The organism is Eisenbergiella tayi (assembly GCF_001881565.1).
Taxonomy (GTDB): Bacteria; Bacillota; Clostridia; order Lachnospirales; family Lachnospiraceae; genus Eisenbergiella; species Eisenbergiella tayi.
The window spans coordinates 705018-762688 of record NZ_MPDJ01000005.1; the positions used below are offsets into that span (position 1 = coordinate 705018).

The 57671-nt window shown below is 46.1% G+C and carries 51 protein-coding genes and 1 pseudogene (2 of these 52 cut by a window edge); 10 read left to right on the forward strand and 42 right to left on the reverse strand.

Annotated features, from left to right (window positions below; genetic code table 11):
• The 3 genes from BLA28_RS21180 to glmM form a co-directional block, all read right to left on the reverse strand.
• On the reverse strand, window positions 1-1458 hold the 5' portion of the coding sequence (locus BLA28_RS21180; RefSeq protein WP_069158757.1) for a sensor histidine kinase. 276 nt of this gene lie to the left of the window's left edge; the window shows 1458 of its 1734 coding nt (coding positions 1-1458); the start codon lies at window positions 1456-1458; its stop codon lies off the left edge, out of view.
• Window positions 1455-2696, reverse strand: a complete 1242-nt coding sequence (locus BLA28_RS21185) for an ABC transporter substrate-binding protein (RefSeq protein ID WP_069158792.1) — start codon at window positions 2694-2696, stop codon at window positions 1455-1457. Before BLA28_RS21185 ends, BLA28_RS21180 begins: the two co-directional genes overlap by 4 nt.
• 256 nt (window positions 2697-2952) lie before the next feature.
• Window positions 2953-4287 carry a phosphoglucosamine mutase gene (glmM, locus tag BLA28_RS21190; RefSeq protein WP_069158756.1) on the reverse strand — a complete coding sequence of 445 codons (1335 nt, stop codon included), beginning with the start codon at window positions 4285-4287 and terminating at the stop codon, window positions 2953-2955.
• A gap of 381 nt (window positions 4288-4668) precedes the next feature.
• Between glmM and BLA28_RS21195 the strand changes: the two genes are divergently transcribed.
• Entirely contained in the window at window positions 4669-5715 is a 1047-nt protein-coding gene (locus BLA28_RS21195; RefSeq protein WP_081330161.1) for an alpha/beta fold hydrolase, read from the forward strand.
• Between the two features lie 61 nt (window positions 5716-5776).
• On the opposite strand, the gene BLA28_RS21200 is transcribed toward BLA28_RS21195, so the two are convergent.
• On the reverse strand, window positions 5777-6649 hold the full coding sequence (locus BLA28_RS21200) for a helix-turn-helix domain-containing protein (RefSeq protein WP_069158755.1): 873 nt from the start codon (window positions 6647-6649) through the stop codon (window positions 5777-5779).
• Window positions 6650-6929: 280 nt separating this feature from the next.
• Here BLA28_RS21200 and BLA28_RS21205 point away from each other — a divergent pair, with 280 nt between their 5' ends.
• From BLA28_RS21205 to BLA28_RS21225, 5 genes are all read left to right on the forward strand, one after another.
• Entirely contained in the window at window positions 6930-7865 is a 936-nt protein-coding gene (locus tag BLA28_RS21205) for an ABC transporter permease (RefSeq protein ID WP_069158754.1), read from the forward strand.
• A 203-nt stretch (window positions 7866-8068) separates the two neighbouring features.
• Window positions 8069-8758, forward strand: a complete 690-nt coding sequence (locus BLA28_RS21210; protein ID WP_242880642.1) for a carbohydrate ABC transporter permease — start codon at window positions 8069-8071, stop codon at window positions 8756-8758.
• Between the two features lie 26 nt (window positions 8759-8784).
• Window positions 8785-10422 (forward strand): extracellular solute-binding protein, encoded by a 1638-nt coding sequence (locus BLA28_RS21215; RefSeq protein ID WP_069158752.1) that lies wholly within the window; start codon window positions 8785-8787, stop codon window positions 10420-10422.
• A gap of 20 nt (window positions 10423-10442) precedes the next feature.
• Window positions 10443-11399, forward strand: a complete 957-nt coding sequence (locus BLA28_RS21220; protein ID WP_069158751.1) for a dihydrodipicolinate synthase family protein — start codon at window positions 10443-10445, stop codon at window positions 11397-11399.
• A gap of 16 nt (window positions 11400-11415) precedes the next feature.
• Window positions 11416-12750 carry a sialidase family protein gene (locus BLA28_RS21225; RefSeq protein WP_069158750.1) on the forward strand — a complete coding sequence of 445 codons (1335 nt, stop codon included), beginning with the start codon at window positions 11416-11418 and terminating at the stop codon, window positions 12748-12750.
• Between the two features lie 84 nt (window positions 12751-12834).
• On the opposite strand, the gene melA is transcribed toward BLA28_RS21225, so the two are convergent.
• A complete protein-coding gene (melA, locus tag BLA28_RS21230) occupies window positions 12835-14157 on the reverse strand; it encodes an alpha-glucosidase/alpha-galactosidase (protein WP_069158749.1) in 1323 nt (440 codons plus the stop codon).
• A gap of 138 nt (window positions 14158-14295) precedes the next feature.
• Here melA and BLA28_RS21235 point away from each other — a divergent pair, with 138 nt between their 5' ends.
• Window positions 14296-15198 (forward strand): AraC family transcriptional regulator, encoded by a 903-nt coding sequence (locus BLA28_RS21235; protein ID WP_169897283.1) that lies wholly within the window; start codon window positions 14296-14298, stop codon window positions 15196-15198.
• A gap of 22 nt (window positions 15199-15220) precedes the next feature.
• Here BLA28_RS21235 and BLA28_RS21240 read toward each other — a convergent pair whose 3' ends face one another.
• From BLA28_RS21240 to BLA28_RS21305, 14 genes are all read right to left on the reverse strand, one after another.
• Window positions 15221-15682: a low molecular weight protein-tyrosine-phosphatase gene (locus BLA28_RS21240; RefSeq protein ID WP_069158747.1), complete on the reverse strand. Its 462-nt coding sequence runs from the start codon at window positions 15680-15682 to the stop codon at window positions 15221-15223.
• 223 nt (window positions 15683-15905) lie between these two features.
• Window positions 15906-16235 carry a hypothetical protein gene (locus BLA28_RS21245; protein ID WP_069158746.1) on the reverse strand — a complete coding sequence of 110 codons (330 nt, stop codon included), beginning with the start codon at window positions 16233-16235 and terminating at the stop codon, window positions 15906-15908.
• A 21-nt stretch (window positions 16236-16256) separates the two neighbouring features.
• Window positions 16257-16913: a Fic family protein gene (locus tag BLA28_RS21250; protein WP_330393291.1), complete on the reverse strand. Its 657-nt coding sequence runs from the start codon at window positions 16911-16913 to the stop codon at window positions 16257-16259.
• 556 nt (window positions 16914-17469) lie between these two features.
• Window positions 17470-18174 carry a hypothetical protein gene (locus tag BLA28_RS21255; protein ID WP_069154941.1) on the reverse strand — a complete coding sequence of 235 codons (705 nt, stop codon included), beginning with the start codon at window positions 18172-18174 and terminating at the stop codon, window positions 17470-17472.
• Window positions 18164-19570 carry an AAA family ATPase gene (locus BLA28_RS21260; RefSeq protein WP_009254650.1) on the reverse strand — a complete coding sequence of 469 codons (1407 nt, stop codon included), beginning with the start codon at window positions 19568-19570 and terminating at the stop codon, window positions 18164-18166. The genes BLA28_RS21255 and BLA28_RS21260 overlap by 11 nt, the downstream gene beginning before the upstream one ends.
• Before the next feature lie 427 nt (window positions 19571-19997).
• Window positions 19998-20180, reverse strand: coding sequence for a hypothetical protein (locus tag BLA28_RS21270; RefSeq protein WP_069158743.1), 183 nt, complete (start codon window positions 20178-20180; stop codon window positions 19998-20000).
• Window positions 20181-20378: 198 nt separating this feature from the next.
• Window positions 20379-21230: a phosphoribosylaminoimidazolesuccinocarboxamide synthase gene (locus BLA28_RS21275; RefSeq protein ID WP_069158742.1), complete on the reverse strand. Its 852-nt coding sequence runs from the start codon at window positions 21228-21230 to the stop codon at window positions 20379-20381.
• A 25-nt stretch (window positions 21231-21255) separates the two neighbouring features.
• Complete coding sequence (gene purM, locus BLA28_RS21280; protein ID WP_069158741.1) at window positions 21256-22503, reverse strand: phosphoribosylformylglycinamidine cyclo-ligase; 1248 nt, start codon at window positions 22501-22503, stop codon at window positions 21256-21258.
• A 144-nt stretch (window positions 22504-22647) separates the two neighbouring features.
• The gene (locus BLA28_RS21285; RefSeq protein WP_069158740.1) at window positions 22648-23568 is read right to left on the reverse strand and encodes a zf-HC2 domain-containing protein; all 921 of its coding nucleotides are present in this window, start codon (window positions 23566-23568) and stop codon (window positions 22648-22650) included.
• Window positions 23561-24070, reverse strand: coding sequence for an RNA polymerase sigma factor (locus BLA28_RS21290; RefSeq protein ID WP_069154948.1), 510 nt, complete (start codon window positions 24068-24070; stop codon window positions 23561-23563). The genes BLA28_RS21285 and BLA28_RS21290 overlap by 8 nt, the downstream gene beginning before the upstream one ends.
• Window positions 24071-24443: 373 nt before the next feature.
• Window positions 24444-25052 carry a winged helix-turn-helix transcriptional regulator gene (locus BLA28_RS21295; protein WP_330393282.1) on the reverse strand — a complete coding sequence of 203 codons (609 nt, stop codon included), beginning with the start codon at window positions 25050-25052 and terminating at the stop codon, window positions 24444-24446.
• A 10-nt stretch (window positions 25053-25062) separates the two neighbouring features.
• Window positions 25063-25332, reverse strand: coding sequence for an antitoxin VbhA family protein (locus BLA28_RS34810; RefSeq protein ID WP_330393283.1), 270 nt, complete (start codon window positions 25330-25332; stop codon window positions 25063-25065).
• 179 nt (window positions 25333-25511) lie between these two features.
• A complete protein-coding gene (locus tag BLA28_RS21300) occupies window positions 25512-27533 on the reverse strand; it encodes a plasmid pRiA4b ORF-3 family protein (RefSeq protein ID WP_071699392.1) in 2022 nt (673 codons plus the stop codon).
• A 14-nt stretch (window positions 27534-27547) separates the two neighbouring features.
• Window positions 27548-28117 carry a TetR/AcrR family transcriptional regulator gene (locus BLA28_RS21305; RefSeq protein WP_165868713.1) on the reverse strand — a complete coding sequence of 190 codons (570 nt, stop codon included), beginning with the start codon at window positions 28115-28117 and terminating at the stop codon, window positions 27548-27550.
• Between the two features lie 114 nt (window positions 28118-28231).
• Between BLA28_RS21305 and BLA28_RS21310 the strand changes: the two genes are divergently transcribed.
• Window positions 28232-28897, forward strand: a complete 666-nt coding sequence (locus tag BLA28_RS21310) for an HXXEE domain-containing protein (protein ID WP_071699394.1) — start codon at window positions 28232-28234, stop codon at window positions 28895-28897.
• A gap of 51 nt (window positions 28898-28948) precedes the next feature.
• Here BLA28_RS21310 and BLA28_RS21315 read toward each other — a convergent pair whose 3' ends face one another.
• The 12 genes from BLA28_RS21315 to BLA28_RS21370 all read right to left on the reverse strand — a co-directional run bounded on the left by BLA28_RS21315 (window position 28949) and on the right by BLA28_RS21370 (window position 43253).
• Window positions 28949-29389: a VOC family protein gene (locus BLA28_RS21315; protein ID WP_009254661.1), complete on the reverse strand. Its 441-nt coding sequence runs from the start codon at window positions 29387-29389 to the stop codon at window positions 28949-28951.
• A 558-nt stretch (window positions 29390-29947) separates the two neighbouring features.
• Window positions 29948-31915: an alpha-galactosidase gene (locus BLA28_RS21320; protein ID WP_081365647.1), complete on the reverse strand. Its 1968-nt coding sequence runs from the start codon at window positions 31913-31915 to the stop codon at window positions 29948-29950.
• A gap of 38 nt (window positions 31916-31953) precedes the next feature.
• Window positions 31954-33948 (reverse strand): alpha-galactosidase, encoded by a 1995-nt coding sequence (locus tag BLA28_RS21325; RefSeq protein WP_071699396.1) that lies wholly within the window; start codon window positions 33946-33948, stop codon window positions 31954-31956.
• 48 nt (window positions 33949-33996) lie between these two features.
• Entirely contained in the window at window positions 33997-34896 is a 900-nt protein-coding gene (locus BLA28_RS21330) for a carbohydrate ABC transporter permease (protein ID WP_009254664.1), read from the reverse strand.
• A gap of 13 nt (window positions 34897-34909) precedes the next feature.
• Complete coding sequence (locus BLA28_RS21335; protein ID WP_044970787.1) at window positions 34910-35860, reverse strand: ABC transporter permease; 951 nt, start codon at window positions 35858-35860, stop codon at window positions 34910-34912.
• Window positions 35861-35942: 82 nt separating this feature from the next.
• Window positions 35943-37568, reverse strand: a complete 1626-nt coding sequence (locus BLA28_RS21340; RefSeq protein ID WP_071699397.1) for an extracellular solute-binding protein — start codon at window positions 37566-37568, stop codon at window positions 35943-35945.
• A 173-nt stretch (window positions 37569-37741) separates the two neighbouring features.
• A complete protein-coding gene (locus tag BLA28_RS21345) occupies window positions 37742-39628 on the reverse strand; it encodes a sensor histidine kinase (protein WP_071699398.1) in 1887 nt (628 codons plus the stop codon).
• A gap of 17 nt (window positions 39629-39645) precedes the next feature.
• Window positions 39646-40545, reverse strand: a complete 900-nt coding sequence (locus tag BLA28_RS21350; protein ID WP_025492894.1) for a helix-turn-helix transcriptional regulator — start codon at window positions 40543-40545, stop codon at window positions 39646-39648.
• 31 nt (window positions 40546-40576) lie between these two features.
• A complete protein-coding gene (locus BLA28_RS21355; protein WP_169897284.1) occupies window positions 40577-41188 on the reverse strand; it encodes a response regulator in 612 nt (203 codons plus the stop codon).
• Window positions 41189-41255: 67 nt separating this feature from the next.
• Entirely contained in the window at window positions 41256-41834 is a 579-nt protein-coding gene (locus BLA28_RS33855; RefSeq protein ID WP_050018988.1) for a hypothetical protein, read from the reverse strand.
• A gap of 101 nt (window positions 41835-41935) precedes the next feature.
• Window positions 41936-42235 carry a hypothetical protein gene (locus tag BLA28_RS21365; RefSeq protein ID WP_071699400.1) on the reverse strand — a complete coding sequence of 100 codons (300 nt, stop codon included), beginning with the start codon at window positions 42233-42235 and terminating at the stop codon, window positions 41936-41938.
• Between the two features lie 34 nt (window positions 42236-42269).
• Window positions 42270-43253, reverse strand: coding sequence for a reverse transcriptase family protein (locus tag BLA28_RS21370; RefSeq protein WP_071699401.1), 984 nt, complete (start codon window positions 43251-43253; stop codon window positions 42270-42272).
• A 2505-nt stretch (window positions 43254-45758) separates the two neighbouring features.
• On the opposite strand from BLA28_RS21370, the pseudogene BLA28_RS34265 reads away from it, so the two are divergent.
• A pseudogene (locus tag BLA28_RS34265) lies at window positions 45759-46337 on the forward strand (InlB B-repeat-containing protein); the annotation flags it as partial.
• A 235-nt stretch (window positions 46338-46572) separates the two neighbouring features.
• Here the strand turns inward: BLA28_RS34265 and BLA28_RS21385 are convergent.
• Both BLA28_RS21385 and BLA28_RS21390 read right to left on the reverse strand, forming a co-directional pair.
• Window positions 46573-47559 (reverse strand): diaminopimelate dehydrogenase, encoded by a 987-nt coding sequence (locus tag BLA28_RS21385; RefSeq protein WP_044972538.1) that lies wholly within the window; start codon window positions 47557-47559, stop codon window positions 46573-46575.
• Window positions 47560-47664: 105 nt separating this feature from the next.
• Window positions 47665-49056: a family 4 glycosyl hydrolase gene (locus BLA28_RS21390; protein ID WP_069158739.1), complete on the reverse strand. Its 1392-nt coding sequence runs from the start codon at window positions 49054-49056 to the stop codon at window positions 47665-47667.
• Between the two features lie 243 nt (window positions 49057-49299).
• Between BLA28_RS21390 and BLA28_RS21395 the strand changes: the two genes are divergently transcribed.
• Window positions 49300-50142 (forward strand): AraC family transcriptional regulator, encoded by an 843-nt coding sequence (locus BLA28_RS21395; protein WP_044972536.1) that lies wholly within the window; start codon window positions 49300-49302, stop codon window positions 50140-50142.
• Window positions 50143-50151: 9 nt separating this feature from the next.
• Here the strand turns inward: BLA28_RS21395 and BLA28_RS21400 are convergent, their stop codons facing one another.
• The 9 genes in view from BLA28_RS21400 to BLA28_RS21440 are tightly spaced (at most 56 nt apart) and all read right to left on the reverse strand, a layout consistent with a single transcriptional unit that may run on beyond the window.
• Window positions 50152-50586 carry a chemotaxis protein CheW gene (locus tag BLA28_RS21400; protein ID WP_069158738.1) on the reverse strand — a complete coding sequence of 145 codons (435 nt, stop codon included), beginning with the start codon at window positions 50584-50586 and terminating at the stop codon, window positions 50152-50154.
• The gene (locus BLA28_RS21405; protein WP_069158737.1) at window positions 50537-52615 is read right to left on the reverse strand and encodes a chemotaxis protein CheA; all 2079 of its coding nucleotides are present in this window, start codon (window positions 52613-52615) and stop codon (window positions 50537-50539) included. Before BLA28_RS21405 ends, BLA28_RS21400 begins: the two co-directional genes overlap by 50 nt.
• Before the next feature lie 15 nt (window positions 52616-52630).
• Entirely contained in the window at window positions 52631-53569 is a 939-nt protein-coding gene (locus tag BLA28_RS21410) for a GGDEF domain-containing response regulator (protein ID WP_016360158.1), read from the reverse strand.
• An 18-nt stretch (window positions 53570-53587) separates the two neighbouring features.
• Entirely contained in the window at window positions 53588-54064 is a 477-nt protein-coding gene (locus BLA28_RS21415) for a chemotaxis protein CheD (protein ID WP_009254684.1), read from the reverse strand.
• 4 nt (window positions 54065-54068) lie between these two features.
• Window positions 54069-54680, reverse strand: a complete 612-nt coding sequence (locus tag BLA28_RS21420; protein WP_009254685.1) for a chemotaxis protein CheC — start codon at window positions 54678-54680, stop codon at window positions 54069-54071.
• A gap of 24 nt (window positions 54681-54704) precedes the next feature.
• The gene (locus tag BLA28_RS21425) at window positions 54705-56381 is read right to left on the reverse strand and encodes a methyl-accepting chemotaxis protein (RefSeq protein ID WP_009254686.1); all 1677 of its coding nucleotides are present in this window, start codon (window positions 56379-56381) and stop codon (window positions 54705-54707) included.
• A gap of 56 nt (window positions 56382-56437) precedes the next feature.
• Window positions 56438-56803 carry a response regulator gene (locus BLA28_RS21430; RefSeq protein WP_071699403.1) on the reverse strand — a complete coding sequence of 122 codons (366 nt, stop codon included), beginning with the start codon at window positions 56801-56803 and terminating at the stop codon, window positions 56438-56440.
• Between the two features lie 25 nt (window positions 56804-56828).
• A complete protein-coding gene (locus tag BLA28_RS21435) occupies window positions 56829-57644 on the reverse strand; it encodes a CheR family methyltransferase (protein ID WP_071699404.1) in 816 nt (271 codons plus the stop codon).
• Window positions 57637-57671, reverse strand: the final stretch of a protein-coding gene (locus tag BLA28_RS21440; RefSeq protein ID WP_009254689.1) for a hypothetical protein. 280 nt of this gene lie beyond the right edge of the window; only the last 35 of its 315 coding nucleotides appear in the window; its start codon lies beyond the right edge, outside the window; its stop codon occupies window positions 57637-57639. The genes BLA28_RS21435 and BLA28_RS21440 overlap by 8 nt, the downstream gene beginning before the upstream one ends.

The following is a 57671-nucleotide window of genomic DNA, read 5'->3' on the forward strand; positions in this document are numbered from 1 at the left end:
CGGGGCCCTGTCTATTCCATGCAGCCCGTGCTTGATGCTGTTTTCCGCAATGGGCTGGAGAAGCAGCTTATGCATCGGGCTTTTCGCGGCTATGGAATCCAGGCTGCAGAAAATCTGAATCTCCTGACCCAGTTTTTCCTGCTGCAGGCGCACATACTTTTTCAGCCAGGCGATTTCCTCGCCCAGCGTGGTGATTCCTCCTGCATTTTTGATGGCATAACGCAGGATATCACCTAAATCGCCAACCATCTCACTGATTTCATACTCTTCCTTTTCGATGGCCTTCCAGTTAATGGTATCCAAAGTATTATAAAGAAAATGAGGATCTATCTGGGCCTCCAGGGCGGATATTTCCGCATTCTTCTGTTCCAGGGCCGCCTGTCTTACCTGCCCCAGAAGCAAATCCGTCCGATTAACCATTTCATTAAAGCCGTCAGCGATTTCATTCATTTCGGCGGGCATATTTTTCCGCTTCTCCACACGTGTGGAAAAATCCCCTTCTTCCACACGGTTCATGGCCTTCAGCATATCCTCCACCGAAACAATAACAGGCCGTGTGACAATCAGCACCGCCGCTACCAGAACGACTCCCACTCCCAAAACCAGGCCGATTTGAAGGAGGAACTGGTCGAACATGGTTTTCCGGTAATGCTCCATGGAATAAAATTCCACTATGTTCCATCCGCTCACTTCATTTTCGGCGAAGGCCACCACATAATCCTGGTATTTTTTATTTCCGATATACCAAAACTCATCACAGCCTATAGATGCCCCTATCAGCGTATCATCCGGTGCACTGAGAACACGTCCATCCTGTTCCAGATAATAAACCTCCCCGGAAATTCTTTCCATAGCTTTCTGCAGCACCTTCTCATTTACACATATGAGAATGCTTCCTACCTCTTTATGGATATCCCGGTAGTCTATCAGCCTTCTTTGAATGGAAAACACATAGACGGGGGTATCCGGCGCCGCCATGACATATTTCACAGGCTGGTACATTTCCATTTTATCCTGTAGAAGATTCATGCTGCTGTTCAGCCAGAGGCTTTCACTGGAGGAAGAGGACAGCCCGTCATAATAAATGCAGTTTCCGTCCCTGGTAAATATAGCCAGTCCGGTCACCCCTTCATTCCGGTTGCAGATATGCTTCAGCTCCCGGCGGAGATTGATTTTCAGCATCTCCTCATTTTTCCCGCCTGCATTCAGGCTTTCCACCATATCAATGATATCATCGTCCGTACTGAGATCATACAGAAGGGTATCGTACTTTTCCAGGGTCAGCGTAAGGCTCCTGTTCGATTTTTCAAGACCGGTCTGAACACGGCTGTCCAGGCTTTCCCTCATGGCGGAATTCAGCCGAAGCTGGGATACCGCCGCAAAAAGCAGGATAGGAATAAAAAGCAGGAGGATCAACATAAAAATCAGTCTGATTCGGATACCTCTCGGTTTTGTCATCGGCCGCCTCCCCGTTCCAGAATCATGGTTATTTTCCCGTCCGTTTCCTGCAGGACAGGCTCCATCTCTTCTCCCAATATTGCCCACTCCATGGCGGAGGTGATTTCCGCCGATACCTCCGGCCACCAGGGAGTAAAGTCGCGGCACCTCGCAGCGGAGAACAGCCGGACGAATTCCTGCATCTGCGCATCCTCCGGGAACTGCCGTTCCAGCACATCCTCCCTTGGCGCCAGGAAACCGAAATCATCCAGGTAGCTTTGCATCCTTTCCGGTTCCGCCAGAAAATGCAGAAACTCCATGGCCTCATCCGGATGACCATCCGCGGATACCCCTATGATCTCTCCTCCCACGGTAGTCACCGCCTCACCATCAGAAGGAATGGGCGCTATGCCGAAATCAATTTCAGGAGCATTTTTTCTGATATATCCTACCGTCATGCCGGTATTGAACATCATCGCCACTCTTCCCTTGGAAAACTGGTACATCAAATCGGCCAGGGTCATACTGACACTCTGGCTGTTCAGCGCCCCCTGTCCCGCCAGGCTGGAGAGCATACCGAAGGAAGCCCGTCCTGCCGGACTGTTTATATTCTTCACATCCCCTCCCATGGACCACAGGATGGGAAGAAATGCATACAGACTTTCTTCACTCCGGATACCTGCCATGGCAAAGCCGTAATGCGCTTCCCCGGTGGTACGCACCGCCGTATCATAGAACTCCTCCCAGGTTCCCGGGACACCGCAGCCTGCCTCCGCCAGCATCTGTTTGTTATAAATGAGGGCGGGACAGTTCATTCCGAAAGGAAGGCCATAAACTCTGCCGCCGCTTTCACAGGGCGCCAGCGCCTTTGGCATATAGGAAGAAAGCTCCGGAAATTCATCCGTCAAATCCACAAATTTCTTCATATGATGGAAAAACTGGAAATCAGAGGAATCCACAAGAGCGATATCCGGCATGGTTTCCTCCGCCATACTCAGCGCCAGCTGCTTCTTAAAATCCTCATCCGGCACATATTTTATTTCCACAGTGATTCGATCCTGGGAGTTATTGAATTCCAATGCAAGCCTTGACATAGCCTTCTGACAGGCGGGTATATCCCAATAATGCCACAAAGTAACCACTGTCCTGACCGGTTCCTCCGGAATCTTATCCATCTTCTTCCCGCAACCGCCCGCAAAAAGAAGAAGCATTATTAACAGCGCAATCCCAGCCCTTTTCCCATGTTTACTGCCGTTCATTCCCATTCTCCCTTATCCGGCCTGCTTATGGCAGACGATTCCGGTATAAACCGGTATCCCGCCGGTTACAGCCCGGAGCCGGATGGCTCCGGGGATAAAATACATAGGTACAGTATAGCATCAAAAAGTTTGTCTTTCTACATAATCCGGAATAAAACAGAGCGCATCCCGCACTGTACCCGTTTCTCACCCACGGACAGAGAGAAACGGGTACTGCAGAGGATACGCTCTTTTTCTAATTACTTCCTTATATTTTCTAATTTACTTCATCCATTCTTGCTGCGATTTTTTCTGCCAGTTCCCGGCACAGATCTTCGTCCTGCGCCTCCACCAGGATTCGGATCACAGGCTCCGTGCCGCTTTTACGGATCAGCACCCGTCCTGAACCATCCAGCTGTGCGGATGCCTGATCAATGCTTTCTTTGACGGACGGGTTCTCCAGAACCTCCGCCGCATCTTTTACCCTTTTATTGATCTGTACTTTAGGGAACAGGCTGACTCCTGCGGTGAGGAAGGAGGCCATTGTCTTCTTACCCACGATGATTTCCATCACCCGGATCGCAGTGAGGATGCCGTCTCCGGTGGTACTGTATTTATTGAAAATAATATGTCCGGATTCCTCTCCGCCGATGCTGTAGCCATGTTCCTGCATCTCCAGGGAGACATATTTATCGCCCACAGGAGTACGCTTCATGCAGATCCCCTGTCTCTCCAGCGCTTTTTCCACGCCCATGTTGGAGGCGATGGTGGCGACTACGGTGTTATCGATCAGCGCATGCTCTTCCTTCATGTGTACCGCACACAAATACATAATCAAATCGCCGTCAAGCACATTTCCCAATTCATCCACGGCAAAACATCTGTCCGCGTCCCCGTCAAAAGCAAAGCCTACATCCAGGCCTTTTTCCACCACAAATTTCTGCAGGGATTCAATATGGGTGGAACCGCAGTCCACATTGATATTCAGTCCGTCCGGTTCGTCATGAAGCATGTAGGTCTTCGCGCCCAGCATCTCAAATACGGTTTTTGCTATACTGCTTGCCGCTCCGTTTGCACAGTCCAGCCCCACTTTATATCCCCGGAAGGAATGGATCGTGGTGGAGGTCAGATAACTGATATATTGGTTCCTTCCCTGTATATAATCTGTAATCTTGCCGATATTTTCATTTCTGGCACAGGTGATTTCCACCTTTCCGTCCAGGTATTCTTCCACTTTTTCCAGAACGGAATCTTCCATTTTGAAGCCGTCCTTGTCTATGATTTTAATGCCGTTGTCGTAAAAAGGATTATGGCTAGCGGTGATCATGATGCCGAAATCAAAATCCCCGCTTTTTGTTACATAAGATACACTCGGTGTGGTAGTGACATGCAGCAGGTTCACATCCACGCCGCCGGAGCTTAAGCCCGCCGCCAGGGCATATTCAAACATGTAGCTGGAACGCCTTGTGTCCTTGCCTATCACACAGCTGGCTTTCCTTCGGGCTCCGTCCGTAAAGTACCAGCCCAGGAACTTTCCGATATTGAACGCATGATCCGCTGTTAACACCTCATTGGCTTTTCCTCTGAAACCGTCTGTTCCGAAATATTTCATTTTAAACCTCTCTGCGTGCTGCGGCACGCATGCGGCTGACGCCGCCTGCTGTCTTACTTATCCAAAGACCGGATACACATTTTTATCCGTATCAGTTTTATGCCGCTGTATATACGGCATGGGCAGATTTGTTTTCCTGCCGGAATTGGGATGACATTCCTTTTTTTGTTATTCGTTTGCCATTTTACCACAAATCAGGCTGATGTGCACTATTATTTCCTTTTTTTGCACGAAAGTGGCATGTTTATGAAATTTTTTTAATATAGCCTTGTCTGAAAGCCTGTTTTTCTTCAGGATTTTTTTCAATTTATCACCGTGTGAATTTAATATTTTAATCTTATGCTTAAAGAAAGATCAGTATGAACGTGAGAGGAGGAGCTTATGAGGGATAATATGGAAAACACAGACCAGGAAAAGAAACAGGATATGCAGGAAAAACCTGTGCATGGCTTTTTTTATCACTTGTTCGGTATTCTCAAGGCCGCAGCGCTGATTATTATCTTTCTTATCGCCGCTTCCGCCGCACTGCATCAGACTATGACCGTTTGGGAAAAAGGACGGACTCCGCCGGCAGGCGATCTGGTCACGGCAGACGGCCATAAAATGAGTATTTATGTAACTGGACGGGGAGAGAATACAATAGTACTGCTGCCGGGCCTGGGTACCGCCGCACCGATCCTGGATTTCATGCCTCTGGCACAGGCTCTTGCCCGGGAAAACCGGGTTGTGGTTGTGGAGCCTCTGGGTTATGGCTGGAGCGATACAACAAAAGAAGCCCGTACGGTTGAAAATACGGTGGAGGAGCTGCGGAGCGCTTTAAAGGCAGAGGGGCTGGACGGCCCTTATGTGTTGATGCCTCATTCTATTTCCGGTATTGACGCCCTGTATTATGCCAATACCTATCCGGATGAAGTATGTGCGGTTATCGGAATTGACTGCACGCTGCCTGCTATGCCGGATTATTTCGGAGAGGGGGAACCAGCACAGGTTCCGGCCGTATTGGGACTGCTTAATCCCGTGGGGATCATACGATGGTCCTGTATGCTGAATCCGGATGCTTATATTTCCGATAATAGTTCCGGCTTATATACACCGGGCAATCTTGCCATGCAGAAACGAATCGCCGCCCGGATGGGACAGAATGCAACGGTAATCGATCAGATGAACCGGATTGGGGATAATCTGGAGATTACAAAGGATATGAAATTTGACAGTCAGCTGCCGCTGCTGTTTTTTACCCGGGATGGCAGCAGCCAGGAGGCGAGGGAAGATGGGAAAAGCAGTGCTTCCTTTTATCAGACCTATGTGACGAATGAGGGGTGCCAGAGAGTGGTTCCTTTGAACGGGGGACACTACCTGCATTGGACCTGCAGTGAGGAAATGGCGGAGGAGGTTGGGGTGTTTCTGAGGACGGCTTTCGGTAATTAACAGTCAAAGCTTACCGGCTGCCTGTCCGATAAAGCATTTGCGGAAATAATGCATCATACGCTTATTTCCGCAAGGACCTTCTATATTCTCCCGGCGACATACCCTCCTGCTTTTTAAAGGATCGGCTCATATTATAAGCATTTGTAAAACCTGCCAGATCAGCTACCTGATCCAGCGTCATATTAGTAGAGCTTAAAAGCTTTCTGATGCAATTCATTTTTTCTTCCATAATCAAATCACTTACTGATTTCTGCAGTTCCTCCTGCACAAGACGGTTTAAATGTCTGGTGCTTATATTCACATGAGCGGCAACCGCTTCTGTTGTAATCCCCTCAGATATATTTGAAGTAATATAATATTTCACTTCTCCAATCAGCTGGCCGCTGTCTGACAAAAGCTCCTCCGTTTGCGGAGCGATCTGTCTGGCCATCTCTAGAAGAAAAAGGTAGATATTCATAACAACTGCTGAAGAAAAATAAGGCTGTGCGCCAATATATCCAAGGCAGTTTTGTATATAGGATTGCGAATGAATACCGGCAGTAAGAGGCTTTATCACTTCCATTTCTTTTAGTGCACTTTGTATATATTGGCCATCCGGATGGAGGGATGGAAAATCCAGATAAAATCCAACAACAAATTCTCTATAATCATAGGATAAGGACTGAAACTCATGAGGATGCTTCGGCGGTATAAGTAAATAATTTCCCTTATCCAATACAAAGCTCTCATTGTCCACCTGAAAACCCGCATTGCCTTCCAGAACATAGTGCAGTTCAAAAAAAGCGTGATAATGCTCTTTCATATTCCATTTCCTTTTGGAAAAGCTGTTGTCCGCTACCCTTACCCAGATAATACTAAGATTTATCAGGTCTGACAAAATAGAACCTTTATATGTTTTTTCCTGGAATTTTTCTTCCGACTCATTCTTTTTCATTCAGCAAACCCTCCTCTCTTTTCTCAGTTAAAATATCAATTTTGACCTTATATGAGTAATAATAAAGTAATTTTATTTTACTATTAAAGTGCGTAAAACACAAGAAATGCGTTTATTTTTCAAGTTCAAAAAATGATATTTAAAAAGAATAAAATGATATTTTATTGTCCTGTGCAGCTATTTTATTTTGTAATAAATAATATTAATATTTTAGGCATAACGTATATATTTTTTATTTCATTTTAATTTATATTGTCATTTTGCACTATAAGGAGGGCATATGAAGAAAAGTGGTATCCAGATTTGTCCAAATAAGCCGTTAAAAGTGAGATTGATACAACATTGGCAACTGTATCTCTTATTAGCTCCTGCTGTTTTATATCTCATCCTGTTCAATTATGCACCTCTATACGGCTTGATCATTGCATTTAAAGACTACAAACCCTATTTAGGGTATTGGGAAAGTCCCTTTGTTGGGTTTGGAAATTTTATTCGATTTTTTAATTCGAATAAATTCGGACAGGTATTGCCCAATACAATCATTTTATCCTTTTATTCCCTGATAGCCGGGTTTCCATTCCCCATTATACTGGCCTTATGTCTTAATTATCTGCCTTCTGCCAGAATAAAAAAACTTGTTCAGAATATAACCTATGCACCTTATTTTATTTCCACCGTAGTTCTGGTAAGCATGCTGACTATATTCTTCTCTCAGAGCAGTGGTCTGGTTAATAACATCAGAGATTTGTTTGGCCTGGAACGTCTGCTGTTTATGGGAGATCCCAAGGCGTTCCGCCACCTTTATGTATGGAGCGGCGTATGGCAGAGCATTGGTTGGAACAGCATTATTTATTTTGCCAGCTTATCCAACGTGGATGAATCTCTCCATGAAGCAGCCATAGTGGATGGGGCTACCATTTTGCAGAGAATCCGGTATATTGATCTGCCGTCGATACGTCCTGTCATCGTAACGCTATTCATCATGAATACAGGTAAATTAATGAGCATTGGCTTTGAAAAAGCATATCTAATGCAGAATTCTTTAAATATGGATACCAGTGAAATTATTTCGACCTATGTGTATAAAATCGGATTACTCAACCAGCAGTACAGCTATTCCACAGCAATCAATTTATTCAACTCCGTCATAAATTTGATTCTGATGTTTTCCGTAAATACTCTTTCTAAAAAATTGAGTGATACAAGTATCTGGTAATAAAAAGGAGGCTTTTCATGAAAAGGAAATGCAGGCAAGATAAAATTTTTATTATTGTAGATTCCATTTTAGCCCTATTTTTTCTGTTGATCTGTCTATACCCATTATATTTCATATTAATAGCCTCTTTCAGTAATCCAAGCCTGGTAGCAGGCGGAAAGGTATGGATTATCCCCCGCGGCCTAACCCTCGACGGATATAAAATGATGCTGGCAAAATCTGAAATATGGAGAGGATACGGCAATACCATACTATACACTCTTACCGGAACTACTATTAATCTGATATTTACCATATCAGCAGGTTATGCGCTTTCCAGAAAAACACTTCCTTTCAGAAGTGCGATCAATATGTTTTTCCTGCTGACCATGTTTATAAACGGAGGATTAATTCCCACCTACCTGTTAATGAATTCCTTACACCTGGTAAACACCTTTGCCATCATGGTACTCATGGGAGGAGTAAATGTATGGAATTTTATCATCTGCCGCACATTTTTTGAAACCAATATCCCTACAGAGGTTTTGGAAGCAGCCAAAATTGACGGAAGCAATGAACTGGTATTTTTTATGCGTATTGCGCTGCCTCTTTCCAAATCCATTTTAGCTGTTATGACTCTCTTTTTTGCCGTGGAACATTGGAACGGTTATTATAACGCTTTGGTTTATCTTCGAAGTGAAAATAAATATCCCCTTCAGTTAGTGCTGCGCAATCTTCTTCTGACCACGCAGCTTTCGCCTGAAACCAGCGATTCCGGGATGGCTCAGCTTCTCAACCTGCAGAGCATGAAATATGGTGTCATTGTAATTGCGAGTGTACCAGTACTCATTTTGTATCCTTTCATCCAAAAACATTTTGTGAAAGGCGTAATGGTAGGAGCTATAAAAGGTTAACGTTCATAAATAAAGGAGGATGTGCTATGAAAGCAAAAGCAAGAAAAAGTATGACAGGAGCAGCAGCGGTAATAACAGCATTAGCTGTACTCGCCGGCTGCGGCGCTCCAAAAACGGATTCCGGACAGACCAACACCTATGTCGCACCGGAAGAGACCAATGGTGTAGTAAACGGCACCAATCTGGAAGGGCTCCCCATTGCGGCAGAGCCGATTACCTTAACTGTAGGAGTCTCAGCCTCTTCCTCCTCCTTCCAGGGTGCATGGGAGGATTTGGACTGGATAAAACAACTTCAGGAAGTAAGCGGCATCACTTTGGAATTCAGAGTCTATAACAGCGATGAAGATAAAAATCTGATGTTTACAAGTCGTGATTATCCAGATATTTCCTTTAATGTAGGAACAGATAAGCAAATACAGGATGCCGCTTTGGGAGGTGATATTTATCAGCTGGATGAATTAATCCAGACATATGCCCCTAACTGGAGTTCCTTTTTGTCCGAGAATGATTATGCGAGAAAGGTTGTTACCCTGAGTGACGGACATATTTACAGTCTTCCTATCGTCCGGGATGAACCATCCAATGGAGGACTTCGGGATCAATGGCTGATTCAGACAACATGGCTGAATGAACTTAACCTTGATATTCCCCAAACAACTGATGAATTCTATGAGACACTGAAAGCATTTAAGGAACATGCCGGAGAGGGAAGCATACCAAAAGATGTGATTCCCTACTATATCTATGGCATTACAAACAATGTAGGAGGAGCATTGGATGTAATCAATTCCTTTGGTGTGGAGGTTGCCGGTGAAAGATACCTTTCCACGGTAGATAATAATGGTAAGGTAGTATTTAACTTTGCAAATGAGGATATAAAAGAACCGCTCCTTTATTTGCGTAAATTATTTCAGGAAGGCTTAATTCCCGGAGAATGCCTGACTGATGACTGGGATACCTATATCACCAAAACCAGAAGCACCCCTGCTGTAGTCGGCAGTTATCACAGTTACCAGAATCCTGATGTTACCAATGAATCAATTACAGCTATGGGACCGCTAGACAGTGGGAACGGGAAATCCCCTTTGATCAGAAGCCAGACAAATCATGTATTAAGAAATCATTTTACAATATACAAGAATTGCAAGTATCCGGAGGCCGCCATGAGACTGGCTAACCTGATCGCAGATCCTGACTGGTCCATACAAGCTATGTATGGCATGTACGGAGACACTTATCTTCAGAAAAATGAGGATGGAAGCATTGTTATGCTGCCTTATGAGGCGGATGCTCAGGGAGCTGACAGCGCACCAATGAACAGAGTTCCTTTCCTTCTTACCTCAGATATGTTTGAAAAGTTTTCCTATGCGGAAGGATCCGCTCAGAAGCAGCGCGACGATGCCATTAAAAATCAATATGACGGCCATATTATCCCCACATCCAATCTGTACCCTAATGTAATTTTCAGCACGGAACAGACTGACCGGCTTGCCGAACTTTCGACAGATATCAATGATTACATAAATACCACCTTATCTACATGGATGCTGGAAGGCGGAATTGAAGAAGGATGGGATGCCTATATCGAACAGCTTAACAAGCTGGGACTTGAAGAATATATATCCATTCTTCAGGAAGCACTCGACGCATTTAATGCAAATTAATCAGGAGGATCAGACATAAAATGATACCGCAGACAATAAAGAATGGGATTTACCCTACAATGATCACCCCCTATACAAAAGACAACCGGCTGGATGAAGACGCGCTGCGTCAATTAGTCGGCTGGTACAGCCAAAATGGCTGTCATGGCATATTTGCAGCCTGCCAGTCCAGCGAACTCTTCTATCTGACACGTGAGGAAAGAAGAAAAATGGTGGAAATTGTCCGGGAAGAAGTCCTCCGTATTGCAGTTCAGTCTGGAAGTGAACCAATGACAGTGGTCGCTTCCGGCCATGTCTCCTCTTCCATTGAGGAGCAGACAGAAGAGCTGCTGGAGATGCATGAAGCAGGAGCCGATGCCGTAATACTCATCACAAACCGGCTGGATATTGATAATTCCGGCGAAGGCAAATGGCTTAAGGATTTGGAACAGCTTATCCGCAGATTGCCTGAAGATGTAAACCTGGGAATATACGAGTGTCCCACCCCCTATAAAAGACTGCTCAGCAATACCATGCTGAATGAAATAAAAAATACCGGCAGATTTTCTTTCTTTAAAGATACCTGCTGCAGACCTGAATTATTACAGGAGCGGATCTCCCTTCTCAAAGGAAGCGGAATAAAACTATTTAATGCAAATGCGCAGACTTTCCTTTCCTCACTAAAAGACGGCGGCAGCGGATATTGCGGAATCATGGCAAACTTTCATCCGGAACTATATGTCTGGCTGTATGAAAATTACGAGAATTTTCCTGAAAAAGCCGAAGTACTGGAAACTGTTCTTTCCATGTCTGCTTTTTCAGAGGCTCTCGCTTACCCCATAACAGCTAAATATTATCTGCAGGAATTTGAAAACATGAGAATGGAAATATTCAGCCGTTCCTGTCCCATGCAGCATTTCGGGGAATATGATATGCTGGTAATGAAACAGCTGAAAAAACTGAATGTTCTTCTTGATAACAAACTGTCTGTCAAATAATGATAAGGAGTACAAAATGAAAGGTTATGATAACTGGAACCACAGACCCTACTATCCTGCCGATCAGCTTTCAGGAAGCGTAAATCCCTATATCTGCAGGCTGGCGCCCGGAAAAGATCATTGTGAAATAGAATGGCTTGGGGATGGGGAAAGCTTTCAGCTTCAATATTCGGAAAGAGGAAAGAACTCCTGGAATGCCATAGCAGTAGAGGGCCATGAATATTTACTTGAAGGCCTGGAAGAAAATACGGAATATGAACTCTTACTCACGGACTCCAACCACAGAAACAGTAATATACGATTGCTTAGAACAGGAAGCAAAGTAGGTATTATCGTTAATTACCTTCATCCGGAGGATAAACAGTACGGTTTTTCAGGGCAGTATCTATGCAGTCCATCCCTGTTGCTCCTGCCTGACGGAACTCTTCTGGCTTCCATGGATGTATTTGCCTCAAACGCGCCTCAAAATCTTACTCTGCTGTTCCGGTCTGATGACGACGGCCTCCATTGGCACTATGTCACAGATATTTTTCCCTGCTTCTGGGGAAAAATGTTCTGGCATCAGAATAAACTCTTTATGCTGGGTGTTTCACGGGAATACGGAGATTTATTGATTGGCTGTTCCTCTGATTACGGAATCAGCTGGTCGGCCCCCGCCGTTATCCTGCGCGGTTCCTCTTTTTCCCAGGAAAACGGTAACCATCGGGCCCCTACTGTAATATTGAAAAGTCACGGAAGATTATGGACCGGCACAGAATATGGCTCCTGGTCGAAAAAGACCTTTGCGGCATCTTTATTATCCATCGACGAACAGGCCGATCCCATGGTCAGCAGCAACTGGACATTAACTGATTTTGTTAAGCCCTGTCAGGACTGGCCGGATTCTGAAGCAGAGGTTTCCGGCGGTATAGAAGGGAATGCAGTGGAACTGCCCGATGGGACAGTAGTGGATATACTGCGTTACTCCGATAATAAAGCACTTATTTTAAAAGCTGAGCCTAACAGTCCCGAAGAAGCTATGTCCTTCAATAAAATAATACATTTTCCTGTAGGACATACCAAATTCGAAATAGTGAGACATTGCTCAGGGGTCTACTATGCTTTGGGAAACCCCTCTCCCGGAAGAAATATACTTGCACTGTATTCATCGGACGACTGCATAACATGGACAAAGGTAAAACAGCTTATTAATCATTCCGAATGCAGTATTAAGGAGGCAGGTTTCCAATATCCCGTTTTCTGCTTCCGGAAAAATGAGATACTGCTGTTGAGCAGAACTGCATGGAATCATGCACACAATTTCCATGACAGTAATTTTATTACCTTCCACAAAACTGATATTACTCAGTAAAAAAGAGACCATTATAATATCCCTCCATTCTCCGTCAAAGAATGGAGGGACGCTTTTCTGCTCTCTAAACTCGCCTTTTCGCCTTTATTTATACATAGCCATATATTCCCCATGGGCTTCTATCAATTCATCACACATGCTGCGGATATCATCAATATTCAGCTCCGCCGCCGTATGAGGATCCAGCATGGCAGCCTGGTAAATATAATTCTTATCTCTCGTTCTGGCAGCCTCGATGGTAAGCAGCTGCACATTGATATTGGTCTGGTTCATTGCTGCCAGCTGCACGGGCAGGCGGCCTACATGACAGGGATTGACTCCCTTGGCATTGATCATACAGGGAACCTCCACACAGGCATCGGAAGGAAGGTTATCAATCAGCCCGGTGTTCAGGACGTTGCCGCCAATCTGGTAAGGCTTGTTGGTCACCACCGCCTCCATGATGTAAGAAGCATATTCCCTGGAACGTTCATGGGTGATTTTACCATCCTTAAGGATATTGTTTCTCTCCTCTTCCCATTCAGCGATCTGCTTGATACAGCGTCTGGGATATTCATCCAGCGGAATGTTGAATTTATCAATCATTTCCGGATAACGGGATTTGATAAAAAACGGATTGTACTCGGAGTTATGCTCGCTAGATTCGGTGCAGTAGTAGCCTAAAGTCCTTATGTATTCATAACGCACCATATCATTGTGCTTTTCTTTGCTGTTTTTCTCCAGCGCACGCTTTTTGATTTCCGGATACAAATCGTTTCCGTCCTTATCCTTTACTTCAAGGAGCCATGCCATATGGTTGATTCCTGCAATGTAATCCGTTGCGCCTTCCAGCTTGTCTTCCATTCCCAGACCCTTCAAAAGCCCTTCCGTACAAACCTGAACGCTGTGGCAGAGACCAACGGTCCTGATTTTGCTGTATCTCTGCATATAACCGCTGAGGATTGCCATGGGATTGGTATAATTCAAAAACAGGGTATCAGGGCAAACCTCTTCCATATCCCTTGCGAAGCCTTCCATAACAGGGATGGTGCGAAGCCCGCGCATGATTCCGCCGATTCCCAGGGTATCACCGATAGTCTGCTTAAGGCCGTATTTTTTGGGGATTTCAAAATCCGTTACGGTACAGGGCTCATAACCGCCGACCTGGATAGCGTTTACCACGAAATCCGCATCACGCAGCGCTGCCTTCCGGTTCTCCACGCCCAAATACGTTTTGATCACCGCCCTGTCTTCATTTACGTTGTGATTGATGGCTCTGAGGATCGTTTCCGAATCCTCCAGCCTTTTGTCATTGATATCATACAGCGCGATTTCCGCCTCTCTCAAAACTGGTGTGCACATACAGTCACCCAGAACATTTCTGGCAAAAACAGTACTCCCCGCGCCTAAAAATGTGATTTTAACCATAAAGTAACCCTCCTGTAATTGAATTTATGAAATGAATCCTGTAAAATTAAGTATCTGCTTTTATTTTACGTTTTTTAACGATTTATTCTTTATATTTTGTTTCTTATTATTGAATTTTTGTTTCCTATGGAGAGTTTTATGATGAACGAAAACCCAGAAAAAAATAACCCGCGTGAGACTGTCCGCCTGCTTACCGAATCCCAGACACGTATTGCCCTCCGACTCTATTATTCCGGCAGTGAATCATGCGCTCCAGGCCATTTTTTCGGCCCTGCAATCAGGCCCCATTACCTGATTCACTTTATCCGGAGCGGAAGAGGAAAGTATATTTGTCAGGACAATATATTCGAATTAGAGAAGGGAGACGCCTTTTTAATCCTTCCCGGAGAGACTACAAAGTACATCGCGGATGAAAAAGAGCCCTGGGAGTATAGCTGGATCGCATTTGACGGCCCGGATGCCCGCACTTTGCTGAAGCACTGCGGATTTACAGATACTCAGGTGGTTTACCGCTCCCCTGATAAGGAAAGTGCGGAAAAGCTTCTGGCCCAAACCAGCGTATTCGAAAACAGTTTTCATGAGAACAGCCAGAATCTGCTGGAAATCATGGGGAATTTCTATCTTTTGTTTTCCTGCATGTATCAGGAGCAGATGCCTGTCCCCCTTCTGACTCCTTCCCGGCAGTCCTCCCCTGCAGGGACGCTGCAGGAGCTTTATTTCCGCCAGGCTGTGGAATATCTGAAGCATAATTTCAGTTATCCCGTAAAAATAGAACAGCTGGCCCGCCAGGTGGGGGTCAGCCGTACGTATCTGTATAAGATTTTTATTTCCCATTCCGGAAAAAGTGTTCAGCAGTATCTTCAGGATCTGCGGCTTACCGCTGCTATGGACATGCTGAAAAAGTCAGGAAGGGATATCACGGAAATTGCCTATTCCTGTGGTTTTACGGATTCCCCGGCCTTCTGCAGGCAGTTTAAAAAGACTACCGGGCTGACGCCGCTGCAGTACAGGCGGCTCACGGGGAATTATGGGAATTCCTAAGATTTCCGGATGCTGTCGGCACTCAAACGCCGAGGCTTTCCAGGAAGCCTTCGCAGCCTTCACATACATCGCGGTAGGTGGCCTCAAAGTTGCCGGTGTACCAGGGATCGGCGATGGCTCCGGGGCGATCTGTGTAATCCAGGAGAAGATGGACTTTGTTTTCCGGATCGGAACGAAGGATGCGCATGATATTGCGCAGGTTCATTTCGTCCATGCCGATAATATAGTCAAATTTCGCATAGTCTTCTTTTCTCATCTGACGAGCCTGCTTGAAGGAAATTTCCTCTTTGGAAATTCCATGCTCGAGAAGCTTGCGGCGGGTTCCGTGGTGGACCGGGTTGCCGATTTCTTCTGTGCTGGTGGCCGCGGATTCGATGTGGAAATCGTTGGCGATGCCTTTGGCGCGGACCATGTCTCTTAGGATGAATTCTGCCATGGGGGAACGGCAGATGTTGCCGTGGCAGACGAAAAGTATCTTAATCATAAACGAAAATCCTCCTAAATGCTTATATTTTCCCGGTTTTGCCGCAATTTGACGGGTATATAGTTGACCGTGAAATTGTTAAATTAATCACAGAATAAGCAAAAGTTGAAACCGTCAATCGTAGTAAAAACGTAGTTGAAACCGGGGGTTCTTACTAAAAGGCTAACTAATTGAAAAATTTCCGGATACTGAATTCCTTTCTTTACAATATCAAACGCATCACTTATAACTTGTTCTCGTAGCTTTTTTCCAAAGCTGCACCATACTTACTTTTTGAAAAGCCAAGATTTATCCCATTTATTTCTAATGGTTTAAACCGTTTAAAGGCTGTTTTATATAATTTGTCCTCTTTTGAATCAGATGCATTAAGAAGTGTTGCTATTTCACTAAAATAATCTTTTATTCTCTGATATGCCCCCTTAAATTCAGGGACATCAGACACTTTCAAACGCATCAAATTAATAAAAAAACTGCTATCATTATCAAAAACACAGTCAAATACGCCCATTTCTTCCAACTCATCATTTAATCCCAAGTATTCTGAAACAAACATTACCACACCTCCATTGTATTTTTATTCTTCCAACATTACGAGGTAACTATCTAAACGTTCATTCACATATCCTGCAAATAACTTTTCCATTGCTCCTAAATTGTGCTTTACATGGTATTCATCAAAAGCATTGTAATACGCAATCCTATCTGTAAATTTAATATCAATCGGCGGATATCCGGCCTTCATTAATTCCAGATTTACAAGCAACCTTCCCGTGCGGCCATTACCGTCGATAAAAGGATGAATACCTTCAAATTCTATATGAAACCGTGCGAGCCGGGGAATGATATGCTCTTTACTATTGTTATAGGACTCCAACAACTGCTCCATCTTTGGTTGAATAAGATACGGCTGTACAGGCTCATGCTTTGCTCCCATAATTCTTACCGGGACCCTTCTGTAAACACCGCGGTCATCCTTTTTATCAGCCAGCACAAGATAATGAATTTGCTTTATAATACGTTCCGACAAAGGTTCCTGAGCTTTCACTAAATCCCGCACAAAATCAAAAGCTTCCTTATGTCCAACTGCTTCCATGTGATCCTTCAACGGCTTCTGGGCAATAGTCAGACCGCGCAGCACCATATCGGTTTCACGCAGTGTCAACGTATTCCCCTCGATGGCGTTGGAGTTATAGGTATACTCCACCACAAATTCCTCTGTCAACCGTTCCACCTCTCCCTCCGTCAAAGGGCGTTTGGAATCCAATTCCGTTTTCTTCCTGTCAATACTATCAAGCAGATTTTCTGCGGACTTATAACGTCCGTCCTCCGGCTTCCCAGCCCCTGCCGGAATCTTCCAACTGCGCCCCTCACGGATAACGCCTGGAATTCTACCTTCCGAGCATAGGATTCGTACTCGTCTATCTGAAATGCCCCATTTTTCTGAAGCCTGTTTTACGGATATATACATCATTCTGCACCTCATTTCAAATAATAGTATACTCTATTTTCGGAACAATAGCAAGGTCATCGGAATAATAATTTATTCCCATCGGAACAATGCAAAAAATCCGGAGGACATATTTTTCTCCTCCGGACAAGTATTTTACACTTATAATTTAAAGTCTCTCAATCGTAGTAAAACCGTAGTACCCCATCAGTCCTATTGCACCGATTTGCCGCAGTTTATCGCAGTATTGCCCCTCAAGCCATCTGACACTAGTGCCCTGCCGTGGCAGACGAATAGTATACGTTTCATACAAATCCCTCCTCTAACCATTCTTTTTATTTCAGGACATCATTCTGCTTTCCAACTCATTTTCAATACAAATACACAGATTCGTATACCGATTCACCGAATTCAAATCCTTTTCAATATAGTCCCAGGATCCTTTATAGTCTCCAGTAACAGAAAATTGCGATTTGCAAATGAATTCTTTGAATGATTCCACCTTGCCCTTATACTTTTTTGCAAAAACATAAGCATCATTTTCTTTGTCTTTATCCGTACTATTTTGCTTATCGTACAATACGTGATCCAAATTACAGGACATATAATATAGGCTATATGGAATTGTCCAAATTATGCCACAACTTCTCAACCTATATAAATTATCTCTTTTCTGTTGATTTCTTGTCATAACACTTGCTTTATTATTTGTATATATTCCATCATTTTCATACTGGATATCTAAGTAATTTTCTTTTTCCATGATATTATCATCCGGAATATAGGCTCCGTCCGTATCAACAATATGAATGATCTGCTTAAAATCACTTGCTTTATAATGCTGTGATTTTGCGTAAGCAGTTACTTCATTGCCAAGCTTTGCAACTATATTTTTCGAACTTACACCACGTCGTGTAGTAATATCACCATGCATAATATGAACATAAATAAAGTCTTTATCATATACCTGGCTCAATGCCATACCAAGAGCGACTTCATCCGAAGGTCCTTCCACTATTACCAATACAATCTTCTTACGAGCCAATCGCTTCACCCGCCTCCCTGAATGCTAATGCTATCTCAAAGTTGTTTGTGTGATTATATACCTGCTCGCTTTGTTCTCCCAGTACAATATCTCGATAATAGAAATCGCGCAGATTATTTGTACCCTTAACATTTCCCATCCGAATATAACGCATTTCAGGATTTGTTGTCGTAAATGCGACAAATCCCTTATCTATAGTCTCAAGCGGGCGAAGATTATGGGATGTAAATATTAGCTGCCCCTTTCCCTTCTCTGAAATGATTTTAAGGAGTTCACCCAATAAATATTCAAAAATCCCACCATCAAGTTCATCAACCGCCACAGTAACAGATGCATTGTTATAAACTGCAATCAGTAATTGAAGAATAGATACAATCTTCTTGATTCCTTCCGATTCATAGCAAAATGGAATTGACCTGCTGTTTTTTAACGACATAATCTGAATCTGCTTTCCAATACTGCCATTCTTCAATAAAGCTGCACCTAAATCCACTATACTAATTGTAAGTCCCGGCACTAACTGTTCTAAGACAATATTCATATTTTGAATAATTTTATCCACAACATCATATGCCTCTTCCGGAATAAGTGCAGGTCTGTCTAATGGTAATACTAAACTTCCTGCAGTATCAGCACCTTTACTGCTATATTTGAAAGATAACGGCAACGAATTAAGACTGATTAATCCGATACTTTCCGTGTCTATTACGAACAATTCTCTTATCCCAAACCAGTTAAGATGATTAATCAGATTGATGTAGACTTCATTCTTGCAATTCTTTCTGAACACATTAATCATCTCTCGTGAGAAAATGAAAGAACGGGATGTTGCCTGTGTCAGTCTCTTTGTAACTAATAGATTCATATTTTGCGATTTATCATTTCCTACCAATTCCACAAATTTAGTTTTGGGAACAAATATTTCCTCACTTCTTGTGTCAATCAGAGCTGACTTTCTGAGCTTCTCTTCTTTATTCGTAAAGCCATAGGATAGTATCTCGTCATATATTTCAACCCTTATATGGGGCTGCGCTGAATTACTATCCTCTGTATCTATCGAATCATTATCTTCTGCTTTTCGTAATGAAAATTGATACCAAATATCATACTTTACCTCTTCATCACATACTAAAAATTGATATGTTAATGTAGACTTTTCCGAATCCACATTGACATAATTTGCATACTTTGAAGGAATCGCTTTCCCACTCAACGCAAACTTAAGCAGCTGTAAAGCATCTATAAGTGCTGTTTTACCGGATCCATTCTGTCCGTACAATCCCAATATGCTTGCTTTGTAATTTTTTCTTTTGTTTTCAAAATTAAGATAACCGTATTTCACATTTTTTAAGTTCTCAATACTTATATTTTCAATTCTTACAGTTTGCTTGCTCATAGTATCATCCTCCATAAGCACATAATATCATTCATTTTTTATTTTTTCAATATCGAACTTATATATTGGTATATTTTATTTCGTTTTTATAATTCAACTCGATAAATATTAATTTCGTATACTATATGCTGATTTGGATTTCTCTATATGTTCTGCAATCATTTATAGCTATTTTATCAAATCAATTCCCTTCAATAAACAAGGAGAGCAGAGTGCAGACTGCCGTCTTATCAATTCATTTTCTTTTCCACTCTTTTCATAACACGTATTACCAGATTTAGCTGATTTATACGATTATGGTTTACAGCATACTCTTTTTTATGTAGTCTTTTAGAATAGAATTCGCCCATTTTGCGCCGGAAATTCCTATTTCGTAAAATCCGACCTTTACTCTCCCGTCTCTTTCCACTCATTCTTCCTGCTGCTTTCATATGAAAAAGCCCTGGCGTAATGCTAGTATTGCATTACCAGGGCTTTTTTCCATTGGCATCATAAAAAAATCCGAATACCGATAATGGGTCATATCCGAATCCGGGTCATTTGATAATGCCACGGATTCATTGATGACATGGCTCCATACTACCTCCGGTATTCCCAAACTCACTTTCATAATTTGGCCTGCTATATCTGCAGGAATATCAGACCTGTAAATGATTTTATCATCTGCTGTCGCTAAGCCTGACACTTTTAGAGTATAATCACAGTATAATCAGAAATAGTATTATCGCTTCTGAGAAGCGTATCCTCCAAATCCGTTATTATCATCTTTACCATTTCTGATCAGCTCCCGATCTTATTTTATGACAATTTATGAAATCCCTCCGGTTAATTTTTTCAAACACTCCTGATAAATGTCAGCTGTCCTGTCTATAATTGTGTCCGGAACGTTATCATACTGGATTTCGCCGCCGATCTTGTTGCTGAGCAGCCAGTCGCGAATAAACTGTTTGTCATAGCTTTTGGGAGACACACCGACCTGATAATCCGCGATGCTCCAGAAACGGCTTGAGTCGGGTGTGAATATTTCATCTGCAAGGACAAGATTATTCTCTTTATCCAGCCCGAATTCGAACTTTGTATCCGCAATAATGATCCCTTTCTCATACGCATATTTATAACATACGTCATAAAGCTTTTGACAAAGATAATTGATTTTTCCGGCAGTTTCACTGCCAAGTGCGTTTATAACATAGTCAAAGGGGACATATGTGTCGTGTCCTTCGCTTGTTTTTGTCGAAGGCGTGAGAATCGGCGTTTCCAGTTTTTGTGCCTGCTGATAGTTCCCCTCTATTTTTAACCCGCAGAACTCTTTTCCATCTTGATAGGCACTCCACATGTTGCCAAACATATATCCTCTTACGATAAACTCAAACGGTAATATCTGCAACTTTTCAACAAGAATGCTGCGTTCCTCAAATTCTGAGTTCCGGAAAAACTTTGGCATATCCGAGAGCTTATCGGATAAAACATGATTTTTGACAATATCTTTCGTATAATCAAACCCAAAAAGGGATAATGCGTTCAATACTTTCCCCTTGTCTTTTACCGGCTTGGATAAAATCACATCAAATGCCGATATTCTGTCCGTGGTGACGATTACTAAATGATTATCGTCGATTTCATAAACATCCCTTACTTTGCCGCTGATTATTTTTTGCATGTTCCGAATACCTCCCAGTTTGTCATCACCAATTGAGGTTATTTTCAAATTCTACCGAAGCGCTGTCTTTAACGACTTCGCCAATCGGATAGCATTCATAGAAATTTGATATTGCTTTTGATATTATGGTTTCTGCCTGTGCTTCCACTACGATAACAAGACCCACACCACAGTTAAAGGTCCTGAGCATTTCATTTTCTGCGACATTCCCGTTGGATTTGATATATTTAAAAACAGGTGGTACGACAATACGCTTCAGATTAATTCTCGCGGATAAACCATCCGGTATAATGCGTGACAGATTTCCCTGAATACCTCCGCCTGTAATATGAGCCATCCCATGAACGGAGGGAAGTCCTAAAATTCGTTTTACTGCCCTGTAATAAGGTGTGTGCGGTTTCATAATCGCCTCAAGGAACGTTTCCGTACCGATCATTTCATTTTGAATCTGCGGCATGGAATCCATCAAAAACCTTACTAAAGAATAGCCGTTTGTATGTAATCCGTTTGACGCCACCGCGAGTATCTTATCGCCGGCCTGTATTTTAGAACCGTCAATAATTTTTTCTCTGTCGACAATCCCCGCTATGCTTGCGGTTAATACATAATCTCCTTTGTCGACCACACCGGGCTGTATGGACATTTCGCCGCCGACTAAATCACATTCATTTTCCCGGCAGGACTCGGATATTCCTTTGATAATCGATCGGATGGTATCCTTTTCTGCGTTGCCGCAAATAATGGTATCCAGAACGGCAAGCGGCTTTGCTCCCATAACGATAATATCGTTTACAAGATGATTGATCATATCATGGCAAATAGATTCGGTAAATCCATATCTCGTGGCAAGCTTTTGCTTGGAACCGGGTTCCTCGGACTTCAAAACAAGCACAGGGTTCTCAATATCATCAAACCGTACGTCATATAATGAAGCGAAAGGTCCGATCCCATTCAAAACACGCGGATTTTGTGAATGGAGATAAACTGCCATTTCACGCTTAATCGAATCCGTGTGCGAAATATCCACGCCCGCTTTCTCATATGTCAGCCCCGCATCAAACGAATCCCGTGCATTCAATATCTCATCGGTTGTGGTTCCCAAAAGACGTGAAAGCGCATAGAGCAATTCAATTGTCGGATACGATATGCCGCTCTCCCATTTTGAAACCGCCTGGAAGGATATATTTAAAGCATCCGCCACCTGTTGTTGCGTGAATCCTTTCGCTTTTCGTTTGTCCGCTATAAATGCCGCTATCTTCTTGTTATCAAGCATCAAAATCACCTCCCTTGCTGAAATTATAGCATGGCTATGCGAATCTACAATAACCGGATATTTGATATATCGTTCTTCTTTCAACCTGTGGTAGAGCTGTGCGTTGTCGAACTGTATGCATTCCAAACAGCAAAGCAACGCAATTCAGTTATTCCGGATAATCGAATAATCTTCCGTATATTCTCCTGTCTCTAAATTATAAATTAGAATCTGATATGGCTTATCTAACGAAATCCAAACAGCAAAATTCTGAGGTTCAAAATCGCCGTCTGTGATTAGTTGATTGTTAAATCGCCAGTATGATGCGTTTTCGCCAACCACAGTGTCAACATAATAACATATACCTTCTATTCCATTTACATATTCTATTCCACTAATATAACTTAAAGCATCTTTGACTTTATCCAGTTCAGGTAAACGGCTATATATTTCATCTTCTAATTCTGCCAGCTTTTCGTAGTGATCGTTTTCCCAGCTATATACTTCCAGCCTGTCATACTCCGGACTCGCAAGATAAGCCGTCTTCCCCTTCATATCGGGAATTGAAATGGTAAAATCTGTCTTTTTCAGCTGGAATGGTAAGGTTTCTGCTCCATAAACAAGTACATGGACTACATCAGCTTCTTCTTTACTCTCTTCCCATACGACACGGCTGATATGGTAAGATGACAGATTAATCGTGCCGCTTATAGTAAGAGATTCTGTTTTTTCATCGTATGAAATGTCTGTGGCATTCACTTCATGTGATGATAAAAGTTCACCTATCACAAAAACTTTCAAAAAGATAGATAATAGAAGCAGTGTCAATAACCCTGCAAAAATTCCAATCGTTATTTTTAATTTTTTTGTATGCTGCTGTACCTTCTTAAAACCGTCCAGTGCAAGAGTTTCATTTAGTTCTTCTTCTGAGTTCAAGCCCTCCTTCATTTCCAAATAAACATGATTACATTTTTCACATTCCTCTAAATGTTCTTTCACCACGCGTGTTCCTGTTTCGCTTAATATCTCATCAATATAACCGGGAAGCAAATCCTGGATAATGTCACAAGGATAATTTTCATTCATACTTTTTCAACTCCTCTCTTATTTTTTGTTTTGCCCGATAAAATACAGTTCTGCTCCAATTCTCACTCTTTCCTAAAATTTCTCCTATTTCACGGAAAGACAGTTCCCCCGTAATTCGATACAAAACCACTTCTCGTTCCCGTTCCGGCAGGAGATGAATTTCTCGATAAAGTTCTATTTTACTTTCTTGTTTCAGTATACTGGTTTCACCATTTGGTGCAGAATCATCGGTTAAGTAATCTACTAATTCTACCGTTTCTATCTGCTTTTTTTTACGAAGTTCCTGATAGAGTATATGCTTGGCTATCTGACAAAGCCATACAGACAGCTTACAGGTACCATCATACCGTGAAATAGAATTTACCGCCCGCAAAAACGTTTCCTGCATGAGTTCTTGAGACCATTCTGCGTCATGTGTATGAGAATACAAAAAGCGATAAACTAATTTCTCATATTCCCTATAGACAGAATCCATATCTATGCTCTTGTCGTATTTCTCCATCTATTCACCTCCTGTCCGCAAAAATACCGTTCACAAATCCGCTCTATTAATGAATCATTACTTATACCACTTATATCACATAATAGAGCCCTCTGTTACAAGCTAAAGTAAATATTTTTATTAACTTTTTGGATTTACAGATTCTAATATTATGTGCTTTTATAGATCTGTGGGATGATGCGGAAGCTGTCGATCAAATTCTTAAATTCTTTATGGAACATAATCATTTATTCGATGATTTTTTATTTTTCTACAAAATAAAATCGGCAGTCCCTGCACTAAAAGGTACTGTCGATTTTCTAATTTTTATTGTATCAAAATATTATCACATAAAGATTCATAATTTCGTTATCTCCCACAAGCCACCTGCTAATCACGAAGGCAATTCAACCAGAATCTCCCATCTGCCATTACGTTTTCCATTCATTCGTCGTATATATTGCTTGTCCTGCAGCATTGCCATTTTATTTTTCACCGTACGGTCTGATTTTCCAATCTTTACAGCAATTTCTTTTTGTGTAATGGCAGGATCTTCAGCAATCAGTCTGAGAATAGCAAGCTCTTCCAAAGTGAAATTCAAAGTGAAATTTTTTCCCTTTAGAACATTCTTCATTTCACTTTGAAAATCCCCTGTTTCCAACGTCGATTCGTAATCCACATGAATATAACGATTTTTCAATTCATAATTTGTATTCAACAAAAGATTACTAAAAAATAATTCCAGATATTCGGTTGTCGCATGAATTCCATTTTTCAGATTATTATAATTAGCCCGTACCAATGCGTTTCGGAAATACCATGAATGTTCTGCAAACACATCATTACTTACTTCCAAACCAAAAGTCTTCATATATTTAATGACGAAGACAGCAGTCGTCCTTGTATTCCCTTCACAAAAAGGATGGATTTGCCAGATATCAGAGGTAAATTTTGCCAGATGCTTCACCGATTCCTGAAGTGACAAGCCCCCTTCAGTACCCACTCTCTTTTGGTTATGTTATATGGTCTGATTCTCCCTGCACCTCTAAACGCTCCGAACGCTCTTCATAGTAGTTTTGTATTCTTCTCTGGGCTTCATTAATACTTATTTTTCCCTCAATATGTCCTTTGGCTGTATCCAACAGGTAATCAGAAGTTTTGAGACCATCCACATCCTGCAGTCCGATTGCAGTCTGCCATATTTCGCATTTTTCTGTCTGTTCCGGTTCCCCCTGCCGGATATATTCTTCAAGCTCAAACTGCCATTTTTTTTCTTCGGGCATGTTTTATACCTCTTTCTGAAAATCTTCTTGTTATTAATCTTATTAAAATTCAGTATATCATAAATAATCTCAAAGGGTCATCTGTAACAATTCTTCCGCCATGGCCGGAATCTCTGACTAACTTTCTAAGAGAATCCACATTATATGCTTCGATATTCATCCCGAAAATTCCCTTTCACTCATCTCAATCCAAGAACCCTCTCCAACACCTCAAATACTACCATCTCTTTCCCTACACTCTTCGCCAGTCCCCGCACTCCTTCCAGCGCCTTCATCCGTCCCTTCTTACTTTCTCTTTCGTTCAGCAGATAATAAATCTCCTGCTGCATGCTCCACGGCAGTTCATAAATTTGCTCATCCCCGTCCAGTTCATCCGGAGTGATATCACTATCCTCATCTACCGCAATAGTAAAAGGCTCCTTCCCCGTCCGCCGTGCGAGACTCGTCCTGCTGCAGCCTTTCAAACAGGCCAGGGGCGTATCCAGCCAGCACTGTGCCATATCTATCCAGATCATTGCAAGCTGCAGCATATTCATAGGGTCTTCCGGCTCATCTGTCATAATTTCCTCAATAATATAAAGTAATTCGTCCAGTTCCAGCCCCGATACTGTTTCCTGATATAGCTCCGGTAAAAATTCCTCCAGCGCCTCCGGCAGTAAAACTTCCAGATTTACCAGAATTTCCCCCAAATCTTCCCAAGCGGGAACAAAGCCGCCGATACCCTCCTTCCATTTTAAAAGCTGTTTATTTTTAAAATCAGCATACTCCAGTCCCTGTCCATACTCTTTCATCTGTTCCAGAACCTGCTCTGCATCCAGTCCGCCAAAGGAAACAAAAGATGTAACCCTATTATCAATAAGACATTCTCCCGTTTCATATTTCCCAAATAAACGTCCGTCAAGATAAACATACCTCATCAGGTCTTCATAAGCTATCGATCCGAACGCTTTCTGATATTTCTCATGAAGGGCGCTCGATTCCATAAATCCATAACTCTGCATCAGATAAAAAATGCCGTCCGTAATCAATTTTTTAGTACTGTAAAACTGGTGCAGTCTGTTTGACTTCAAGAACTGAAGCAGGATTTCATTTCCTTTTGCAGCGGAAATATCCATTCTGTTTTTACCGGACTTTTTATATATCTTTACATCCCAAAGTCCCCATGTACACAACACGACCAGACTTTTTTCAGAAATGGCAGGAAAAAACTCACCTACATTCTTTTCCACACTCAAAAGATAATTCTGCACCGTTATTTCATCCATAAAAATAAGATAATATTCGGGATGAGCCTGCAGCACTTCTAAAATAGCCTGCTCTGTGTCTTTTTTGCTTCTGCTTTCTCCCGGAGGAATCATCAGATATTTTGCATAATCATTAATTAACTGTTCTGCGCCCTGTGCCAGAAGCTCTTCCTGAGTAATATTACTTTCACATTTACAAAAATAAAAATCCGGCAGTTCTTCTTCTATATCTGTTTCGCCTGTTTCAAAATTAAAAACAAATTGTCCCTCATTGGACTGCTGTCCTTCCTTTATCTGCCTGGCTGACCCTGAAAGCTTCTGCAGCTTATCCATTTCTTCGTAAAAATTATGTATCTCTTCTATCTTCAGTTCCAGGGCTGATTTTTTCTTTGGCCGCTGTATCTTTTGTTTCAGCCCCATTTTCTTCATAAAGTCATCTAACAGAACTTCCGTTACCAGTATATCCTCTCCGGCTTCCCCCGCAAAAACTTCGCAGAAACAGTTCTCCTTAAGCAAAGAATTTACTCTTTCCTCGTCATAAATCTCACTGCTTTCCTCTCCGTACCATGCACCGCCGCTGTCTTCTGCCATATTGCCGCGTTTATGTTTAACCACTGTCGGATAACGTTTCTCATAATCCTCCAGTTCTTTTTCCAAAACAATTTTATGGCGCCAGTCATCACCAAAATCATAAGTATACCTTATCCATCCGGCTTTCAAATAGGAATCCGCACACACATCCTTTTCATCCAAATCTGCATCCGCATACTCCGTATCACTGATTCTTACCCTGCTTCTCTGAAAAGAAAAATCATGCAGATGCTCTTCCTGCCATCCAAACACAATCTGAAGAATAACATGCAAATCAGCAAAGGACAGCTGATCCGGCAGCAATATCCTGCGCCATAAAGGCGGCTGCGCCCCTTCCAACACCACTTTTACCTGAAATCCTGCCATTTTCCCTTCCTCTCTCACCCGCAAATATCCATCAATTCCGGCCAATACCATACAGAAAACAATTTCTTAATCAATTCCAGCAATTCTTCCGCGGATATCACATCCGGATTCCGTATCCATTCACTCAATGCGGAAAAAACACCTGAATAGTAGATATCCATAATAACATGCTTTTTGTTTTCACAGGATGGATTCGGTACCCTTTCATCACTCATCTGAATCACAATTTCTTTAATCTGCCTGATAAAATGAGAACGGTTTCTGTCATTCAGCAAAACAGCCAGTTTTTCTTTATGTGACTGACACATATCTAAAAAACTCCGGAAAAAAACATCGTCAAAATTCCGTTCTCTGACGTTGCCCTTAACCGCTTCAAGCAAATCATCTATCACCATTTTCTCCATATATTCCAGAACCATAGAGCAATCCGCGAAATATCGGTAAAAAGTTGTACGGTTGTAACCAGCAAGCCTGGCAATCTCTTTTACCGTTACCCTTTCGATTGGCTTCTCCCGTGCCGCAGAACAAAAAGCCATCACTATTGCCTCTCTTGTTGCATCCGTCATTTCAGGCTGTTTATTCATAATACCTACCGTGAGACACATCTTGAATTATTGTTGCTTGATGTATCATTTCCCTTCTTCTATAATAATCATAAGACACGTGTTGCATAACTTCAATACGAGGAGGACTTCAAAATGAAAGAAAACCTGCTGCAAAAATGGTGCGACCAGGCTTGGCTGCATTGCATTTACCTGATCGGCATTATCATGGGAAATATACTCCTGATAAAATGGCCTGTATGGGAGGTTCCGCAAAGACTTATATGCCTGCTAGCAATTATGGTGCCGCTCCATGTATTTGAAGAAAATACCGCTCCCGGCGGTTTCTTCTATATGAACAACCTGGGACAGAAATCAGACGCTCCGCTAGTCTACCCCCAGAACAGACTCACCAATATGTTCACAAACCTCGGCGCCGAATTCATCTTTATCCTCATGACCGCATTTGCCGTCAGAATAGAGGCTGCTTCTGTTATCGCCGTCGTAATATTTGGCATCGGCGAACTAATCCACCATACCATGGATGGAATCCATATGTATAAACGCTACAAAGACAAAGGTAAAAAAACGCTGTATGGACCAGGAACTATTACTTCATACATCTGCCTTTTACCCTTAAGCGTTTACGGATGCCTCTGGCTGTCGGAAAATCCCTTCACAGCGTCTCAGGCCATCCTTGGAGTTGCTATTGTACTATTTATAATCATCTTCCTGATCCTCATTCCCTTTACCTTTTCCAAAAGAATTAAGAGCCAGAAATACGCTTTCTCAAGCGCAGGCTATTTTTCCAAATATGAATAAAACCAATAAAAACCTGATGCCGCAATCAACACAGCACCAGGTTTTTCCTTCCTACAACAAATTATGCTCTCTAAGGAACTGATACTGTAAGGAATCCGCTTCCATCTGCATCAGCTCAATCCGATTATGATCCGGATCATGCGTCCAGCACTGCCAGTTCATATCCATTCCCTGTGACACCTGGGAATCAAGCACCCAGCCCGCCTTTACAATCCGATCAGCGATTTCATGAATATCCCCCACTTCCAGGCAGGTATGAGAAAATCCGATATTCTCATCCTTATACTCCTGATAATTCACCCCGCCATAAAACAATTCAACGAACTGATTCCCCCCTGCATAAAGATACACAATCCAAGGCTCCCCCGTCTTCGGATTCTTCAGATCAAATGCCTTTTCAAATCCCAGCACATCCTGATAAAACTGAATTGCCTTGTCCATATCCGACACATTAAATGCCACATGTGCCAACCCCTTTACCTGTTCTCCCATATTTTTCCCCTTTCTTACCTTAAACTCCCGGCCCTGCACAAACCTCCGCCAGGATCAAACTAATTTACGTTCTACATTATACACCCATATAATAACAATTTCCACATTTATCTGTACCTCCCCTTTTACAAACACTCTTTCTCCCCAACCTTCCCACTTCACCAAGACAGGAGGTACATCACAGGGGACTCCCCAGCATTGGGGTATCCGTCTGCTCCCCTCCTTCCCTCTCCTACGTCTCTGGACGCGTGCCTTATATCTCTCCATGGGCATCTCAAAAAAAGGGCGCAGTTTCTTACCGTTTTATTTCCATAATCTGCTGCCCGCCCTTAGCGGCACTGTCTGACGACCAACGGGAGGAGTTCAGCCGCGTTGGCCGCTGATTATGAAAATAAAATGGTTAGAAACTGCGCCCTTTTTTTGTCTGCCCATGGAGAGATATAAGGCACGCGTCCAGAGACGGAGGAGAGGGAAGGAGGGGAGCAGACGGATACCCAAATGCGAAGGGAGTCCCCTGTGATGTACCTCCTGTCGCCCTCCCGCCGGACAACAACGCCCTTAAGAATAAACCTTAATCATTACAGACTGTGCCGGAATCAGCTTAATCCGCACATACCCATCCTCGCTTTCCGTCACCTTCTTCGTCCACAGATCCTTCACCTTACAGCGCTGCCCCTTCTCCAGTCCGATCTCTTCCACCGGTATCACTACCTGACGCTCATCGGAAAGACTGTAATTGAACGCAGCCACCACAACAGCATCCTCATCCTTCCTGGCGAAAACATCTGCAGCGAACTCTCCCTGCGCACCCGAAACAGGCCGGAAGCTTTCTCCCTTTCTGGCAACTGCATTGATCTCTTCATTGGTCAGCACTTCCCTGGCCCGTTCCCTGGCCTCCGGGATCCCGTAATCATCGCTGGTAAGCATCAGGCTTCCGCAAATCACACCTGTATGATATCTGGTCCTTCCTTCCTCCAAAGTGGTGGAATGCTTATCATAGGTCTTATAGGTCACGATATGATCCGGATCATTAAAACGGTACAGGCAGTCATTCATCCACCACAGATAGGTGATACAGTTATTCAGATAAGCCGATTGATCCAGGCTCCCGAACGCATCACAGGAAATCCTTCTGGCATGCCCGTAGCCGTGAGGCATGATCGGTGCAATGGACAGGCTTATAAAAATCGGGTAGCCTGCTCTCTTTTCGGACAGGCATTCCACAAAATGACTCATTCCGAAGTTAAAGGCCTGAACGCCTGTGGTGATATCCTTATTATAAAATACGCCCTCCCGGCAGCCGTGTCCGACAAAGTCCGTCTTCACACTCCGGAATCCCCATTTGATAATATTATCCGTCTCATAGGAAATATAATCCATCGTACCTGGATGGGTGGGATCCAGGGAATACAGACCGTCAATCTGAGACAGGATCTTCCCGTCCTTATCCCGAAGCAGCAGATCCTCAAACAGATAATTTCCATTGGTCCCGGGCACTTCCTGCTTAAACTGATGTTCATGGGTAATAAACGGGCTGTAATACGTTCCGGGCTCCTGCCCGTTCGCCTCCGCATAGGCTACGGAATCCCTCATTTTATTGGTAAAGCGCCCCCAGGCCGCATCATAATTCACATACTGTTTTCCATCCGAGCCCTGATAGGTATCCTTGATGGATTTCATGAAATCACAGGCTTCTTTGTATTTTTCAAAGGTCACCTTTCCCATAAGTGCCGCCCAGCTGTTCCAGCCGAAAATCACGGGGCCTTCCCAGGGCAGCGCCGGTTTCACCGCGGCGTTGGCTTTTCCGAAGGCCTGCAGCCCATCCCGGGTATCCTCAAACCAGCCCAGGAAAATACGGGAGCTGCACACCTGTGTCCCGCTCAGCCAGCCATGCTGTGCACCGTCCAAATCCCTGGTATCCTCCGTAGCCACGCCGGAAATCCCCCGGAATTCCACAATGCTGCCATCCTTGTCCGCTGCCGCCTGAAAACCGGTCTTCCAGCAGTCATGATCCACGGATCCCATGACCAGTCCTGCATTTCCCTTCTCCGGATGAACTACTGTGAATTCATAGGACATCCTGGAATCTTTCACCGGATAGTCCACGAACTTCGCCCATTTGTCATTGTCGAAGGGCGCCGAAAGAAAACGGATATCTTTTTCCTTCATCACAAGCACCGGTTCCTCCCCACAGCCGTACAGCGGAGTCATGCAATTGGTGCTGAGCACATCTTCACCTTCCGCCAGCAGACGGATGGTTATGTAATCCGCATACACATCAAACAGCTGAATCAGCCTTATACGGCCTCCGTCCTCATGGATAAATTCTTCCCTGCGGCAGCCGCCGATCTCTGTTTTTTCCTCGCTGACCCTCTTCGTATGCTGCTTCATGTCCGTTGTTTTCAAACAGGTGCCATCCTGCAGCCTGACCTGTGCATACAGATTCTTAAATTCCCCTCCAGAAAAACAGATGGAAAAGCACCCTGTCTCTTCATTTAATTGTAAACCGTCCCAATCCATGCTCATATTCACTCCCATCCCCCGCTCATGCAGGTATATTCTTTTCAGTTTCCATTCTTCCCTTTTTTGACACGCAGTATCGCAGACTGCGCAGGTATCAGGCTCACATGTATATGACCGTCCCGGACTTCCGTTTCCCGCTTGCTCCACAGATCCCTCACCATATAGCATTCTTCCGCCGAAAGCCTCAGCTTCTCCACGGGAATATCCATATGCCGTTCCTCCGACAGACTGTAATTAAAGACTCCGAGCAGAATCCCGTCTTCCTCCGGTCTCATGAACACATCCGCCGCGGATTCACCCCTGGCACCGGAAACCGGACGGAAGGCTCCTCCTTTCGCGGCCGCCTTATTGACTTCCTCATTCGTGAGCACCAGACGGGAACGCCGGCAGGCTTCCGGAATCCCGTAATCATCACTGGCAAGCATCAGCCCGCCGCAGATGACTCCCGTATTAAAACGGGTAATCCCTTCCTCCAATGTAGTGGAATGCTTGTCATAGGTTTTATAGGTCACGATATGATCCGGATCGTTAAACCGGTACAGACAGTCATTCATCCACCACAGATAGGTGATACAGTTATTCAGATAGGCCGACTGATCCAGGCTTCCGAAGGAATCACAGGAAATTCTCCTGGCATGACCGTAGCCATGGGGCATGATCGGCGCGATGGAAAGGCTGATGAGGATGGGATAGCCGGCTCTTTCCTCCGACAGGCAGCGTACAAAATGGCTCATCCCATAATTATAAGCCTCCACACCGGTAGTGATATCCTTATTATAGAAAACACCCTCCCGGCAGCCATGGCCCACAAAATCTGTCTTTACCAGCTTATACCCCCATTGTATCAGCTTTCCGGTCACATATTCCATATATTCCAGCACGCCGGGATGAGTGGCGTCCAGGGAGTACAGGCCGTCTACAGGCGGCAGTATTTCCCCTTTTTCATCCCTTAACAGCAAATCCCGGTACAGGTAGTTGCCTCCCGTTCCCGGCACCTCTTTTTCAAACCATGGCTCCAAAACGATAAAGGGGCTGAAATAGGCGCCCGGTTTCTGATTGTTCGCCTCCGCATATTCCACCGTATCCTTCATCCGGTTGGTAAACCGTTCCCAGCCTGCATCATAGTCAATATACTGCATGCCTTCCGCATCGTGGAAGGTATCCTGAATACTCTTCATGAAGTCGCTGGCTTCTTTATATTTTTCATAAGAAATCAAGGGCATCAGCGCCGCATAGCTGTTCCATCCGAAAGGAACCGGCCCTTTCCACGAAAGCGCAGGCCGGATGGCCGCATTGCACCTGCCGTAAAGCTTCAGCCCCTCCTGCCAGGAGTTAAAACTGCCTGCGAAAATACGGGCGCTTTTGATTTCTGTTCCCCGCAGATAACCATGTCTGATACCATTCAAATCCCTGGTATCTTCTGTGGCCGCACCGCATACCGCAGTGATTTCCGTTTTCCCGCTGTTTTCATTAGCTGTTGCCGTAAATCCCGTTTTCCAGTGATCATGATCCACCGACCCCAGCACAAGCCCTCCCTCAGAGTTTTCCTCATGCAGTACCGTGAACTCATAGGACATACGGGAATACGCGACCGGATATTCCACAAACTTAGCCCATTTGTCATTATCAAAGGGTGCGCTGAGAAACCGTAAAGGCCCGTCTCCGAGAATCACCTCTCCCTCTTCCCCCGCAGGGCAGAACGGCGCAATATAATTTGTCTCCGCCTCACTGCCGCTGCAGAATGCGGTGGAAGCCGTAAAATAATCCTCGTAGATACAGAACTCCTGCACCAGTTTCCAGTCCTGATCCCCCGTATGGATAAAAAACGCCTTCCGGCAGGCTCCCGGCAGTTCCTCCCCTTCCGATTCCGACACCTCATGTCTCCATAAGTCCGTCGAGCGTACAAGCCTCCCGTCCTTCAGCCTTACCTCCGTACACATATGCAGAAGCCTTCCCCCTGCCAGCTCTGCACAAAAGGTACCGTCCTCCTGATTCAGGAGGATACGAATTTTTTCATTTCCTATATTATAAGCCATAATTAACCCCCATTAAACCCAAACTTCTCCGCCGGCAGGAATGCTGAATCAGGCCTTGACCGCCCCCAGCATGATTCCCTTGACAAAGTATTTCTGAATAAACGGATAAACCATGATAATCGGTATGGTTGCCACCATAGTAGCCGCCATACGGATGCTGTCCGGAGTTACCGTCATACCGGATTTGGCATTTGACATCTGCTGGGATACGCTTCCGCCGGTCTGATACTGGTTCAGGATTTCCACCAGGACAGACTGCATGGGCTTCAGGCTCTGCGCGGAGGTATACAGATATGCATCAAACCAGGAATTCCACTGGTTTACCGCGACAAACAGCCCGATAGTCATCAGAATAGGTTTTGACAAAGGCAGGACCAGCCGGAAAAATACGGTCAGATCCGTCGCCCCGTCTATTTTGGCAGCTTCAAACAGGGATTCCGGCATGGATTCCACATAGGAACGGACCAGAATCATGTTATATACGCTCATCATCAGCGGGAAAATAAATACCCAGAACGTATTCAGCATGTGGATTCCCTTTAAAACCATATAATAGGGAACCAGGCCGCCGCCGAAATACATGGTAAAAATAAACAGCAGGTTCCAGAATTTCCGCCCTACCAGATCTCTTCTGGACAGCGCATAGGCGAGCATGGAGGTTACCAGAACCGCTATGGGCGTACCAATCACCGTCCTTGCCACACTTACTTTGATGGATGACAGAAAGGTCTTTTTGGTGAGTATCTCCAGATAACTGGAGAAGCTCAGCTTCCTGGGAAGGAAATACAGCCCCCCGCGTATGGCGTCTGTCGCATCATTAATGGATATAATGAAAATGTTCCAGAACGGATATACCGTTATAATAGTAACAATGGACAGTACAATAACTTTAAGAATATCCAGTATCCAGTCTTCTTTGCTTTTATTTCCGATTTTTGTTTTCCGCATGCTTATCCTCCCCTTAAAACAGTGCCGAATCATTCAGCTTCTTGGTAATCCCGTTGGCACTCAGTACCAGGATAAAGGACACAATGGACTTGAACAATCCAACGGCGGTACCATAGGAATACATTCCGTTTTTCATACCATAGCGGTACGCATAGGTATCAAGTACGTCCGAATAGTTCAGTATGGAGTCATTCTGCATCAGGAGCTGCTGTTCAAAGCCGGTATTCAGGATACCTCCCACAGCCAGGATAAGCAGGATACAGATAGTGGGCCGGATTGCCGGAAGGGTGATATGCAGAATTCTCTGCACCCGGTTGGCACCGTCCACCTCCGCCGCCTCATACTGTTCCTGATCAATTCCTGAAATGGCAGCCAGATAGATGATCGCATTATAGCCCATAACCTTCCAGGTATTGGCTATGGCTATGATCCACCAGAAATAGGGGCCCTTCTGGAAAAACAGGATATCCTCGTCCGTAAAATGAAAGAACTGAAGTATATCATTTACCACACCGTCTCCGGAAAGGAAGGTGAGGAAAATGTTCGCCGCAATAACCCAGGAAATAAAATAGGGAAGGTAGGATGCGGTCTGCACAAATTTCTTCATACGCATGCTGCGCACCTCATTCAGGAAAATCGCTATAAGAATGGGCGCAGGGAAAGAAAAGAGCAGCGTCAGAAGGCTGGTAGCCAGCGTATTGCGCATTATCATAACAAAGTCATTCTGAAAGAAATATTCAAACCAGTCCAGCCCCACAAACGGCGCTCCCAGCAGATCATGGAAGTAGCCTTCCGTTGTGGGCGAATAATTAGTGAATGCCATGTACAGGCCGGTCATCGGCGCATAACATATAAACACCACCCAGACAACAGCCGGAAGCATCAGCAGAAACAGATACCGCTGATCCCACAGCCTGTTCTTCAGCGGTTTTTTCGGCGGCTTTACCGCAGCGCTTTTCGCCATATTGTTACCCCCTTTTTTTAAGAAACGCGGTTTTTATAAACCGCGTTTCCTGTTGTTCTCTTTGTTCAGTTTACGCGCCCTTCTAGTTTTCCGCATTCCATATAGCCATACGCGCCTGGTAATTTTCATTGATTTTCGCTTCTACCTCTTCCATGCCCGCCGCGTCACAGTCCGCTATCATCTGGTTATAAATTTTATCTAGCTCTTCATCCGATGCCGCATTGATCATCTTCGGGTATGCCTGCTTGATAATATCCTGCACCTTCTGGGCTTTCAGGGCGACAGGATCATTTCCCGTAGGAATCAGGTTGTCAAATTCAGCGGTATCCCAGTAGGTATTTGTCAGATTCTTTTCCGCCCAGGTTGCGGTAATGTCTTTTCTGGACATCTGCATACGGCAGGGAGAGCCGTCCTTATGAGTGGAGGCATTTCTTACAAACCATGTCCATCTGGTAATACCTGTCTCTTCTCTTGTTTTTTCCAGATTATTCTGCAGGCCGTCCAGTACCTCCTCATTGGGAACATAGGTATCGCCGTCTTTTGTCCAGTCCTTCCCTTCAATTCCCCATAACAGCAGATCCTGGCCTTCCTGGCTCGCACAGTAATCAATGAATTTCAGGGCGGCATCCAGATTCTTGCAGTTATTGGTTACGGCAATGGCATCCCAGCCTAAAGAAGAACGTCCGCCCAGTGTCGTCTTGTCTGCGTCGTATCCGTCCGGAACCACCTTATATGCCAGATAGTTTGCATCCTCTCCGACCGTGGAGGTCAGACTGGAATTGGCTGTCCATGCATTCCAATAGGCTCCCATATAGCCTAAGATATTTCCCGTTGCCAGCTTCTGGTTGAACAGCTCATCGTTATTGGACACCCATTCCTTTTCCAGAAGGCCTTCCTGATGCACGCCATTGATGAAATGCATGGCTTCCAGATATCTGGGATCCCTGATATCCCAGTAAAGCTGTCCATCCTTCTCATAGTAAGTTTTCATACCGTACATGCCGAGGATTGCGTTCTTGCTGTCCTGCTCATCCGCCAGGGTAAGGGCAAAGGTTTCTTTTCCGTCAACCTCCGGATATTTTTCTTTGTACTGCCGGAATATATCCATCATCTCGGAAGTGGTGAAAGGCTCGTCGCTGTCCGCCCTGTCCTTTCCCACCAGCTCACACATGATATCATATCTGAGGATAAATCCGTTTACCGGGTCGGGATCCATTCCATACCAGTTGGACAAATAATAATTCTGCCCGTCAGTCCATCTCGTTTTCTTCAGTGTATCGCCGTACATTTCCGTCACATTGGGCATCTGATCCAGATAATCCGTCAGATTTACCAGTGCCCCCGCCTCGATGTATTTATTTACAATATCGCTTCCTCTGTCCATCAGGACGATATCCGGGTAATCCTTTCCTGCAAGCATCAGCGCCAGCTTTTCTGCGGGGTCTCCTGTAGGATTTACCACCTCGATATTAATTCCGGTGCGTTTCATCAGTTCCAGGGCAACAGGGTCGTCAAACTGCTTGGAACCCGAGTTTTTGTCAAAAAAAGTGAGTGTTGGTGTTTCCCCGCTGTCTGCTGCCGATTCGGCAGTGTCTGCCGCCGGTGTTTCCCCTCCCCCGGCTGTTGTACTGCTGCTGCTGTTGCCGCAGCCGGCAAGCATGGTAACTCCCATTGCCAGGGTCAAAAACATTGCTATAGCCTTTTTCATAGTACCCTCTCCTTCTCTGTATAATATGTATACTTAATAACTTTTACATGCATATAATAAGTCAATTTTTACCTCTTATACATATTAAAATTTTACAGTTTATATAAATATTGTACATTTATAGAAATAAAGAGGGATTTTTATATCAACATTCAACAATTTATATAAAAATATTACAATTGCAAATCCTTCTGCTCTCTGATAATCGGCAGTTTGATATAAATTTGTGTTCCTTCCCCCTCCTTGCTGTATACTTTTACCCCATAGGCCTGCCCGTACTGAAGCTGAATCCGGATAGACACGTTTTTCAGGCCAAAGCCCCTCACCGCATTACGGATTTCCGTATTGATTTCCTCTACGGTTTCCGCCTCCATACCCACGTCGTCGTCGGTAATGATAAACAGCATATAATCCTGTTCCCGCCGCAGGGTAATTCCGATATGAAGAATCGCAGTCTCATCCTTCATGGCATGATGGATGGCATTTTCCACAAGAGGCTGAAGGATAAGCTTAATGATCCGGCAGTCCATCAGCTCTTCATCCAGATTATAGTCCACCTGAATAGCCTCTCCGAATCGTACCTTCTGCAGCTGAAGATAATTCTCAAGGAGGTTCACCTCTTCCCTCACACTGAGAATATTTTTCCCTTTGTTCAGGGAAATCCGGTAAAACAGGGCCAGATGTTCCACCATATCCATAATTTCCGCGTTTCCGCTGCGCATGGCCATAGAGGATATGGAGGATAAGACATTATAAAGAAAATGGGGATTGATCTGTTCCTGCAGCAGGTTCAGCTCTGCCGCCTTCCGGATCAGCTCTTTTTCATAAATATCCTTGATGAGATGCTTCACCATAAAGCTCATATCGGAAAAGACCTCCGCCAGTATCCCGATTTCATCCCGTCCGCCGTCTTCTATTCTTTCCCCGAACACCCCGTCCTTCATCTTTTCAACGGATTTAGTCAGCTCCTTGATTCTCCGGGTAATGAGAATGGAGATGACGGCGGAAAAAACAACGGACATTATGACAGCCAGAAGAGCAAATAATATGACATTTTTTACGGAGGTCCTGATATTCATTTCCAGCATCGGAACGGAAACAAGCGAAAGAATTTTCCAGCCCTGAGGGCTTGTGACGGAGCTGACCAGCATTTCCTTGCCGTCATATACCGCCGTATCCCGTTTGTTGTTCCCTATTTCTCCTTCATAGCCGTCCAGTATGTCATAGACGGAGCATCCCATGAGAGTCTTGTCCGTACTGGACACCACATAATTTTCATCATCCAGAATTATCATTTCATCATCACCGGACACCTCGGAAATAATCCCGAGAAGATGCCTGTCATCGATCTCCATCCGCAGGACATTCCGTAGGCTCCCATAGCTGTAATAATCCAGGGAACGCACCAGATAAAATACATATTTGCCGTCTTTGTTTATGCCTCCCCTCATAAATACGGGCTTTCCGTTTTCTTCCCTCGCCCTTTTGTACCAGCCTTCCTGCTCGATTTCCTCATCTACCTTGTAGATAAAATAATAATCCTGGGCAATCGTCTGGTTGGTCGTATATATGGAAAAGGTATTCACATCCGAATTGATCGCCATCATCGTACCGAAGTAGCTTTTCAGATAATAATACAGATCCTCATAGCCATAATTGGTAAAATCCACGGAAATCAAATCCTGGACCTGCTTGTTCATAAAAATAAGAGAGGATGCATTTTCATAGCCCTCCAGGACCATGTCCATATTATTGCTGGCCCTGGCAAGGTTTTCCTCCATATTGCTGTAGCTCTGCTCCAGAAGTATATTTTCCGTATTCATATAGGCATAGGCGCCGAAGCCGACGATCGGCACCATGGAGGTAATCAGAAACCCGAAGAAAAATTTCCACCGCAGAGAAATATTTTTTAAAGCCCTCTTGATACTGCGCATATCCCTTGTCCTCCCCTCCTCCGGGTGTTTTCCCCGGATAACCGCCGGATGGCGCGTTCTGCAGGCCATCCCCATGTCCGACAAAAAAGCGGCTGTTTCCTCCGTATCTTCTAAAGATATGGACATGAAACAGCCGCTTTGGCTCAGCCCAGTATTTCTCCCCGGTACTCGTTGGGAGACGCCCCGAAACGTCTGGCAAACACTGAACAGAAATAAGAACTGTTTTCATATCCCACCATCCGGCTGATTTCTTTTACCTTCAGCCTTCTGTCTCTGAGAAGTTCGCATGCCTTACCCATCCGGAATTCCACTATCCAGTCATTTATCGTGATCCCTTCACTCTCCTTAAAAAGGCTTCTTACGTAGTTAGGGCTCAGTCCGATATCTGCTGCCAGTTCCTCCAGACAGATGGAGTCTCCATAGTGGGCCTCCACAAACTGCTTCACGCTGCTCACCACGTACTCTCCCCGCCGGTTCTCCTCCTGTTTCCTGTCACTCAGCCTTCTGATGCCGGTCAGGCCGAATTCCAGGCAGAGCTTCCTGAGCGCTTCCGCATTCACCGCGCGGTAAATGTCGTTCCTCAGTTCTGCTTTGCCGGGAAAATCCGCATCCTTTTTCCGTGCCGCGCAGGCATCATAAAGCTCCGACAGGAAGAAACTCATTTCCTCCAGGACATAAAAACATTTTCTCGGTTTCTTATTCAGTTGATCCCAATATTCCAGTAAATACGTTTCCAGCTTATCCGCTTTCTTTTCCGGACACTGGGTATGAAGCAGTTCCTTCATCTCTCTCAGTATCCGGCCGTATATCTCCCTGTTTTCTTCCTCCCCCTCCGTAAGCGGGATTTCCTGCTTCAGTTCCTCGGAACTGATTACAGTGCCCCCCGGCACATAAAAAAGAAACTCCTGCAAACCTTCCAAATATCTGACCGTACCATAAAGCTGTTCAACCGAAAGCTTCTCCGGATAGAAAACCACGGCGGCATGCAGGCCCAGCTGCTCCAGCCTGGCACAGATACGCTCCGCGGATTCCCTGTAATCCACAAAGTAACGGACCAGAAAATAGGTACACCTTTTACCCCCCCCCCCGGATGGAATACACCACTTCAGACAGGCTGTTTTCCACCTGTTCTATCACCGTGTCGTCCAATCCGGCGGTTGTGGTAATCAGGCCGAACCACTCTTCCTTATCCCATTCACAGACATCCAGGAACTGCATGCATGCCTCTCTTCCGGTTTCCCCGTCATTGTCAATCACCCTGCACAGAAGCTTTTTCCCATATACTCTGACGGACATTTTAAGAAGCTCCTCCTTATGCAGAAGCTCCCTGACACGCTCCGCCGCCTTCCGTATCTTTTCAAAGGAAAAAGGCTTCAATATATAATCCACGGCCTCCACCTGAAGGGCCGCCTTGGCATATTCAAATTCATCATAGCCTGTAAGAAAAATGACCTTAGTGGTGCATCCGTCCGCATACAGCTGCTTCGCCAGTTCGATACCGTTCATAACCGGCATATGAATGTCCGTGATCATAACATCGGGCTTTAGCCTCAATGCCTTATCATAACCGTCTCTTCCGCCCCTCGCCGTATAAACCCGGTCAAAGCCAAGCTCATCCCATGCAATATAATCTCTGAGCGTTTCCAGTTCCAGTCTTTCATCATCAACAAGCAGCAGACTATACATTTTTCCCCCTATCTGCGCGTTCAGGCGCATACATAAAGCCGGATACCGGGAAAAAAGACCCCGGCCCCTATTCCAGGATATCCGATGAAACCAAATGGCAGTACGTTTCTCCGTCCTCGTCATACAGCTGGAATTCCCCTGCCACACAAACCTCCGTCCCGGCCTCCGGATAATCCGCAGGATCTTCGGAACCGTTTTCCAGGACAAACTCGATTCCCAGCTGGCAGCATGCCGTTGCATCCGCTATGATTACGGTAAAATAGTGTTTGCCTTCCTGATCCGGGCTTTCATAAACAGACATCTGCCCTTCCATTTTTATCTTTTTCCCCACATATTGTTCGGGGTAAACCATCATATTATAAACTTCCGAATATACCATGGTACTGCTCAGCTGCGTCAGATCCACGTCCACCGCGTCTTTGCCGGATACACCATTCCCCGCCGCAGTCTCAGCGGGAGCCGTGTTCAGCACATCCGCATCCATGTCCGCATTGATCTGTGCAGCATTCCATTCCGTTTCCTCCTGCTGCGCAGACGGCTCCTGCGATAAGAACACTTCCGGTGACTCTTCCTCCTTTCCGCAGCCTGCTGCGGCGCAGATGAAAAAAGCGCAAAGGGACAGACAGATACCTCTTTTTATCCTCATTATAAAAACCTCCGTTTATTCTGTTTTACAGTACAAAAATACAGGAGTGCCTGTTCCTTTCCTGAGAAAAGGTAAGCATACGCTCCTGAAAGGAGGTTTTTTCAATTATTCAGTCTCACCTTACGGCTTACCGGAGTATCACAATAAAGGCAGTCCGGCGCACCGGACAAAACCTGCATAAACAGAAAAACAGCCGGAATTACGGCCGCACATGCCGGAATTCCCGTACCGAGCTGCTTCAGATTCTGTTCCGCCTGACGAAGGCAGGCACAGATGGGGCAATTCCCTCCGGAGCAGTCATGCCCCGCTTCACGGATGAGGAAAAACGCGGAAAAAAGAGTGACCAGGATGAGCGTCACACAAAGCAGTCCGGAACCTGTTTTTTTCTTTTTATCCGCCATTCCTGATCCCTCCTTTCCCTTTATATCCTCTGTTTTACATAAACAGCTCTTTCCATTCCCTGCAGTAGCCCGCAAATTCATCATCCTGCGGGTTCACCTGCAGCACAAAACGAAGCCTTCCCTGCACGGAACAGATATAACGCTCTTTCTCCCAACGGATCCCCGTGTCCGCCTCCACTCTCTCAAGATGCGCGTCAATTCCGTATTTTTTGCAGTAATAGACCTCCTGCCGCAGCTTTTTCCGGTATTCCCGGGAAACCTGAAGCTTATCATTCACAACGATACCCGTTACCGACTGACGTACGTCCCCGGTAAGCAGCTTCGTCTTTTTTTCATTCAAAGTAAAACCCATGGCTTCCAGATAACTTCTTACCTTGCTGCATAGCGCGGCGGCATCAAAATCACCGGAAAAGGTCATATCATCACAGTATCTGGTATAAGCGATTCCCCGTTCCCGGCACCAGCCATCCATATATATGTCAAAGGGGCGCATCACCAGATTGGAAATGGCCGGGGATGCGGGCGAGCCCTGGGGCAGTCTCTCATTGCAGCAGCACAGGCTTGTGAGAAGCATCGCTGCCGCCGGGGGAAACAGGGTTTCGGGAAAAGCGGCTCCGTATACCCGGGGAAAAAGGATGCTGTCAAAAAAATGGCTGATATCCAGCTTCAGGACCAGCTTCTTTCCCAGATGGCAGGATGCATTCCCGCGGATGTCCGTCCCCTTGCGATACGCCTGGGCGCATGGGGATACCGGTCTTTCATCCAGCACATGATGCAGGATATTCCTCTGCACCCCTTTCAGAAGGCCGCAGGGAACAAGAAGCGTCCGTCTGCCTCCGTCTTTCTTATCTATTGTCACCCGGCGGTAATTCCTGCTCCCCCTGTTGCTGAGTGTATACAGGCAGGAGAGCTGTTTTTCCCGGCTCATTTTTTCTCCTCCGGGGATCAGCCGGAGAGACAGGATAAAATCCTGGCACTGTTCCCTGGTACAATATTTCCAAAGCGGTGAATTTCCCATAACAGGATTCCTTTCCGGATACCGATCTTATCTCTTATCCCCGCGGGCAATGAACCAAACAGGCATACGACGCTTCCTGCCTGCGGCGGGGTATTTGACTTACGTATGACGGCAGCAGCGCAATAAGCTGCCGGGCCGGAGGCCCGGTACAGCGTTGCATGGATATCCGGCCGACACAATACACCGATTCCGTAAGCTGCGGAAATGTACAGCCGAAGGCGGTGTGCACACGGAAGTGTGCTGATGTACCTTGGAGCAGCTTGCGGTCGCAGGAAACCTGCGTCCGCGCAGCCTGTTCTTCCCGGCGGGGACTCCCCGTCAGGCCGGAAAACTAATTTTCCGAATATGCTGTCAGCCGGATATGTTTTTTATTTTAGCATATAATCTATGTTTTTTCCATCTTCCGGTAATTTTCCTGCTTTTTTATTATTACAGGCAAGACGTGACCTGTGTTTCGTGTCCTTTACCGGCCGGTCTGCAGGTGCTTTATCTGTCTCCTTTGTATGCGGGCCGGCATATAATAAGTTATTAAGCAGAAAAAGGTGATATTTTATGGCTCAGGTTTCCAATGAAACAGAACTGGCTTCCGCACTCGCCGGTACCGATTCCTCCATTCAGCTGACAGCGGACATATCTGTTACGGCTGTTCTGAAAGTCCAACGTGACATAACTCTCAGCAGTCTTTCCCCCGATATTTATACACTGACCAAAGCAGCCTCCCTTTCCGATAATATGTTCCGCATTGATTCCGGTGGTTCTCTGCATCTGAACAGCATCCTTCTGGACGGAAACAGAGAAGCCCATTCTGAGGAGGATACCTCCAACCGTTCCCTGATACGGGTAAACGGCGGTTCCCTCTATCTTGAAGCCGCCTCCGTTCTGCGCAGCAATTATTCTGCTGCGGAAGGAGGCGGTGTCTATCTGCAGGCAAGCGATTCCTTCCCCAATTATCTGGAAATGAACGGTGATTCCCTGATCACGGACTGTGTTTCCAAAACCTCCGGAGGGGCAGCTGCCATGTTCTCCGGATCCGTCGGGGATAAAATAACGATAACCGGGCAGGCTTCCCTTACAGATAATTACGCCGCAAACGGCGGAGGTCTTTTCCTGCGTTCCCTGTCCGCATCCTATGGGAGCTTTCTTACCGTAGAAGAAGAAACCGTAATCCGGGATAACCACGCATCTTCCACCGGCGGCGGTATCTGCTTTTCCGGCTACCGAAACGGCGGCGGCCTCTCTTCTCTTCTTAAAATTACCGACAAAGCCCTGATCACAGCCAATACGGCGCATCATGGCGGCGGCATCTATTTTTACAGTTCTAATGAAGAAGATCTTCTGGATATTTCCATGGACGCAGCCCTCATCCGGAATACGGCCGACAATAACGGCGGCGCCATATGTATGGCAGCCGTTTTCGCCCCCGCCCGGATTACCCTGGACAATACGTCCATCCTGGAAAACCAGGCCGGGACCGGAGGCGCCCTCTACCTGCTTTCCGATTCCGGCTTTGCTCTTACGGCAGCCAACTGCACCCTGAGCCAGAACTCCGCCGTTTCCGGTTCATCGGGCAGCGGCGGCGGACTGTGGCTGCAAAACCGTTCCGACAGCCAGGAAGCCCTGCTTTCCTTTGCTTCCTGTAAACTGGAGAATAACACAGCCTCCGCCCAGGGCGGGGCTCTCGCTCTTTTTAACGGTACTTCTCCCTGCACATTCACGATGGAAGGATGCCAGGTAACGGGAAACAACGCCTCTTCCCACGGCGGGGGCCTGCTGTTTGGAATGAATGGAAACGGACAGCTGCAGCTTACAGACAGCAGTTTTACCGGTAATGAGGCCGGGAGCAGCGGAGGCGCTGTTTATTACAGCAACGGAAGCGGCGTTGGTACCATATCCGCCAATTCCGTAAGCTTTACAGGAAACCAGGCGGGTTATGAAGGCGGAGCGCTCCGTATTGCATCCGGATCCGGCACTCTCAGCACGACATTGGATGACTGTCAAATCACAGGAAATACTGCGCTCAATAACAGCGGCGGCGGGATATGGATAGGCGGGGCCGACAACAATCTCCGTCTCGTCAACCAGACTCTGACGGCAGATAATACTGCCCGTATCGGCAATGGGGGCGGGATCTACTGTAACACGGAAAATGGTTCGCTCACTCTGGACGGTACCGCAGAAATCCGCGGGAATCAGGCCGGGACGGAGGAAAGTGACTTCGGCGGACACGGCGGCGGGATATGCGCCGTACCCTGTCATATAACGCTGGATGCGGGAAGCAGCATTCATGATAACAAAGCCCTTCAATACGGCGGCGGCATCAGCCTGGCTGAGAATTCCGTGCTTGATGTAAACGGTGCACGGATCCTCTCCAACTCCGCCGGAAAGCAGGGCGGCGGGATCTGGAACCATGGCGGAAGCACCGTCCATATGGAGGCCGGGGATATTTCCCTGAATACGGCTGCTGTGGGAGGCGGCCTTTATAACGATATCGGTTCCCAGGTTTATATGACGCAGGCCGCTGCCTTTGGGCTTACCGGTTTTAATACCGCTTCTTCCCATGCACCCGGAGTTTACAATAACGGGGAATTCTATACAAAAGGGCAGAGGGATATCTCCAACGGCTTTTACATTGAGGATCGGGATGCCGTCGTTTTCCTGGAGGGCGCCCTCACTTCCGGTTCCATTCTTCAGCTGGATAATTCCGGATATGTTTCCCCCAACCCGGAAGGGAATCCCATTGTGGTGGGAGAAGGGACCGCAGACTATCCAATACTGACAGACAGTGATGCGCAAGCTTTCCGGAAGCCTCTCCAGGATTTCGACGGATGGGAAATCCGGCTGAGTGATGACCGAACCCAGATCTGGCTCGTTCCCACCCTCTATACCATACAGTATGAAAATCTGGAAGGAAGCAGCCATACGAACCCGGAAAGTTATACGGTCACCACACCGGATATCCATCTGACTCCTCCCACCCCAAGGCCGGGATATCGTTTTACCGGCTGGTATGATTCCCCGGTAAACGGCAGGAAGGTCACGGTAATTCCCCAGGGAAGTACCGGGGATTGGATCCTTTATGCCCGATGGGCTCCCGACAGGCCCAAAAAGCCCCGCCTGCCCAACCGGATCTGCAGGCCCGGTGACCCGCCGTGCTGCGCCAGCCGCCAAACGGGCAGGAGAACCTTCGCTTCTCTGCCTGCATATCCGTTTGCCTCCCCGCCTGCTGAAACAGGAAAACAGGGCTTTTCGGAGATTTTATTCTCCGAAAAGCCCTGCTGCTTCTTTTTTCCATATATCTGTCATTCCGCTGTTTCAGCTCCTACAGCATGGTGCTGCGCAGCTCTTCCGGGCTTTTTGCGCTCAGATAGGAGGGTGCGATATCAAATACGGTCCTGCAGCCGCTCTGGCCTTCCTGTCCCAGACGGTAAGCCGCCCTGGCGAAAGCCACGAGGACAGAAGAGGTAAAGGCGGGATTGGAATCCAGCTTCAGACTGTATTCAATCACATTGCCGTATTCCTCTTCCCAGCCGGTTTTTCCGCTGCGGATTACAAAGCCGCCGTGAGGAATGCCGCTGTGATCCCTTTCCATTTCCTCTGCACTGATAAAGTGCACCGTGGTGTCATAGTCGGCAAAATAATTCGGCATGGTCTTGATTTCTTCTTCGATACGCTCTTTATCCGCGCCTTCCTCAAGCACCACAAAGCATTCTCTCGTATGCTTCTGTCTGGTCGTCAGATCCGGATTCTCTCCCGCCCTGACACTGTCCAGCGCTTCCTTCACCGGGATGGTATACTGCCTGGCATCGGCCACACCTTCAATTCTGCGGACAGCATCGGAATGCCCCTGGCTGACGCCCTTCCCCCAGAAGGTATAATCCTTTCCCTGAGGAAGGATGGCGTTGGCATACAGACGGTTCAGAGAAAACATTCCCGGATCCCAGCCGCAGGATATGATTCCCACTTTTCCGCTCTTTTTCGCTTCCGCGTCCACAGCAGCGAAATGCTCCGGTATCTTCGCATGGGTATCAAAACTGTCTATCACATGGAAATACCCTGCAAATTCCGGGGTCTGTACGGGTAAATCCGTGGCGCTGCCGCCGCAGAGGATCAACACGTCGATTTTATCCTTCCAGTGAAACGCCTCTTCTATTTTACAGACCGGAACCCCCTCCGTCTGAATGGATACCGTCTTCGGATCACGCCTTGTAAAGACCGCCGCCAGTTCCATGTCCGGGTTCTGCCTGATGGCACATTCCACACCCCTGCCCAGATTGCCGTATCCCAGGATACCAATTCTTATACTCATCTTCATCCTCCTAGTTTCAGTCCTATACTTTGTTTTTCGTTGTTAAGTATATCGCTTTTCAGGCAGGATGCCAATACTTTTTCCTATGATTTTGCCGTAGGCAGCTTATCTTTCGTACATGGTAAGGTATGCTTTGGTGTTATCCACCATGGTGTCGAAGAGGCATTTTGCTTCATCCAGGCCAATTTCCATATTAGGATCCATGCAGAAGGCCTGGAAAGCCAGATCCAGATTTCTGGTGACGGCAGCCTCCACCGTCAGTTCCTGGACGCCGCAGACCCTGCTTACCAGCGGATAGATACTTTCCGGAAGCGCCCCTGCAAAAACAGGCCTTACGGAATCCGCGCAGAAATGGGCATTTGTTTCCACCACCGCACCCAGCGGCAGATTGGGTATCTGTCCATAGTTCGGAATATTCACATTGGTAACCAGATCACGCAGGCCCAGCAGGGAACGCATCTGCTGCACGCCTTCTTCGCCCGTCGTGTTAATGACCATCTCCTCTTCGCCCTTGTAAAGTCTTTCGCTTCTTGCCAGGCGGTTTTTCAGATCCTCTTTTCTCCAGGCCACGGGAGTGAGCTTAAAGCCCCAGGAATGAGCGGTATCCGGGTTCTTCAGATACCAGGAGCCGGGACAGAATTCTGCGAGATGACGATCTCCCGCCGCCGCTATGGCTCCGTATTTCAGGAAAAGATCCAGCTTCACCATTTCCAGGGAATCGAAAAACTTGTTCATCCAGTTTTCATCTGTCTTCTCTCCGAAGCCTGTATCCTTGTATTTCAGGGCGAATTCACGATATACCGGGAACAGATCGATATTCTTATACTGTGCTGAGGTCAGCCATGTAAAATGATTGACGCCCACCACATTGACACGGATATCCTCTCTCTGCGCATCTTTGATCTGCAGGATGTCCTCCAGTGCCTTCCCGAGAAGCTTCTGTGTTCCGAAAACCTCATGACAGCAGCCAAAGGCCTTGATTTCCGGGAAGGTACGGTACAGCGTCTTCACACATACGGTCATGGGATTGGTATAATTAATAACCCAGGCCTCAGGGCAGTATTCTTTAATCGCGCCTGCAATTTCTTCAAACATGGGTACCACGCGCAGCGCCCGGATCAGCCCCCCGGGGCCTGTTGTATCCCCAACCGACTGGTAAATGCCGTATTTTTCCGGAGCGTGTACATCGCTTTCCATTTCGTCAAAGGTGCCGGGAATAATGGAAATAACCACGAAATCCGCACCCTGCAGGGCTTCCCCTATGGTTTCCACCGCCTTGTAATCCCATGGAGACTTGCAGTCCTTAAGTTCCTTTACCTTATTTCCAATCACTTCATTTCTTTTGGCGGCTTCCTGATCAATATCATACAGATAAACACTTCCGCTCATGTCATCCGCCGCAGCCAGGTCACTCATCAGGCCCCATGCCCATCCGCGGGAACCGCCCCCTATGTAGGCAATCTTAAGATCCTCCGCTTTACCGTTTACATACCTCATACTGTTCCTCCTTCAGCCTGCTTTCCGCAGCATTTCTTATATCACTATACTAACACGCAAGAAATAAGAATACCGTAAAAAAAATGCTTTTCCACATCTAAAACCGTTCAAATATTGCTATTTGTTATCGATTTGTCTATAATAGGACTGAAGTACAAAAATAACAGGGCATCAGCTCCTTTGCTGTTCCGGCGAAAGGACGGCGCGCTGCTTTTCAGATAACGACGGAGGCTATGAAACCCTATGCTTCACACCGCATTTACCCCATATGAAGAATTTCTGGTGGAATATGTCCGGAATCCGGGAAGAAATGATATGAAGGTACAGCATTATCATGATACCTATGAATTCTATCTGCAGATGGCCGGCGAGCGTACCCTGATTCTCAACGATATCTGCTACACCCTACGGCCGGGAGATCTGTATATTTTAAAGCCCTTTGAAATCCATTATACCGAAAGCCGCGGTTCGGATTATTATGAACGTTATGTCATCAACCTACCGGCTTCTTTTCTTTATACCCTTCTGACAGAAGGGGAAACAAGGCTCCTTCTGGATAAGCTGGAATCCTGCGTCCTGCACCTTTCCCCGGAACAGGCTGCGGAGGCTCTGGGCTGCTTTCAGAGAGCGGAGCAGTTCCGCCGGAAAACCGGATTTCTGGCAGGCAAGCTGCTGTGTTCCTCTATCTTCCAGCTTCTTATGTTCCTGACGGAGCTGACGGAAAAAGCGGGACTGCCTGATATTCTGGAGGGAAAAAGCATTCAGCCGGAAATCGTAAAAGCGATCCACTACATTAACAGGCATTATCAGGAAAACCTTTCCCTGGAAGGCGCCGCCGAACTGGTCCACTTAAGCCGCTATCATTTCTGCCGCCTCTTTCATGAAGCCACAGGCGCCACTTTTCTGGAATATCTGTATAATGTACGGCTGGCTAAGGTGCATCAGCTCCTTCTCACCACCACGCTGCCGCTGGGAGATATCGCAGCCAAATGCGGCTTTGCCTCAACCGCCCATCTCTCCCGGGTTTTCCGGGAAGCCTACGGGATGTCTCCCCGAAGCTTCCGTAAGACGGCTTTATCCGGTTAAGGCCGCATGTTATGGGAAAATAACCAGACTCTCAATGGATTTTTCCATATCGATCACATAAACAACCTTGTTATCCTTTTTATAAATATCCTTTTCTATCCAGATACCGGAGGGTTCCATTTCCTCCGGGCTCTCGATTTTATCCTTATCTGTTGCAAATATGGCATAGGGCTCACCGGAAAAATGGATTCCCATCCGATACTTTCCCCATTCCGTAATGAGCACCATATCCCTGTTCTTCCCCCCTGCCTTCTCTTCTTCCAGCTCCACGACCGGAACAATATTTCCCTTGTAATTGCAGACTCCCGCAAAACAATCGGGCAGACAGGGAATTAAAGAAAGCTGCATCTGAATGCATAACTCCGTAATATATGGAATTTCCACAGCATAGCTTTTATTTTTTCCCGGAATGCAGAGAAGCTCTTTGCCAGTATAGGCTTCCATTGATATCCTCCCTCTCGTATCTGTTGATAACTGTTTCCGTATCCAGAGCGGCGCATATTTTGCCGTTTCCCATGATACTGCAGCCGCTGATCCCTGTTTTTTTCCGGAAATCCAGGCCGAATAAGGGCGGCAGCGGCTTTACCACGATACGCTTCTGCTCGTACATGGAATCCACCAGAATACAGCCTTCCTTTTCATTTCCCTTCATATAAATGACGATGGCATCTTCCGGCGTTTCCCCGTCCAGATGATAAAACCGGTGCAGATCAATCAGAGGGAGCATCCTGTCTTCATAAAGGATATAATCCCTTTCGTTAATGGTTTCTCTTTTTTCCCTGCTGCTCTCCCAATCCATGAACTGGAAAACATGACGGGCCGGCATGGAAAAACGGTAGCTTCCCACCTTAAACCGGATGCACTCCATAGTAGCCAGGGACAGGGGAACCACAATGGTAAAGGTTGTCCCTCTGCCGAATTCCGTATGGATATAAAGGTTTCCTCCCACACCCTCCAGGATATTTTTTACCACATCAAGCCCGACGCCTCTTCCCGAATATTCCGTCACCTGCTCATTTGTGGTAAAGCCCGGGCTGAAAATCAGCTCCTGTATTTCCTGGCTGTTATATTCCTCCTCAGGTCTGGTAAAAAGCCCCTTCTCTCTCGCACGTTCCCGTATTTTTAATTCGTCAATCCCTTTTCCGTCATCGCTGAGGGATAACCGAAGCTCTCCTACGGTGTTCTCCGCGGTAAAGGTAATCCTGCCTTTTCTGCTCTTTCCCGCCTCTTCCCTCTCCTGGGGGGATTCAATGCCGTGATCCACCGCATTGCGGATTATATGCATCAGTGCCTCGGAAACATACTCCACCACACTTTTATCCGCCTCCAGATCCTCACAGTGAAGAATCAGTTCCGCTTCCTTTCCCTGATCCCTGCAGATATCTCTTAATATGCGGCGCAGCTTGGGTACGATTTTATTTACGGGAACCAGACGCATTTCCATCACGGTTCTTTCCATCTCACTGATCAGCCGGTTGATCTGATGTGCGGTCCCCTCTTTGATATCCTCCAGGCCATGCTTCTCCAGCTCCGTATCCAGCGTAAGCATATGAAGCATCAGCTCCCCTGACAGATTCTGCAGGCGGTCCAGACGATCGGAACGTACATTAAAAAATTCCGCTTCCTTGTTTTCCCCGGAATTCCCTTTATCCTCCGGCTTCTGCTTTTCCTGCTGCGCGCTTTCCTCCGCAGCCGACGGCTGATCGTCCTGCAAAATACTGCATTCCGCGACAAAAAGACCCTTCTTCAGACTTTCCAGCACCTCATCCCTGTGCTCGGATTCAAACCGGATAAATACCCCGTTTTCACTGATAAAACCGCTGCCCTCCCCGGATTTGTCCAAATCCCCGGGCCAGGTTTCCACACACGTACACAGATTTCCTATCTGCCTGACCAGCATAAAGGCCCTGATATTCTCCATCTTGCATCCGTTTTCAAAAAAGATGCGCACTACCGTACCCTTTTTTCCGGTCAGCGCTTCCGGGACTGCCGCCGGCGGACGTATCGGCATTTTTTCCGTTTCTTCCGTTTTTTCCTCTTCCGCCCCGTCCGGTTCCTCTTCTCCGGCTTTATTCAGATAAGCATCTGTTCTTTCTTCTATTTCCGCCGTACCGGAAGGCTGATACTCCTCCTGAGACATCCTTCCCAGTTCCGCTTCTATGTGATCGGAGGCTGCGAACAACAGATCAAAAAGCTCCGGTTCCGCCTTTTCTATTTTTCCGTAGGTTTCTCTGTAATAACCAAAAAGATCCTCAAGCTTGTGGGCCATGGAAGACAATTCCTGAAGCCCCATCATCGCGGAAGAACTCTTTATGGTGTGCATGATGCGGAAAATACTGTGAATATCTTCTTCCGCAAATGCATTCTTTTTTTCTGCTTCCAATAATACCGCGCTTAACTGCCCGGTCAGCTGTCTGGTTTCCAGAAGGTAAACCTCCAGCATATCTTCGGCATCCGCATCAAAATATCCCATTATTTTCTCCGCCTGCTAATTATTTTCAAACCAGATACTGCAGTTTTTTCCGGAACGCTTTCCTCTGTACAGCGCCTTGTCCGCACAGTTGATGCTCTCCTCAATTCCATCCTGCTCCCGATAAGTATGGAGTCCCAGGGTCAGGCTGCACTTGAACTGTACATTGTTATAAAAAAACGGGAACTGTTCCACCTCTTTCCGTATTCCTTCGCTGATACCGAAGGCCTCATCCCTGGTCACGTCAAACAATATGATAAGGAATTCCTCACCGCCCCAGCGGACCACCTTATGTTTGCGGCAGCTTCCCTCCAGAATATTGGCAATGCAGACAAGAGCCATATCACCTGCATCATGGCCGTATGTATCATTTATTTTCTTAAAGTCATCAATGTCGGCAAGAATGAGTACATTCTGGGTCTGCTCCCTGTTGTGATCCTTGATGTCATCCACCAGATCCCCCACCACATACCGGCGGTTATACAGTCCTGTCAGGCCGTCCCTGAAAGCCATATAATTCAATTTTTCCATGTTGGAACGAAGTTCACGGTTCTGACGGTTCAGCTCATCCTTCTGCTGTTTCAGCTGGAGGTGGGCGCGTACTCTGGACAAAAGCTCTCCCCTGACAAAGGGCTTCTTAATATAGTCACAGGCCCCTTTTGAAAAACCTTTTACCACATCGTCATCCTTATCCTTGGATGTGAGGAACAGAATCGAAGCTCCATTCTGATCCACCGCCTTCAGCCTGTCAAAAAGCGTATACCCGTCAGCATCAGGCAGCACCACATCCAGCAGTATGAGATCCGGCTGGTACTGCTTCACCATGGCCTCCGCCTCTTCTCCTGTATGGGCCTCCGTGATAAAAATATTCTCTTCCTTTAAGGATGCTTTGATCTGTTCACAGATGAGCAGACTGTCGTCCACAATAAGCACAATATGTCCGTTTCGAGTTTCCATAACTAACCTCCGTATTTTCTACAGAACCACCGTTTCCTGTCTCACCGTTCTGACTTCCAGTTTACCGTCCCCGGCGAAGAACAAAATCGTCCTGCCATAATTTTTCCCCGTATTTTCGGCCACGAGCCTTATGCCTTCCTTTTCCAGGGCAAGCTTCACAGCCGCAACATTCTGCTCCCCTATTTCCCACTGCCGGGAAGCCGTCTCAAACATTTTCGCCCCGCCCGCTATTTTAGCGGTTATCCTTTTCCTGGATGCACCGGCCCTCTCCATCTCACGTATCAGCTCTTTCACCCCTTCATCCGCAAATTTATAGGGATTCTCCCTGCTGACCGCCGACTCTTTTCCCGGAAGGACGATATGGGCCATGCCTGCAATTTTTTTATCTCTGTCATACATACAGACTCCCACACAGGAGCCCAGGGCATAAGAAATAAGTATCTGCTGGTTTACGGCAGTTTTTCCTTCCCCGATTCCTACTGAAATTTTATCCATGATGTCACTCCCTGAGCCTTTGAAGCATCATTTCCAGCGCTTCCGGCTCCGGCAGGAACAATATCCGGCCGGAAAAAGCCTTTCCTCCCATGCGGAAAATGTTATCTATCACCAGAATGTCCTCACTCACCCTCGAATAATGGGCCACAGGGACACTCAGAATAGCGAGCCCCATATCGATGCTCATACTGGGCACCGTCACTTCCATTTTCAGATCCAACACCCCGGAAAGAGCGCAGATATAAGAACCGCACATAATATTCCCAAGCTCACATATGAGCGAACGCTCCATTTCATCCAGGCTCAGAAGATTTCTCTCCTCTTCCCCCAAAACCGTGTCCAGGACCTCCCTGGTAAAGGTCTCGTCCAGAAGGAATAAAAACAATCCGTTCAGTTCCCCCCTGACCCCCACAATAATTCCTGTCATCAACTCTTCCGCCTCCGGCAGGAGAGAACAGCAGTCCTGATATTTCATAATCTGCAGTCCCGGCACTTCGATATCCACAGGCTCCATCAGCATATGGGAGAGAGACGTTACCGCATTTCCTGTACCGATATTGCCCAGCTCCCTCAAAAAATCCCTGGATATTTCATCTAAATCCGAATATTGATTCATAGCCTCCCCTTTTCAGCCGGTTTTTTAGAATTCAAACTGCTCCACCATTTCCTTCAGCACCTGAGCCTGGGCGGACAGCTCTTCACTCGCCGCCGCACTTTCCTCAGAGGTGGCGGAATTACCCTGTACGATTTCGGAAATCAGCTCTATGCTCTTCCGAATCTGGGCAAGGGCATCCGACTGCTGCACGCAGACCTCGGAAATTTCCTCAACCATACTGTTTACCTTCTGCGCACCCGTCACCGATTCCTTTAAGGCCTCTGCCGTGGCTTCCGCAGATTCTATTCCCACATCCACTGCTTCCGAATTCTTATCAATCAGTTCCGCCGTCAGCTGGGATGCTGAGGTCGTCTTCGCAGCCAGCCTGCGTATTTCACCGGCCACTACGGAAAAGCCTCTGCCGGCCTCTCCGGCCCTTGCCGCTTCCACGGAAGCATTCAAAGCCAGTATATTGGTCTGGAACGCAATATCCTCAATTTCCTTAACAATCTTATTGATCTCCCTGGAATTTGTCTTCACATGCCCCACGGCCTGTGTCAGTTCCTGCATCTTTTTGTCGCTGTCCCTGAGACTGTTTCCCACCGTGTTGGAAAGCTTGCTGGATTCTACCGCGTTCTGCGCATTATCCCTGACCCGGTCTCCGATCTCATTGATACTCACAGCCAGTTCTTCCACTGAGCCGGCCTGTTCTGCCGCGCCCCGCGCCAGTGTCTGGGCTCCGTTGGCCACCTGTTCCGCACCTCCTGATACAAGCTCGGCACTGCTGCCTATCTGCTGCAGGGATTCCCTTAAAAGGCTGGAAATTTCATTCATCGCTTCTCCCAGCGCAACAAAATCCCCCTTGAATTCCACCTCCGAATGATAATTCAGCTTACCCTTCCCCAGGGCAGACAGTCCTTTTTTGACCTCTGTCACGTATAAGTTAAGGGCTTCTGTGGTATTCCTGATATCCTCCGCCAGCTGGCCCAGCTCATTTTGTGAAAAATAAGAAAGCTTGGTAGTAAGCCGGCCGTTAGCAATGTCATTGGCTGCCTTCTTCACCTCATTTACGGGACGTATCACGCTCCTGGTTATGAGGATGCATATGATAATAGTAAAGCCAATGCTGACAGCGGCCAGAAGAAGAAGGAATATAATCATCCGTTCATTCATTTTCTTTCCTTCAGCCAGACGCCCCACCGCATCCTGTGCAGACAAATCAATAACCTTCGTGAGCGTATCCTTTACCTCATTAAACTTGGGTGCATACTGACTGACATATAAGTTAAGGGCCTCCTCATCTTTTCCCTGATCCCTGAGACCCAGAACCTTCGTCCTTATCACATTCAGCTCCTCATACTGGACCTCCAGCTCGGAAACCTTTTCCGCTCCGCTTATGTAACCGGTAGTCAGCTGCTTAAGCTGTTTTTCTATTTCCGCAACATTCTGACTGGTCTTTTCCAGATACTCCTCTTCATCTACCACATCCTCCGTTGAAATGAGGAGTGTGACATTCTTCCCCACCGACTGCAGGTTGGCAATCATCCACAACGAGCTCTCCACATTAGCGAAGGGTTCGTCATACAGAAGCTGTGTCCGTTCGTTCATGGAATTAATATTGGCTATCACGGTAATAATCGTAACGATATATAAGAAGATAATAATAGCGAATGCTGCTACCAGTTTTCCGCCTATTTTCATATCCTCAAACTTTTTCTTCATCCTTCTGCTTCCTTTCATCAGAGGCGGGGCTTGCCGCACCTGCGCGTTTTATTCTTTCAGCTCTCTATCGCATTCCGGACAATTCTCCGGAATTCATCCGGCCTGAAAGGCTTTACAATAAAATCCTTAGCCCCCAGCATCACTGCCTGCTGGATCATCTGCTCCTGCCCTACGGCCGAACACATTACGATTCTGGACTGCGGATCCTCCCTCTGAATTTCTTCCAGCACCTCAATACCCGATATTCCCGGCATAGTGATATCCAGAAGCACAAGATCCGGCTTATATATCGCATACATCTCCAGAGCCTTCTCCCCGTCGCACGCCTCGATTATATCCGTATATCCGCATTCCTGCAGATTTTTGCATATCACCTTCCTCATGAACATGGCATCATCCACCACCATTATTTTCTTCCCCATATGTGCTCCTTCACCAAATCCTTCCTTATTCCTTTTTCTTCCTGTAAACAGCCGGATATACCGGTTCCAGCCTTGTTTCCTTTATCGTCAGCAGCTCCGCGTGCCCGATCAGCAGATATCCTCCTTTTTTAAGTGCATCCTCAAGATTCTTTATGAGTCTGTTCCTGGATATTCTGTCAAAATATATCATTACATTCCGACACAGGATGATATCAAATCTCTCCGACGCCGGCATGGGTTCCATAAGATTGCGTCTCTGGAAACGGACACAGGACTTTAATTCCTCATCCACCCGGAAGGTTCTGCCGCTCGTGTCCCCGCAGTACTTCCTTCTCCATTCCGGAGGAAGGCCTTCCAGCTCCTTTACCGGATATTCCCCGTCCCGGGCCTTGTCCAAGACCTTCCCGGAGATATCGGTAGCCAGAATTCTGGCCCTTAATGTCACATTCCGTATCCGCTTATATTCCTCCAGGGTCATACCCAGAGTATAGCATTCTTCCCCTGTGGAACACCCCGCACACCAGATATCCAGAGCGCCGGACACCGAATGCCCCAGCAGCTCCGGCAGGATTGCATCCTGAAGCCGTTCAAAGTGATCCGCTTCCCTGTAAAAATAGGTATAATTGGTGGTGAGATGATTGACCATCTCTCCCGCCATTTCACCGCTCCGATCCTGATGCACCATATCCAGATATCCGGCAAAGGAATCCAAACCGTAACGCTCCAGAATCTTGGACATACGGCATTCGATCAACACCTTTTTTTTCTCCAGATTGATACCGTATTCGTCACGCATATACTGCACGATATCGGAGAATTCCTTATCCTTAAGCCTAATCAATTTTTCTCTCCCAAACCCCGGGTATGA

Excerpts from the sequence above, each read along its gene's own strand:
- BLA28_RS21285 (WP_069158740.1), bottom strand. The coding sequence starts at position 23,568 with ATGAATGAAAATTATCCTTGTGACATTATCCAGGATTTGCTTCCCGGT.
- BLA28_RS21320 (WP_081365647.1), bottom strand. The coding sequence starts at position 31,915 with ATGAGCATGGATTGGGACGGTTTACAATTAAATGAAGAGACAGGGTGC.
- BLA28_RS21205 (WP_069158754.1), top strand. The coding sequence starts at position 6,930 with ATGAAGAAAAGTGGTATCCAGATTTGTCCAAATAAGCCGTTAAAAGTG.
- BLA28_RS21225 (WP_069158750.1), top strand. The coding sequence starts at position 11,416 with ATGAAAGGTTATGATAACTGGAACCACAGACCCTACTATCCTGCCGAT.
- BLA28_RS21355 (WP_169897284.1), bottom strand. The coding sequence starts at position 41,188 with ATGTATAGTCTGCTGCTTGTTGATGATGAAAGACTGGAACTGGAAACG.
- purM (WP_069158741.1), bottom strand. The coding sequence starts at position 22,503 with ATGCTTGATAACAAGAAGATAGCGGCATTTATAGCGGACAAACGAAAA.
- BLA28_RS21235 (WP_169897283.1), top strand. The coding sequence starts at position 14,296 with ATGATGAACGAAAACCCAGAAAAAAATAACCCGCGTGAGACTGTCCGC.
- BLA28_RS21220 (WP_069158751.1), top strand. The coding sequence starts at position 10,443 with ATGATACCGCAGACAATAAAGAATGGGATTTACCCTACAATGATCACC.
- BLA28_RS21260 (WP_009254650.1), bottom strand. The coding sequence starts at position 19,570 with ATGAGCAAGCAAACTGTAAGAATTGAAAATATAAGTATTGAGAACTTA.
- BLA28_RS21290 (WP_069154948.1), bottom strand. The coding sequence starts at position 24,070 with ATGGAGAAATACGACAAGAGCATAGATATGGATTCTGTCTATAGGGAA.
- BLA28_RS21395 (WP_044972536.1), top strand. The coding sequence starts at position 49,300 with ATGCTTCACACCGCATTTACCCCATATGAAGAATTTCTGGTGGAATAT.
- BLA28_RS21185 (WP_069158792.1), bottom strand. The coding sequence starts at position 2,696 with ATGAACGGCAGTAAACATGGGAAAAGGGCTGGGATTGCGCTGTTAATA.
- BLA28_RS21405 (WP_069158737.1), bottom strand. The coding sequence starts at position 52,615 with ATGGGATATTTTGATGCGGATGCCGAAGATATGCTGGAGGTTTACCTT.
- BLA28_RS21310 (WP_071699394.1), top strand. The coding sequence starts at position 28,232 with ATGAAAGAAAACCTGCTGCAAAAATGGTGCGACCAGGCTTGGCTGCAT.
- glmM (WP_069158756.1), bottom strand. The coding sequence starts at position 4,287 with ATGAAATATTTCGGAACAGACGGTTTCAGAGGAAAAGCCAATGAGGTG.
- BLA28_RS33855 (WP_050018988.1), bottom strand. The coding sequence starts at position 41,834 with ATGAGGATAAAAAGAGGTATCTGTCTGTCCCTTTGCGCTTTTTTCATC.
- BLA28_RS34810 (WP_330393283.1), bottom strand. The coding sequence starts at position 25,332 with ATGCCCGAAGAAAAAAAATGGCAGTTTGAGCTTGAAGAATATATCCGG.
- BLA28_RS21315 (WP_009254661.1), bottom strand. The coding sequence starts at position 29,389 with ATGGGAGAACAGGTAAAGGGGTTGGCACATGTGGCATTTAATGTGTCG.
- melA (WP_069158749.1), bottom strand. The coding sequence starts at position 14,157 with ATGGTTAAAATCACATTTTTAGGCGCGGGGAGTACTGTTTTTGCCAGA.
- BLA28_RS21215 (WP_069158752.1), top strand. The coding sequence starts at position 8,785 with ATGAAAGCAAAAGCAAGAAAAAGTATGACAGGAGCAGCAGCGGTAATA.
- BLA28_RS21330 (WP_009254664.1), bottom strand. The coding sequence starts at position 34,896 with ATGCGGAAAACAAAAATCGGAAATAAAAGCAAAGAAGACTGGATACTG.
- BLA28_RS21305 (WP_165868713.1), bottom strand. The coding sequence starts at position 28,117 with ATGAATAAACAGCCTGAAATGACGGATGCAACAAGAGAGGCAATAGTG.
- BLA28_RS21420 (WP_009254685.1), bottom strand. The coding sequence starts at position 54,680 with ATGAATCAATATTCGGATTTAGATGAAATATCCAGGGATTTTTTGAGG.
- BLA28_RS21275 (WP_069158742.1), bottom strand. The coding sequence starts at position 21,230 with ATGCAAAAAATAATCAGCGGCAAAGTAAGGGATGTTTATGAAATCGAC.
- BLA28_RS21370 (WP_071699401.1), bottom strand. The coding sequence starts at position 43,253 with ATGGGAAATTCACCGCTTTGGAAATATTGTACCAGGGAACAGTGCCAG.
- BLA28_RS21300 (WP_071699392.1), bottom strand. The coding sequence starts at position 27,533 with ATGGCAGGATTTCAGGTAAAAGTGGTGTTGGAAGGGGCGCAGCCGCCT.
- BLA28_RS21245 (WP_069158746.1), bottom strand. The coding sequence starts at position 16,235 with ATGTTTGTTTCAGAATACTTGGGATTAAATGATGAGTTGGAAGAAATG.
- BLA28_RS21340 (WP_071699397.1), bottom strand. The coding sequence starts at position 37,568 with ATGAAAAAGGCTATAGCAATGTTTTTGACCCTGGCAATGGGAGTTACC.
- BLA28_RS21195 (WP_081330161.1), top strand. The coding sequence starts at position 4,669 with ATGAGGGATAATATGGAAAACACAGACCAGGAAAAGAAACAGGATATG.
- BLA28_RS21425 (WP_009254686.1), bottom strand. The coding sequence starts at position 56,381 with ATGAAGAAAAAGTTTGAGGATATGAAAATAGGCGGAAAACTGGTAGCA.
- BLA28_RS21210 (WP_242880642.1), top strand. The coding sequence starts at position 8,069 with ATGATGCTGGCAAAATCTGAAATATGGAGAGGATACGGCAATACCATA.
- BLA28_RS21325 (WP_071699396.1), bottom strand. The coding sequence starts at position 33,948 with ATGGCTTATAATATAGGAAATGAAAAAATTCGTATCCTCCTGAATCAG.
- BLA28_RS21240 (WP_069158747.1), bottom strand. The coding sequence starts at position 15,682 with ATGATTAAGATACTTTTCGTCTGCCACGGCAACATCTGCCGTTCCCCC.
- BLA28_RS21270 (WP_069158743.1), bottom strand. The coding sequence starts at position 20,180 with ATGAAAGTGAGTTTGGGAATACCGGAGGTAGTATGGAGCCATGTCATC.
- BLA28_RS21430 (WP_071699403.1), bottom strand. The coding sequence starts at position 56,803 with ATGGGGAAGAAAATAATGGTGGTGGATGATGCCATGTTCATGAGGAAG.
- BLA28_RS21390 (WP_069158739.1), bottom strand. The coding sequence starts at position 49,056 with ATGAGGTATGTAAACGGTAAAGCGGAGGATCTTAAGATTGCCTACATA.
- BLA28_RS21415 (WP_009254684.1), bottom strand. The coding sequence starts at position 54,064 with ATGGATAAAATTTCAGTAGGAATCGGGGAAGGAAAAACTGCCGTAAAC.
- BLA28_RS21400 (WP_069158738.1), bottom strand. The coding sequence starts at position 50,586 with ATGGAAGCCTATACTGGCAAAGAGCTTCTCTGCATTCCGGGAAAAAAT.
- BLA28_RS21345 (WP_071699398.1), bottom strand. The coding sequence starts at position 39,628 with ATGTCCATATCTTTAGAAGATACGGAGGAAACAGCCGCTTTTTTGTCG.
- BLA28_RS21200 (WP_069158755.1), bottom strand. The coding sequence starts at position 6,649 with ATGAAAAAGAATGAGTCGGAAGAAAAATTCCAGGAAAAAACATATAAA.
- BLA28_RS21410 (WP_016360158.1), bottom strand. The coding sequence starts at position 53,569 with ATGGAAACTCGAAACGGACATATTGTGCTTATTGTGGACGACAGTCTG.
- BLA28_RS21335 (WP_044970787.1), bottom strand. The coding sequence starts at position 35,860 with ATGGCGAAAAGCGCTGCGGTAAAGCCGCCGAAAAAACCGCTGAAGAAC.
- BLA28_RS21365 (WP_071699400.1), bottom strand. The coding sequence starts at position 42,235 with ATGGCGGATAAAAAGAAAAAAACAGGTTCCGGACTGCTTTGTGTGACG.
- BLA28_RS21385 (WP_044972538.1), bottom strand. The coding sequence starts at position 47,559 with ATGAGTATAAGAATTGGTATCCTGGGATACGGCAATCTGGGCAGGGGT.